The 56,679-nt window shown below is 76.0% G+C and carries 49 protein-coding genes and 1 pseudogene (1 of these 50 cut by a window edge); 25 read left to right on the plus strand and 25 right to left on the minus strand.

Annotated elements, in window-relative coordinates:
- A partial coding sequence (locus AC07A6_RS25625) for an acetolactate decarboxylase (RefSeq protein WP_478778690.1) occupies positions 1-593 on the plus strand: 593 nt, incomplete at its 5' end.
- Positions 594-631: 38 nt separating this feature from the next.
- Here the strand turns inward: AC07A6_RS25625 and AC07A6_RS25630 are convergent.
- The 3 genes from AC07A6_RS25630 to AC07A6_RS25640 form a co-directional block, all read right to left on the minus strand.
- A complete protein-coding gene (locus tag AC07A6_RS25630) occupies positions 632-991 on the minus strand; it encodes a subtilase-type protease inhibitor (RefSeq protein ID WP_478778740.1) in 360 nt (119 codons plus the stop codon).
- Positions 992-1,333: 342 nt separating this feature from the next.
- Positions 1,334-2,149, minus strand: coding sequence for a DUF4389 domain-containing protein (locus tag AC07A6_RS25635; RefSeq protein WP_478778691.1), 816 nt, complete (start codon positions 2,147-2,149; stop codon positions 1,334-1,336).
- Between the two features lie 224 nt (positions 2,150-2,373).
- Positions 2,374-3,708, minus strand: a complete 1,335-nt coding sequence (locus AC07A6_RS25640) for a YhgE/Pip domain-containing protein (protein ID WP_478778692.1) — start codon at positions 3,706-3,708, stop codon at positions 2,374-2,376.
- A 152-nt stretch (positions 3,709-3,860) separates the two neighbouring features.
- Between AC07A6_RS25640 and AC07A6_RS25645 the strand changes: the two genes are divergently transcribed.
- Complete coding sequence (locus AC07A6_RS25645) at positions 3,861-4,526, plus strand: MerR family transcriptional regulator (protein ID WP_478778693.1); 666 nt, start codon at positions 3,861-3,863, stop codon at positions 4,524-4,526.
- A gap of 44 nt (positions 4,527-4,570) precedes the next feature.
- On the opposite strand, the gene AC07A6_RS25650 is transcribed toward AC07A6_RS25645, so the two are convergent.
- From AC07A6_RS25650 to AC07A6_RS25670, 5 genes are all read right to left on the minus strand, one after another.
- Positions 4,571-4,831, minus strand: a complete 261-nt coding sequence (locus tag AC07A6_RS25650; RefSeq protein ID WP_478778694.1) for a hypothetical protein — start codon at positions 4,829-4,831, stop codon at positions 4,571-4,573.
- Between the two features lie 222 nt (positions 4,832-5,053).
- A complete protein-coding gene (locus tag AC07A6_RS25655; protein WP_362471403.1) occupies positions 5,054-5,407 on the minus strand; it encodes a hypothetical protein in 354 nt (117 codons plus the stop codon).
- 265 nt (positions 5,408-5,672) lie between these two features.
- On the minus strand, positions 5,673-6,098 hold the full coding sequence (locus AC07A6_RS25660) for a nuclear transport factor 2 family protein (RefSeq protein ID WP_478778695.1): 426 nt from the start codon (positions 6,096-6,098) through the stop codon (positions 5,673-5,675).
- Between the two features lie 97 nt (positions 6,099-6,195).
- Entirely contained in the window at positions 6,196-7,506 is a 1,311-nt protein-coding gene (locus AC07A6_RS25665) for a ClC family H(+)/Cl(-) exchange transporter (RefSeq protein ID WP_478778696.1), read from the minus strand.
- A gap of 127 nt (positions 7,507-7,633) precedes the next feature.
- On the minus strand, positions 7,634-7,987 hold the full coding sequence (locus tag AC07A6_RS25670; RefSeq protein ID WP_478778697.1) for an ArsR/SmtB family transcription factor: 354 nt from the start codon (positions 7,985-7,987) through the stop codon (positions 7,634-7,636).
- Positions 7,988-8,147: 160 nt separating this feature from the next.
- Between AC07A6_RS25670 and AC07A6_RS25675 the strand changes: the two genes are divergently transcribed.
- On the plus strand, positions 8,148-9,146 hold the full coding sequence (locus tag AC07A6_RS25675) for a zinc-dependent alcohol dehydrogenase family protein (RefSeq protein ID WP_478778698.1): 999 nt from the start codon (positions 8,148-8,150) through the stop codon (positions 9,144-9,146).
- 18 nt (positions 9,147-9,164) lie between these two features.
- Here the strand turns inward: AC07A6_RS25675 and AC07A6_RS25680 are convergent, their stop codons facing one another.
- Positions 9,165-9,716: a hypothetical protein gene (locus AC07A6_RS25680; RefSeq protein ID WP_478778699.1), complete on the minus strand. Its 552-nt coding sequence runs from the start codon at positions 9,714-9,716 to the stop codon at positions 9,165-9,167.
- A complete protein-coding gene (locus AC07A6_RS25685; protein ID WP_362471458.1) occupies positions 9,713-10,195 on the minus strand; it encodes a hypothetical protein in 483 nt (160 codons plus the stop codon). Before AC07A6_RS25685 ends, AC07A6_RS25680 begins: the two co-directional genes overlap by 4 nt.
- A gap of 152 nt (positions 10,196-10,347) precedes the next feature.
- Here AC07A6_RS25685 and AC07A6_RS25690 point away from each other — a divergent pair, with 152 nt between their 5' ends.
- Positions 10,348-11,088, plus strand: coding sequence for an SDR family oxidoreductase (locus AC07A6_RS25690; protein ID WP_362471421.1), 741 nt, complete (start codon positions 10,348-10,350; stop codon positions 11,086-11,088).
- Between the two features lie 3 nt (positions 11,089-11,091).
- Here AC07A6_RS25690 and AC07A6_RS25695 read toward each other — a convergent pair whose 3' ends face one another.
- Genes AC07A6_RS25695 through AC07A6_RS25705 form a run of 3 tightly spaced genes read right to left on the minus strand, consistent with a single transcriptional unit; the run spans position 11,092 to position 13,273 of the window.
- On the minus strand, positions 11,092-12,021 hold the full coding sequence (locus AC07A6_RS25695; RefSeq protein ID WP_478778700.1) for an ABC transporter permease: 930 nt from the start codon (positions 12,019-12,021) through the stop codon (positions 11,092-11,094).
- Positions 12,018-12,887: an ABC transporter ATP-binding protein gene (locus AC07A6_RS25700; RefSeq protein ID WP_478778701.1), complete on the minus strand. Its 870-nt coding sequence runs from the start codon at positions 12,885-12,887 to the stop codon at positions 12,018-12,020. Before AC07A6_RS25700 ends, AC07A6_RS25695 begins: the two co-directional genes overlap by 4 nt.
- Positions 12,884-13,273, minus strand: coding sequence for a GntR family transcriptional regulator (locus AC07A6_RS25705; protein ID WP_362471429.1), 390 nt, complete (start codon positions 13,271-13,273; stop codon positions 12,884-12,886). The genes AC07A6_RS25700 and AC07A6_RS25705 overlap by 4 nt, the downstream gene beginning before the upstream one ends.
- Before the next feature lie 132 nt (positions 13,274-13,405).
- Between AC07A6_RS25705 and AC07A6_RS25710 the strand changes: the two genes are divergently transcribed.
- The gene (locus AC07A6_RS25710) at positions 13,406-14,380 is read left to right on the plus strand and encodes an MsnO8 family LLM class oxidoreductase (protein ID WP_478778702.1); all 975 of its coding nucleotides are present in this window, start codon (positions 13,406-13,408) and stop codon (positions 14,378-14,380) included.
- Positions 14,381-14,408: 28 nt separating this feature from the next.
- Here AC07A6_RS25710 and AC07A6_RS25715 read toward each other — a convergent pair whose 3' ends face one another.
- The 5 genes from AC07A6_RS25715 to AC07A6_RS25735 form a co-directional block, all read right to left on the minus strand.
- Positions 14,409-15,473, minus strand: coding sequence for a chitinase (locus AC07A6_RS25715; protein ID WP_362471435.1), 1,065 nt, complete (start codon positions 15,471-15,473; stop codon positions 14,409-14,411).
- 92 nt (positions 15,474-15,565) lie between these two features.
- Positions 15,566-16,570, minus strand: a complete 1,005-nt coding sequence (locus tag AC07A6_RS25720) for a BtrH N-terminal domain-containing protein (RefSeq protein WP_362471438.1) — start codon at positions 16,568-16,570, stop codon at positions 15,566-15,568.
- Between the two features lie 66 nt (positions 16,571-16,636).
- Entirely contained in the window at positions 16,637-18,253 is a 1,617-nt protein-coding gene (locus AC07A6_RS25725) for an alpha/beta hydrolase (protein WP_478778703.1), read from the minus strand.
- Positions 18,254-18,583: 330 nt separating this feature from the next.
- Entirely contained in the window at positions 18,584-19,729 is a 1,146-nt protein-coding gene (locus AC07A6_RS25730) for an RNA polymerase sigma factor (protein ID WP_478778704.1), read from the minus strand.
- A 35-nt stretch (positions 19,730-19,764) separates the two neighbouring features.
- Positions 19,765-20,172, minus strand: coding sequence for a YciI family protein (locus tag AC07A6_RS25735; RefSeq protein ID WP_362471447.1), 408 nt, complete (start codon positions 20,170-20,172; stop codon positions 19,765-19,767).
- Positions 20,173-20,315: 143 nt separating this feature from the next.
- Here AC07A6_RS25735 and AC07A6_RS25740 point away from each other — a divergent pair, with 143 nt between their 5' ends.
- Positions 20,316-20,915, plus strand: coding sequence for a hypothetical protein (locus AC07A6_RS25740; RefSeq protein WP_478778705.1), 600 nt, complete (start codon positions 20,316-20,318; stop codon positions 20,913-20,915).
- 111 nt (positions 20,916-21,026) lie between these two features.
- Here the strand turns inward: AC07A6_RS25740 and AC07A6_RS25745 are convergent, their stop codons facing one another.
- A complete protein-coding gene (locus AC07A6_RS25745) occupies positions 21,027-22,280 on the minus strand; it encodes a cytochrome P450 family protein (RefSeq protein WP_478778706.1) in 1,254 nt (417 codons plus the stop codon).
- Between the two features lie 142 nt (positions 22,281-22,422).
- Here AC07A6_RS25745 and AC07A6_RS25750 point away from each other — a divergent pair, with 142 nt between their 5' ends.
- Positions 22,423-22,977: a hypothetical protein gene (locus AC07A6_RS25750; protein ID WP_478778707.1), complete on the plus strand. Its 555-nt coding sequence runs from the start codon at positions 22,423-22,425 to the stop codon at positions 22,975-22,977.
- Here the strand turns inward: AC07A6_RS25750 and AC07A6_RS25755 are convergent.
- Genes AC07A6_RS25755 through AC07A6_RS25765 form a run of 3 tightly spaced genes read right to left on the minus strand, consistent with a single transcriptional unit; the run spans position 22,974 to position 26,543 of the window.
- Entirely contained in the window at positions 22,974-25,091 is a 2,118-nt protein-coding gene (locus AC07A6_RS25755) for a hypothetical protein (RefSeq protein ID WP_478778708.1), read from the minus strand. The genes AC07A6_RS25750 and AC07A6_RS25755 overlap by 4 nt on opposite strands.
- Positions 25,092-25,101: 10 nt before the next feature.
- Positions 25,102-26,100, minus strand: a complete 999-nt coding sequence (locus AC07A6_RS25760; RefSeq protein ID WP_362462787.1) for a hypothetical protein — start codon at positions 26,098-26,100, stop codon at positions 25,102-25,104.
- The gene (locus AC07A6_RS25765; protein ID WP_362462784.1) at positions 26,097-26,543 is read right to left on the minus strand and encodes a hypothetical protein; all 447 of its coding nucleotides are present in this window, start codon (positions 26,541-26,543) and stop codon (positions 26,097-26,099) included. Before AC07A6_RS25765 ends, AC07A6_RS25760 begins: the two co-directional genes overlap by 4 nt.
- 212 nt (positions 26,544-26,755) lie before the next feature.
- Here AC07A6_RS25765 and AC07A6_RS25770 point away from each other — a divergent pair, with 212 nt between their 5' ends.
- Entirely contained in the window at positions 26,756-28,006 is a 1,251-nt protein-coding gene (locus AC07A6_RS25770) for an SUKH-4 family immunity protein (protein WP_478778709.1), read from the plus strand.
- A 123-nt stretch (positions 28,007-28,129) separates the two neighbouring features.
- Positions 28,130-28,708: pseudogene (locus AC07A6_RS25775) on the plus strand (phosphatase PAP2 family protein); the annotation flags it as partial.
- Between the two features lie 87 nt (positions 28,709-28,795).
- Here the strand turns inward: AC07A6_RS25775 and AC07A6_RS25780 are convergent.
- From AC07A6_RS25780 to helR, 3 genes are read right to left on the minus strand one after another with little or no spacing between them, the layout of a single operon-like run.
- Positions 28,796-29,491 carry a response regulator gene (locus AC07A6_RS25780; protein WP_478778710.1) on the minus strand — a complete coding sequence of 232 codons (696 nt, stop codon included), beginning with the start codon at positions 29,489-29,491 and terminating at the stop codon, positions 28,796-28,798.
- Positions 29,488-31,020, minus strand: coding sequence for a sensor histidine kinase (locus AC07A6_RS25785; protein WP_478778711.1), 1,533 nt, complete (start codon positions 31,018-31,020; stop codon positions 29,488-29,490). Before AC07A6_RS25785 ends, AC07A6_RS25780 begins: the two co-directional genes overlap by 4 nt.
- A gap of 51 nt (positions 31,021-31,071) precedes the next feature.
- A complete protein-coding gene (gene helR / locus AC07A6_RS25790) occupies positions 31,072-33,249 on the minus strand; it encodes an RNA polymerase recycling motor ATPase HelR (protein ID WP_478778712.1) in 2,178 nt (725 codons plus the stop codon).
- A 550-nt stretch (positions 33,250-33,799) separates the two neighbouring features.
- Here helR and AC07A6_RS25795 point away from each other — a divergent pair.
- From AC07A6_RS25795 to AC07A6_RS25870, 16 genes are all read left to right on the plus strand, one after another.
- The gene (locus tag AC07A6_RS25795; RefSeq protein WP_007268133.1) at positions 33,800-33,997 is read left to right on the plus strand and encodes a thiopeptide-type bacteriocin; all 198 of its coding nucleotides are present in this window, start codon (positions 33,800-33,802) and stop codon (positions 33,995-33,997) included.
- A 126-nt stretch (positions 33,998-34,123) separates the two neighbouring features.
- Positions 34,124-36,835 (plus strand): lantibiotic dehydratase, encoded by a 2,712-nt coding sequence (locus tag AC07A6_RS25800; RefSeq protein WP_478778713.1) that lies wholly within the window; start codon positions 34,124-34,126, stop codon positions 36,833-36,835.
- Positions 36,832-38,655 (plus strand): hypothetical protein, encoded by a 1,824-nt coding sequence (locus tag AC07A6_RS25805; RefSeq protein ID WP_478778714.1) that lies wholly within the window; start codon positions 36,832-36,834, stop codon positions 38,653-38,655. Before AC07A6_RS25800 ends, AC07A6_RS25805 begins: the two co-directional genes overlap by 4 nt.
- A complete protein-coding gene (locus AC07A6_RS25810; protein WP_478778715.1) occupies positions 38,652-40,577 on the plus strand; it encodes a TOMM precursor leader peptide-binding protein in 1,926 nt (641 codons plus the stop codon). The genes AC07A6_RS25805 and AC07A6_RS25810 overlap by 4 nt, the downstream gene beginning before the upstream one ends.
- 11 nt (positions 40,578-40,588) lie before the next feature.
- Complete coding sequence (locus AC07A6_RS25815; protein ID WP_478778716.1) at positions 40,589-42,520, plus strand: lantibiotic dehydratase C-terminal domain-containing protein; 1,932 nt, start codon at positions 40,589-40,591, stop codon at positions 42,518-42,520.
- Between the two features lie 661 nt (positions 42,521-43,181).
- The gene (locus tag AC07A6_RS25820) at positions 43,182-43,592 is read left to right on the plus strand and encodes a hypothetical protein (RefSeq protein ID WP_478778717.1); all 411 of its coding nucleotides are present in this window, start codon (positions 43,182-43,184) and stop codon (positions 43,590-43,592) included.
- Positions 43,586-43,993, plus strand: coding sequence for a ribosomal maturation YjgA family protein (locus AC07A6_RS25825; RefSeq protein ID WP_478778718.1), 408 nt, complete (start codon positions 43,586-43,588; stop codon positions 43,991-43,993). Before AC07A6_RS25820 ends, AC07A6_RS25825 begins: the two co-directional genes overlap by 7 nt.
- Positions 43,994-44,121: 128 nt before the next feature.
- Positions 44,122-45,954, plus strand: coding sequence for a VanW family protein (locus AC07A6_RS25830; protein ID WP_478778719.1), 1,833 nt, complete (start codon positions 44,122-44,124; stop codon positions 45,952-45,954).
- Positions 45,955-46,079: 125 nt separating this feature from the next.
- Positions 46,080-48,752, plus strand: a complete 2,673-nt coding sequence (locus tag AC07A6_RS25835) for a SpoIIE family protein phosphatase (RefSeq protein ID WP_478778720.1) — start codon at positions 46,080-46,082, stop codon at positions 48,750-48,752.
- A 10-nt stretch (positions 48,753-48,762) separates the two neighbouring features.
- Complete coding sequence (locus AC07A6_RS25840; RefSeq protein ID WP_478778721.1) at positions 48,763-49,455, plus strand: M15 family metallopeptidase; 693 nt, start codon at positions 48,763-48,765, stop codon at positions 49,453-49,455.
- A 402-nt stretch (positions 49,456-49,857) separates the two neighbouring features.
- On the plus strand, positions 49,858-50,886 hold the full coding sequence (gene galT, locus AC07A6_RS25845) for a galactose-1-phosphate uridylyltransferase (RefSeq protein WP_362462746.1): 1,029 nt from the start codon (positions 49,858-49,860) through the stop codon (positions 50,884-50,886).
- Positions 50,883-52,046 carry a galactokinase gene (gene galK, locus AC07A6_RS25850; protein WP_478778722.1) on the plus strand — a complete coding sequence of 388 codons (1,164 nt, stop codon included), beginning with the start codon at positions 50,883-50,885 and terminating at the stop codon, positions 52,044-52,046. Before galT ends, galK begins: the two co-directional genes overlap by 4 nt.
- A gap of 91 nt (positions 52,047-52,137) precedes the next feature.
- Positions 52,138-53,814: a sensor histidine kinase gene (locus tag AC07A6_RS25855; protein WP_478778723.1), complete on the plus strand. Its 1,677-nt coding sequence runs from the start codon at positions 52,138-52,140 to the stop codon at positions 53,812-53,814.
- Positions 53,811-54,488 (plus strand): response regulator transcription factor, encoded by a 678-nt coding sequence (locus AC07A6_RS25860; RefSeq protein WP_362462737.1) that lies wholly within the window; start codon positions 53,811-53,813, stop codon positions 54,486-54,488. Before AC07A6_RS25855 ends, AC07A6_RS25860 begins: the two co-directional genes overlap by 4 nt.
- A gap of 213 nt (positions 54,489-54,701) precedes the next feature.
- Complete coding sequence (locus tag AC07A6_RS25865) at positions 54,702-55,493, plus strand: ABC transporter ATP-binding protein (protein ID WP_362462734.1); 792 nt, start codon at positions 54,702-54,704, stop codon at positions 55,491-55,493.
- A gap of 140 nt (positions 55,494-55,633) precedes the next feature.
- On the plus strand, positions 55,634-56,679 hold the 5' end (the start) of the coding sequence (locus AC07A6_RS25870; protein ID WP_478778724.1) for an ABC transporter permease. The gene runs 1,510 nt beyond the window's last position; the window shows 1,046 of its 2,556 coding nt (coding positions 1-1,046); its start codon is at positions 55,634-55,636; the stop codon falls past the right edge of the window.

Consider the following 56,679-nt stretch of genomic DNA (forward strand, 5'->3'; position numbering starts at 1 on the left):
GTCCCCCCCCCCCCCCCCCCCCCCCCCCCCCCCCCCCCCCCCCCCCCCGCCCCCCCCCCCCCCCCCCCCCCCCCCCCCCCACGCCGCTCGCGGCGGTGACGTACTTCCACGGGGAGCACGACTGGCGGACCCGGGAGCCGGTCGACGCCGCCGGGCTGCGCGCGCTGATCGACGGGTGGCTGCCGAGCCCCAACCACTTCTACGCCGTCCGGGTCGACGGGCACTTCGACCACGTCGTCACCCGGATGCTCCCCGAGCAGCACCGGCCGTACGCCCGGCTGATCGACGCGGTCGCGGGCCAGGTGATCGCCACCCACACCGGCCTGCGGGGCACCGTCGTCGGTTTCCGCAGCCCCGCCCACCTGCTGGGGGTGGCCGCCGCCGGGTACCACCTGCACTTCCTGTCCGGCTGCCGCACGCGCGGCGGGCACGCGTACGACTTCGTGCTGCGGTCGGGGCGGGTGCGGGTCGACGTGGGGTACGAGCTGGTCCTGCACCTGCCGCGCACGCCCGACTTCGGCCGCGCGCGGCTCGGCCGCGGCGATGTCGCGGGCGAGATCGAGACGGTGCTCCAGGGCGGCCCGAGGCCGTGACGGGCGGGCCCGTCCGGGGCCCGCCGGCGGAGCGGGCCTCAGAACGCGAAGACGGCGTTGCCGTTGAGGGTCGCGTTCATGGAGCAGGCGTTGGAGAAGGTGTGCTTCCAGGCGACGCGGCTGCCCTGCCAGACGCCCTCCGCGGTGACGGTCACGGGCGCGTAGTGCATCGGGCAGGCGCGGTTGATGTCGGGGGCGGCGAGCAGCCGGTCGAAGGTGCCGCCGGTGGAGTTGAGGGCCGTACAGGCGGCCTTGGGGTCCGGGTGCGTGCCCTGTGCGGTCGGCATGCAGCTGAGGGTGGCGGCCCGCAGGACCGGGGCGGAGGCGTCGTCGCCCTGGGCGACGGAGAAGACCATCGCGGACGGGGCGTACAGGCTGGTGGGCTTGGCCTCGGCCATGCCGGTGGCGCCTGCCAGGCAGAGGAGGGCGGCGGCGGAGACGGCAGCGAAGCGGTAGCGCACGACAAGACTCACTTTCGATGTGAAGGTTGAGCGCGACAATTACTTGCGTTGTCGGGCTTCGATGCGGCCGAGTCTGTCGGATCTGAAGGTGCAGCGCATGTCGACGGCCGATTTACGGACAGGCCGTTCGAATATCGGATAACGAATGGTCGTTCGGGCAGCTCAGGCGGTGTGCGGCGCTCCGTGTCCGCTCGGAAACGGGGGGTGAGGAGGGCGGTACCCGGCGGAACGCGCGCCGCTGACCTGGTGTCGAGCGGCTCGCGTTCACCTGGAGGCCATTCAGCTTGTCCGGATCGCTGCGGTTTCCACGCCTTCGAACCGGTCGTCGTCCCTGAACTGGACCTGAACCGTCGGGGAGGCGCACGCGACGAGGATCCCGAGGACGAGGAGCAGCACCACCAGCGCCTTCGCCGGCGCGGCGAGCAGCAGCGGGCGGGTACCGGAGACCGTGCCGGGCCCGGCCACGGGGGCGTCGGCGGCCCACGCGTCGCCGAACAGGCGCTTGGGGTACGCGGAGGTCAGCATCATCGCGTACGCCTGGTAGCGCATCCGGAAACGGGCGACCGCCGCGACGGCGCCGAAGACGGGGGCGGGCATGCGCCCCAGCACGAGGGTGATCAGCCAGAACACCCAGCAGGCGGCCGCCCACCCGTACTGCAGCAGACCGGTGACGATCATCGCCGGGATCATCAGGACGAGGCGGAACAGGACGGCCGCCCGGTTCAGCGGGCCCGGGCGCAGTTCGATCCGGACGGGATAGCCGGGCGCCTCGAAGGAGAACGGGGGGTACCGGTCCACCAGCAGCATCGCACTGGCCGTGACCCGGGTCTCGTACGCCAGGAACCCGCCGAGGAAGCGGGCGACGCCGTCGGGCAGCCGGCCCAGCACCAGCGCGGCGAACCATCCGGCGACGGTCACGAAGAAGGCGGCGACGGCGAGGAGGGCCGTGACGATCAGCTGCGGCAGCAGCAGGAGCAGCCGCAGCAGGACCGTCCAGCGCCGTTGCCGGCCGGGCGGCGGGACGTCGAGCTCCGGCAGGTGTTCGCCCTGCGGGTGGCCGGCGTCCGGCGGGCGGGGGGTCCAGCCTGTGGTCATGGGGCGCTCCTGCCGTCGGTCGGGGCGCACGGGCCGCGCCCGCCGACCGACCGACCGGCCCGGCCCGTCCTGGCCTGGGCGGTACCGGCGGGCGGATGCGGAAAGGCGGGTTCCGCGCGTACGCCCTGTCAGGGGTACCGCGCGGAACCCGCCTTTCCAAGGATCCCGGCTGTGGCCGGCCGCCCGTTGCCCTGAAGGGCCCCCTCGGCGGCCGGCCGGCCGTCTCAGGCCGTGGCCGGCGCCGGAGCCTCGGCGGCCGCGGGCGGCTCCGGGGTCTCGTCGGCGGCGGGCCGGGGGATGCGGTGCAGGCCCCGGCGGTCGTAGAGCCGGGTGACGGCGAAGCCGAAGAGCAGGGCGGCGACGAGGGCGATCCCCATCGCGGTCCACGCCCGGGTCAGGCCGGCGTCGGCCTGGGCGCCGTAGAAGAGGATGGAGCGCAGGCCCTCGGTGATCTGGCGCAGCGGCTCGAACTCGGCGAGGCCGCGGAAGAAGCCGGGCAGCGCCTGGAGGGGCACGGTGGCACCGGAGGAGGGGACGGCCATGGCGATGAAGACGATGGTGGCCAGCAGCATGCCGGGGGTGCCGAAGGCGGCGAACAGGGCGAGACCGCCGATGCCGACGACCGCGATGGTGGCGACCGAGTACAGCCACAGCAGGCCGAGGTGGGAGGCGTCCATGTCGAGGACGGCGACGGTGGCGACCTCGACCAGGGTGCCCATGATCACCGACATGCCGAGCATGAGGGCGATGCCGACGGCGAGGGTCCGGACGCGGCTGGTGTGCTGGACGGGTTCACGCTTGCGGACCGGGCCGTAGTCGGTGTGGAGGTAGCCGAGGGCGGTGTCGACCTGGGAGTTGACCAGGTTGGCGCCGAGCATGCCGCAGACGACCAGGACCAGCGCGTAGTAGAAGGCGCTCAGGCCCATGGCGCTGCGGGAGCCGACGGGGTGGCCGTCGGCGACGGTGACGGTGACCGGGTCGGCCAGCTTGAGCTGGGCGGCCGTCGGCAGCGGGGTCTTCTGGGCCGCGGCCTGCTTGAGGAGCTCCTGGCCGATCTGCGCGGAGGCCGCGTGGGCCGCCTTCTGCGCGGCCTGGGAGGACATGGAGGACCCTATGCTGCCGGCGGACTGGTTGGTCAGCACCGTGATCACCGGCGGGGCGGGCTTGGCCTGGGCCGCGGGCTGCGGGGCGCCGAGCGCGGTCACCGTGGCGGAGAACTCCCGCGGGATGACGAGGGCGCCGAAGACCTTGCCGCTGCCCAGCCGCTTGTCGGCCTCCTCGCGGCTGACGAGCTGCCAGTCGATGCTCTTGTCGCCCTCGGCGGCCTTCTCGATGCCGGAGACGACCTGCTCGCCGAGGTTGACCCGGCGGCCGCCCGCGTCGGCGCCGGCGTCGGCGTTGACGAGGGCCACCGGCAGGTCGCGCAGGTTCCCTCTGGGGTTGACGTTGCCGCCCACGTAGAGCAGGGCGAACAACATCGAGACCACTGCGGCGATGAGTCCCGTACCGATCCACAGCTGGGGTCGGCGGAGCACGGAGGGTGGCGTGGGGTGAGGCATCGATTCTCCGGTGCGGCTGCGATTCCTGAGTTGGATACTTCTGGTATCCAGTGACTGGATACTGGCAGTATCTTGTTGTGGTGTCCAATCGCCGACGGCGGACCGCCGATGGCGGACACCGGACCGGACCGCATGACCAGCAGGGAAACCGCATGAAGATCTCGGAGCTCAGCCGGCTCACCGGCGTGCCGGTCGCCAGCATCAAGTACTTCCGGCGGCAGGGCCTGCTGCCGGCCGGACGGGCGACGGCCGCGACCCTGGCGGAGTACGGGGAGGAGCACGCGGAGCGGCTGCGGCTGATCAAGGCCCTGACCACGCTCGGCGGCCTGTCCATCGCCGCCACCCGCGAGGTGCTCGGGGCGGTCGACCAGGCCCACAGCACCGAGGGCGCCCTCGGGGCGATCAGCTACGCGCTCCCGGTGCCGGTGGCCTCCCAGGGCCCCGGGGGCGACGAGGAGGAGACCGACGCCGACGAGGCCGCCGCGGCGGAGGTGGCGGAGCTGCTCACCACCCTGGAGTGGCGGGCGCCCGGCGCGTCACCCCACGTGAAGGGGCTGACGGCGGCCCTCAAGGAGCTGCGCCGGCTGGACGCCCAGTACGCCCCGGGCGAGCTGGCCGCCTACGCGCGGCTGGCCGAGTCGGTGGCCCGGCTGGACCTGGAGCGGGCGTCCTGCCTCGACGATCCGGTGGCCCTCGCGGAACGGGCCGTGATCGTCTTCGCGATCTGCGCCCCGGTCTTCGAACTACTCCGCCGCCTGGCCCAGGAGGACCAGGTCCGCCGCCGCATCACGGACGACGGCGCCGAGCCGGCCTGCTAGCGGCGGTCGCCGGGACCCGGCGCGGGTCCCGGTACCGGTGGCGGCTATTCGTCGGCGGGTTTGCGGGCCAGGACCTTGACGACGTACCCCGTGGTGAGGCCGGTGGCACGCGCCAGCGCGTGGCGGTCGACACCGCGGCTGTTCGCGGCGCGCATGGCCCGGTTCCGCAGGGCCACGTCCGGTCGGTGGGTGTGGCGGGCGGACACGTACTGCACGAATGCGGCGAACCGGGCCAGGAACCGGCCCAGCCACGCGGTGGCGAGCTGCTTGCGGGGGGTGGGGAGCGGTGTTGCCGGTGCTGCCAAGGGGCGTCCCTTCGGTCGACGTCTGCACTGTCGACGGTGACGGCAGCGGCGGCCGGCGGCCAGAGCGCGAACCAGCCGCGCGGGGTGGGGCGGAAGGGAGCCCTGGGGGGCGGCACGGCTCAGGGGGCGATCCGCGCGGCCGTTCGCCACGCGGGGCGTGGCGCGGGGGTGCCGCCGGGGGTGTCCGGGCCCGCCGGCGGCTCCGGGGGCGGCCGTGCCGGGTCAGATGGTGACGCAGATGCCGTCCTCGATGGTCCGGCCGTCGCGCTCCAGGCCGCCGCAGACCAGCTTCGCGTTCGCCTGCTCGTAGCCCACCACCCACCGGTGGGAGGCGGCGATCACCCTCGGGCCGTGGAAGCCGCCCCAGTAGGAGCGCAGGGTGCCCGGCAGGCCGTCCTTGGTCTGGACGGTGATGTCCTGGACGAAGCGGTTGTGGTGGGCGGTCATCACGCAGATGTACTTGCCGCATTGGCTGCCGACCCCGCCCGGACGCGCGTCGGCTGGAGCACCGGCGGTGAGCGCCAGGGTGACACCGGTTGCCAGGGTCGCGGCGAGGTACCGCAGGCGGTTGTTCATGGAAAAGCCGTCTTTCTTTCTGTCGCTCTGTCGCTGTGCAGGGAACGCCGGCGGGCGGCGGTGACCGTCGCGCCCGCGCGGGCCGTTCTTGATCACGATCCGGTTGTAACGACCCTCGGCCATACGGGGACAGGGCCCGATGGGGGAACTCACCCGTCTGGGCCAACGCGTTCACCTGGCGAAACGCCACTGCACCGATCGGGCCCGGTCCGTGTGCGGGCGGGGACGGCGGCCCCCGCCCGCGGCGGCGGTGCGCGAGGGGGACTCAGTCCACCAGGCCCGGGGCGAAGTAGTCGCGCAGGCGCGCGATCTTCCCGTCCCGGACACGGAAGATCTGCACCAGCGAGACGGCCCGGTCAGCCGCGCCGCCGTCACCGCCACCGTCGCCGTCGAAGACGGTGTCGATCTCGGCGATGAAGACGTCGGGGTCGGAGGTGGTGTGGAGCACGTAGCCGGACTTCTCGAAGTTCGGCGCGCGGCCGCCCTCCACGGGCCGCGCGTAGTACGCCGCCATCGCGGTGCGGATCTCCTCGCGGCCCGCCAGCCTCCGGGGGAAGGCGGCGCCGTCCGGTACGAGCGGCGCCTCGAGGACCCCGTCCTCGGTGAAGGTCTCGGCGAGGGCGTCGGCGTTCCGGCTCACGGTTCCTGCGTAGAGGTAGCCCTCGAAGATCTGCTGCGGTGTCGGTGGCACGGCGGCCTCCCCTGGGAGTGCGGTGGGCATCGGAAGGCCACACCATCACAGAGCGGCCTCCCCGGCGGGGGGATTTTGGCGATCACCCCCCGCCGGCTCAGGGCCGCTCCAGCATCCGGCGCCGCAGGCTGTCGTAGACGGGCTCGCTCTCCACCGCGTCCGCGGCCACGGTCGCGGCGAAGCAGGCGACCAGCAGCGGCAGGACGAGCGGGGTGGCGCCGGTCATCTCCAGCACCAGTACGACGCCCGTGAACGGTGCCCGTACGACGCCGGCGAACAGGGCGGCCATGCCGACCGCCGCGAACGCCCCCGGCCCCGCCGCCCCAGCCGGCAGCAGCGGCGCGGTGACCGCGTGCGCGAAGGTCCCCCACAGGGCTCCCAGGGCCAGCAGCGGGGCGAACAGCCCGCCCGGGGTCCCAGCCGCGTAGCTGAGCGGGCCCGCCGCGAACCGGACGGCGAACCAGCCCGCCAGCACCGCCACGGCGGGGACCGCGCCCGCCAGCAGGCTTTCGCTGAGCGGGTCGCCGCCCCCGGCCAGCAGCGGGTCGTACGCCATGAGCAGGCCGACGACGGCCCCGATGGCCGCGGCCCGGGCCACGGGCGGCACCCGGGTGAGCCGGTCGCACACGGAGAGGGTCCCCACGACGAGGCCGCCGTAGGCCGCGCCGAGCAGCCCGGCCACCGCGCCGAACAGCAGGAAGACGGGCAGCGTCCACACCGGCGGGACCGGCATCGGCGCGACCGGGAAGACCGGGGCGTCGCCGACCAGGAAGCGGGAGCAGGCGAGCGCGGAGGCCGTGCCGATGAGGGTGAGCAGCACCATGCGGGGCCGGACCGTGCGGGTCACCTCCTCGCAGACGAACAGCAGCCCGCCGAGGGGTGCGGTGAAGGCGGTGGCCAGGCCGGCGCCGCTGAGCGCGGTGTGCAGCTGCCGGGCGTCGTCGGCGTCCAGGCGGGTGAGGCGGCCGGCGCCGGACCCGATCGAGGCCCCCATGTGCACGATCGGGCCCTCCCGGCCGAGCACCAGGCCGGAACCGATGGCGATGAGGCCGCCGAGGAACTTCGCGGGCAGCAGCCACAGCGAGCGGGGTCCCGGCCCGGCCTCCTCCCGCCATACGGCCTCCACGTGCTGGATGCCGCTGCCCGAGGCGTTCGGGACGCGCCGGGCGATGGCGCAGGCCACCGCCGCGCCGGCCGCGGCGAGCGCCACGGGGATCAGCAGCCGGCCCGGGCCGCCGAGTCCGTCGGCGGTCTCCAGCAGCCGGCCGCGCAGTTCGACGGCGCCTTCCAGGCACCGGCGGAACGCGCCGCCGACCAGCCCCACCAGGGCGCCGGCCGGCACCGCGACCAGGTAGGCCCGGTACCCCTCCGGGGCGCGTCCGGGCGGGCCGGACCGAGGACCGGGCATGCGCTGCCTCCCCACCGAGCCGTACGGGACGTCGTCCGAGCCTGGACCCGTCGGGCGGCGGGGCCGGCGAAGCTCGCCGGGCGGGCGCCCCTCAGGCGCCCGACCGGGCGAAGCGGCGCCCGGCCCGTCAGGGGCGCTCCGGTGCGCCGACCAGCGCGCGCAGCAGGCCGGGGAAGGCCTCGTCCACCTCTTCGCGGCGCAGGGCGTTCATCCGGGAAGTGCCGACGTAGTACTGGCGGATCAGGCCCGCGTCGCGGAGCACGTGGAAGTGGTGGGTGGCGGTGGACTTGCCGACCGGCAGGTCGATGGTGCCGCAGGCCAGATCCTGGCGGGCGTGGTAGAGCTCGCGGACGATCCTCCGGCGCACCGGGTCGACCAGGGCGTCGAGCACCTGCTGGAGGCCGATGGTGCGGACGTCCGGGTGTTCCGGGACGCGGTCCGTCCGGGTGCCGCTCCGCCGCGCCGCTGCCGCTGCCGCCATCGGTCCGCCCGCCTCCCGTGTTCCGTGTCCCGTACCGGTTCCGCCTTCGACGGCTCCAAAGTACCACCGCCATCGAACTTTGACAGCTGTCGTACTTTCAGGTTGGGTGGGGCACGGCGGTGCGGCTCCCGCACCGGCGTCGATCGGAGGGGGAGGCACTATGACCGCGACGGTGCGGTTCCACGAGTACGGCGGCCCGGAGGTACTGCGGATCGAGGAGGTGCCGGTCGGCGAACCGGGCCCCGGCGAGCTGCTGGTCCGGGTCGACGCGATCGGCATCAACCGGGCGGAGGTGCTGTTCCGGGCCGGCCAATACATCGAGCCCGCCAAGGAGTTCCCCGCCCGGCTCGGCGCCGAGGCGGCGGGGGTGGTGGAGGCGGCCGGTCCGGGGGTGACCGGGTTCGAGACCGGCCAGGCGGTCAGCGTGGTGCCGGCGTTCTCGATGAACGACTACGCCGTCTACGCGGAGCGGGCCGTGGTCCCGGCGGCCGCGGTCGTGCACCGGCCGGCCGGGCTCGGCGCGGTCGAGGGGGCGGCGGTGTGGATGCCCTACGTGACGGCGTACGGGGCGCTGGTCGAGGTCGGCGGGATGCGGGCCGGTGACACGGTGGTGCTGACGGCCGCCTCCAGCAGCGTGGGCCTGGCCGCGATCCAGGTCGCCCGGCGGGTCGGCGCGGTGCCGGTCGCCACGACGCGCAGCCGCGCCAAGAGGGAGGCGCTGCTCGCGGCGGGGGCGGCGGCGGTGATCGTCACCGATGAGGAGCCGGTCGCCGACCGGGTGCTGGCCCTGACGGGGGGCCGGGGCGCGGAGTTCGTCTTCGACGCCGTGGCGGGGCCCGGCGTGGTGGACCTGGCCCGGGCGGTCGCCCCCGGGGGCACGCTCTTCCTGTACGGGGCGGTGAGCGGCCTGCCGACGCCGTATCCCGGTTTCGAACTCGGCATGCCCGCGCTGAACATGCGGACGTACACGATGCACGAGACGACCAGGGACCCCGCGCGGCTGCGGCGGGCGGAGGCGTTCGTCGCCTCCGGTCTGGAGGCGGGGGCCTTCCGTCCGGTGGTGGACCGCGTCTTCGGCCTGGGCGAGATCGCCGAGGCGCACCGCTACATGGAGTCGGGCGCGCAGATCGGGAAGATCGTCGTCGAGGTCGGCCGCTGAGTCCGGGCGGCGGACCGTTCAACGGCGGTCCGCCGGCGCCCCGTCGCCGTCCACGTTCCAGGTCCGGGGCAGTTCCGTCTCGCAGAAGACGCAGACGAAGTCCTCTTCCCGCACGATGTTGACCTCGCGGCAGCCGGTGCAGCGGCGGAAGACCACGGGGTGGGTGAAGCCTGCCGGGTGCGCGATGCCGGCCGCGGCCAGGGCGGCGGCGACGGCCGGCCACGAGCCGGTGTCCGGGCAGTAGCCGGTCGACTGGTTGCTGACCACATGGGCCCGCCACTGCCCGGCCTCCTCGCGGAAGCCCATCTCGCCGGCGGCCGGCACCGGTCCGCCGCCGGCGCAGGCCACGTGCTCGCTGCGGCGCGGTGCGAGCCGCAGCACACCGGCGCCGTCGACGACGTACGTGAAGGGCTCGGCCCGTTCACCCGGCGCCGCCGCCCGCAGCCAGTCGCGCAGGTCCGCGGCCGACCGGATGGGCCGCCCCTCTCCGCCGGGCCTGACGAGCGCCCGCAGCTCCCCGGGGCCGACGTACCGGTAGCCGCGGCCCGGCGGTCGCGGGGCGGGGCTCACGCGGTCTGCCTGTCGAGGAACTCGAGGTAGAAGCGGCCCCGGTCCGGGACGGCCACGCCTCCGGCCGGCACACCGAAGAGCACGTTGACGCCGGCGGGCCGGGTGGTGACGGCCGACTGCTCGTCGAAGGTCAGGACCGGGTTGGTCACGTGCCCGCAGCCGGCGGCGTCGAGGGCGGCGGTGAAGTCCTCGCGCAGGACGGTCGCCGCGTACGCGCCGGCGTCCGGCAGCACCTCGGGCGGCAGCCTGGCCACCGAACCGGGGTCGAGCCGTATCGAGATGCCGCTGACGTGGCGCCGGGTGACGACGAGTTCCAGCCCGCCCCAGGCGTACGGGTACCCGTCGAAGTCCGGCCCCTTCATCACGATCTGCGGGTGCGGCCGCCCCGGGCCGAGCAGCTCCTCGGCTCCGGCGAGGGGCATACCGCAGTGGAGCGGTCCGATCCGGCCGGTCACGGCGAAGTCGAGCAGCACGTTCATCAAGGTCACGACGGCGACTGTCGCAGCTCCGAAGGGGATGCGCACGTCAAATATGGCCGCCGGGTCCGGGACGTCGGCGGGCGTTGCGGGTGTTCTGGATCTTGTGTTACGTTTTTTGTGTAACGACCACTACAGAAATACGGGAGCTCCTCATGGGCAAGAACGCGCTCGTCACCGGCGGCAGTCGGGGAATCGGCCGGGCCATCGCCGAACGGCTCGCGGCGGACGGGGTCACCGTCGCGCTGACCTACGCCGGCGACGAGGCCGCCGCGCGGGAGACCGTCGAGCGGATCACCGCCGGCGGCGGCCGGGCCTTCGCGCTGCGGGCCGAGTTCGGCCGGCACGGAGACGCGGCCGCGCTCTGGGCGGCGTACGACGGACTCGGCCTGGACGGCGTCGACATCATCGTGAACAACGCGGGCATCGGGCTGCCCTCCCCGCTCGGCGAGGTCACCGAGGAGGGCTTCGACCGGGTCTTCGCGGTCAACGTACGGGCCCCGTTCTTCGTCGTGCAGGAGGCCCTGGGCCGGCTGCGCGACGGCGGCCGGGTCATCAACGTCTCCAGCGGCGCCGCCCGGCTCGCGATGCCCGAGATCCTGGCCTACGGGGCGACGAAGGGGGCCCTCGACACCCTGACGCTGAACCTCGCCAAGGCCCTCGGCCCCCGCGGCGTCACCGTGAACTCCGTCGCCCCCGGCATCGTCGACACCGACGTCAACGCCGGCTGGCTGCGCGGCAACCCGGAGGCCGAGGCGCACGCGGCCTCGCTGGCCGCGCTCGGCCGGGTCGGGCAGCCGGAGGACATCGCGGACGTCGTCGCCTTCCTCGCCTCGGACGCCGGGCGCTGGGTCACCGGCCGCGTCGTCGACGCGACCGGTGGTGCCGGGCTGTAGGCCTCAGCCGCGGCGGGCGCGCAGCACCCGGAACGCCGCGTACAGGGCCGCGGCGGCCAGGGCCAGGACCACGGCGGTCTCGATCAGCTGCGTCGGCCAGTAGTGCGAGGCCGGGTGGAAGTCCGCGTACCGGCCGGTGACGTTCAGGTCGGCCGGGCAGACGTCCGCGTTCAGGGTGCGCTCGAAGCAGGCCTGGTTGGGCAGCCGCGAACCCGAGGCGGTGAGCAGCCCCATGTCCGTCAGCAGGGAGTCGCGCGGCAGCAGCTTCACCGGGTTCCCGGCGAAGGGGATGCTGTTCGTCTCCACGGGCAGGAACGACCACCTCAGGGAGCCGAGGCCCAGCAGGACCAGGCCCGTCAGGAGGCCGGTGACGGCCATGGCCGCTACGGTGCGCCGGACGAGCTGACCGACGAGGACGCCGAGGGCCACGCCGAGCAGGCAGTAGGCGGCCAGCACCGGGCCGGTGGCCTCGTACGGGCCCCGGTCGAACCAGGTGAGCTGGTAGGTGCTGGAGACCCGCGACCAGCCGAGGCGGTAGACCAGCACCAGCGCCGCCGCCCCGAGGGCGGACACCGCCCCGGCGACGAGGACCTTCGCGCCGAGCCAGGCCCTGGGCGTGGTGGACTGGGTGAGGGCGAGCCGCCAGGTCCCGCTCTCCAGTTCACGCGCGGTCATCGGGCCGGCCACGAAGGCTCCGGCCAGCAGCGGCAGCAGGAGCAGGGCGGTGCCCGCGTACTGCATGCAGAGCCGCAGCAGGTTGTAGGGCCGGGTCGCGAAGGCGAACGGCCCCTCGGGGCCCGGGTCGCCGACCCAGAGCCGCAGCGCGGCCACCGCGGCGAGGCCGGCGGCCGTGATCCCGGCCAGCAGCCAGGCCGCGTGGCGGTGCTGGCGGACCGTGGCCCAGTACGGGCCCTTCAGTGCCGGCGCGCTCATGCCCGCACCTCCGCGGCTTCGAACGCCGGGGCATCGGGGGAACGCAGGTGGGCGAGCAAGAGCTCCTCCAGGGAGGGGGTGGACGTCTGCCAGGTCCGGCTGTCGACGGGGCCGCCCGGGCGCACGAGTGCGGTGAGCGTGCGGCCCGTCGTACGGCTTTCGACGACGGTGTGGCGGGCGAGTTCGGCGGAGGCGGCGGCCGGGCCGGTGAGCAGCCGGTGGGCCGCGCCGACCTCGTCGATGGGGCCGGAGAGGCGGATGCGGCCGCCGTCGGCGAGAAGGAGGTGGTCGCAGGCGCCCTCCAGCTCGGTGAGGATGTGGGAGGACATCACCACGGAGGTGCCGTGCTCCGCGGCGTCGGCCATCAAGGTGCCCATGAGCTGGTGCCGGGCGAGCGGGTCGAGGTCGGCCATCGGCTCGTCCAGGAGCAGCAGGGCCGGGCGCTTGCCGAGGGCGAGGGCCAGGGCGACGCGGGTGCGCTGGCCGCCGGAGAGGGTGCGGATCCGGGCCCGCCCGGACAGTCCGCCGGCGTCCACGATGCGCTCGGCCGTCGCCGCGTCCCAGCGGCCGGGGTTGAGTTCCCGGCCGAGGCGCAGGGTCTCCTCGACGGTGAGCTGCGGGTAGAGGGGCTTGTCCTGGCCGACGTAGGCGAGTTCCTCGCGCGGCGCCGTGCGCAGGGTGCCCTCGGTGGACGGCACGAGCCCGGCGGCGATGGCCAGCAGGCTGGACTTTCCGGCCCCGTTGGGGCCGACGAGCGCGCATATCCGGCCTTCGGGGAGCCTGAAGGTGCAGTCGCGCAGTGCCCATGCCCCCTTGCGTCCGTAGCGCAGTCCGAGGCCTTCCGCCTCGATCACGGTGTCCGTCATGCGTCGCCGTTCCCCTTGAAGTGTTGGTCCAGTACGGATGCGAAGAGTGCGGCCACGTCGTCCCGTTCCATCCCGGCGGCCCGTGCCCGCCGCGCCCAGCCGTCGAGTTCGTCGTGGAGCGGGGAGTCGGCCGGGGCGCCGCCCAAGGACTTCCGGATGAAGGTGCCCATCCCCCGCTTCGCCTCGACGAGGCCTTCGCGTTCGAGTTCGCGGTAGGCCTTGAGGACGGTGTTGGGGTTGATGGCGGTGGCCTCGACGACCTCGCGCGCGGCCGGGAGCTTGTCGCCGGGTACCAGCAGGCCCAGGCGCAGGGCCTGTTTGGTCTGCTGGACGATCTGCAGGTACGTGGCGATGCCGCTGCGCCGGTCGATTCGGTATTCCAGCACCCCTGCATCACCCTTTCACTAGTTGAGTAGTGAAAGGGTGATGCAGGGGTGCGGCCGCTGTCAACCTCTGCCGGTGGCGCAAATGGGATCGCCGCGGGGCCGGCCCGGGCGCCCGGTCCCTATGCTGGCGGCATGATCGACATACCCCTCTCCGCGCTCGAAGTCGCGATGGTCCAGACCGGCACCCGGGCCGTCGACACCCTGCGGGACACCGCGGCCTTCGCCCGGGAGCTGGAACGGCTGGGCTACCACCGGCTCTGGTACGCCGAGCACCACCACTCCCCCGCGATCGGGGCGTTCCCGCCGGTCGTGCTCACCGCGCACGCCGCGGCGTCCACCTCGGTGATCCGGCTGGGATCGGGCGGGGTGCTGGCCCCCAACCACGCCCCCCTCACCCTGGCCGAGCAGTTCGGCACCCTGGCCGCCCTGCACGAGGACCGCATCGACCTGGGCGTCGGCCGCGGCCCCGGCACCTTCGACGAGGGCATCGCGCGCGCCCTGCGCCGCGGGGCGGGGCCCACGACGGACGCCGAGTACCGGGAGGACGTGGCCGCCGTCCTGTCCTTCCTCGTGGACGAGGTCGCGCTCGGCCCGCTGCCGGAGCCGTGGCTGCTCGCCTCCAGCGCCGCCGGGGCCGCGCTCGCCGCGGAACTCGGCCTGCCGGTCGCCGTCGCCCACCACATCCGGCCGGAGAACACGCGTACCGTCCTGGAGCGGTACCGGGCCGCTTTCACCCCGTCGCGCTGGTGCGAGCGGCCCCGGGTGCTGCTGTGCGTGGAGGCGGTGTGCGCGGAGACGGAGGAGGAGGCCCAGCGGCTCGGCGGGCCGATGAACGTGGTCAAGGCGGGGCTGCTCCAGGGGATCAGCGACATGCCCTTCCCCACGCCCGAGGAGGCCGCCGCCCACCCGTTCACGGAACCGGAGCGGCAGGCCGTGGCCGGCTTCCGCGCCCAGCAGGCCGTCGGCACCCCCGAGACCGTCGTACGACGGCTCGCGGAGCTGGCCGGCGGGACGGGCGCGGACGAGCTGATGCTGACCACGCCCGTCTACGGCTTCCGCGACCGGGTCCGCTCGTACGAGCTGATCCGCAAGCAGCTGGGGGGCTGAGGGCGGGGGCCCGGGAGGGGCGGCGCCGTCAGCGGCCCTGGAGGGCCCTGACGTTGTCGCCGAAGGTCCAGTTCCGGGACCCGTCCCAGTTGAGCGACCAGGTCATCAGCCCCTTGAGCCGGCCGCCGTAGGGGTTCCAGGCCTGGGCGACGAGTCCCGGCGCCATGTAGCCGCCGCCGGCGCCCGGCTGGGCCGGGAGCCCGGGGACCTGCTTGTCGTAGGGCACCCTGATCGTGGTGCCCTGGACGACGAGGCCCCGGTCGAGGCAGTCGGTCTGCGCCTTGAAGCCGGCGACGGTCCCGGCGGAGTAGGAGTCCCCGGAGCAGCCGTACATGCTGCCGTTGTAGTACTGCATGTTCAGCCACCACAGCCGGCCGTTGTCGGCGTACTTCTTCACGACGGGCAGATAGGCGCCCCAGATCGAGCCGTACGCCACGCTGCCGCCGGTGACGTAGGCGGTCTCGGGGGCCATCGTCAGGCCGAACCCGGCCGGCATCTGCGCGAGCACGCCGTCGATGATGCGGATCAGGTTGGCCTGGGACGGGGAGGGGCGGGTGATGCTGCCGGAGCCGACGAGGCCGGTCTCGATGTCGATGTCGATCCCGTCGAAGTTGTACTTCTTCAGGATGGGGACGATCGTCGCGACGAAGCGGTCCGCGACGGCGGTGGAGTTCAGGTCGATGCCCGCGGCCGCGCCGCCGATGGACATCAGGACGGTGAGGCCGTCCTGTTTGGCCTGGCACATCTCGGCCGGGGTGGGCACCTTCACGGTGCTGTCCATCCCGTCCTCCCACAGCACGGTGCCGTCGGAGCGGATGACGGGGAAGGCCGCGTTGACCACGTTGTAGCCGTGCGCGCGGATGCGGGCGTCCGTGAGGGGGATCCAGCCCAGCGGCGGGTGGACCCCGTTCGCGGCGCCGTCCCAGTTCTCCCAGTACCCCTGGAGGACCTTGCCGGCCGGCTTCGGCTTCACCGCGCAGGTGTCGGGCGCGCGCGGCCCCGGCGGCTCGGCCGCGGCCGCCGCGGGCAGCTGGACGCATAACGCGGCGATGCCGAGGCCGAGGCCGAGCAGACGGATGGTGCGACGGATCATGGGGGTGCTCCCTTCGCCCGTTCGCGCCGGAACCGGCGCGCCACCACGTAGGGTTGGTCCAGACCAACCATCCGTCAAGGGGGCGCGGAAGCCTACTTCTCCAGGGCCCGGACCGCCTCGCGCTCCAGCTCCAGGCACCGGTCCACGCGCTCCGCGCACGCGTCGAACAGCGCCCGCCGCTCCTCGGCACCCGCCTGCGGGTCGGCGTCCCGGCCGAGCATGGCCAGCTCCGCCCAGTGACCGGCGGACTCCCGGAAGAGCCCGGCGGCTTCCGGGCGCCCGACGCGGTCGAGGAAGTCGGCGTACAGCGGCCGGGTCGCACCCGTGGCCGTCCACTCCTCCTCCAGGCAGGCGTACAGCCGCCCGGTACCGGCCCGCAGGGCCTCGGGCGAGCTGCCGAACCGCCGCTCCCAGCCCGTCTTGGTGGTGCCGTCGCGCAGCTGGGCGGCCAGCTTCTCCATTCCGGTGAAGCCGAAGTTGACGTCGAAGGCGTTGCCGAGGACCGGCCCGGTGAGGTGCGCGACCGTGGAGGCGATCGCCCCGTCCACGTCCGGCTCGCCCTCGGCGGGCCCGGTGGGGACGATCAGCTGGTGGCGGCCCTTGCGGTGGGCGGTCCAGGCGGCGCCGAACTCCTCGCGGCCGATCCGGTACGGGGTCTGCGCGCCGTCCTCGACCAGCAGGTCGTCGCCGTCGTAGCCGGCGATGACGACCGTGTACGGGTCGGTGCCGGTCATCTCGGCGTCCGGGTCGGCCGCGTGCCAGGGCAGGGAGGAGCGGTCGACCACGCAGAACGCGGGCTGCCCGCCGTCCAGCGCCGCGCGGACCCGGCCCCAGCGCGGGTTCATCGCGCGGGTGGCCTCGTACGGGACGCCGAGGCGGCCGAGCGCGACCTGCACCCACGGCTCGGGGTGGGACTGGGCCACGATCGTGAGGATGGGCAGGCGTCCCTCGTACTCGAAGACGAAGTACATGAAGCCGATCCCCCCGGCAAGGCCGGCCACGAGCTCCTCGTCGTGGACGCTGCCCAGGGCGTGCCTGATCAGCGAGGCCTCACGGTGGCGGCCGGTGCCGAAGTCTTCGTATACGAGCACAGTCATGGGGTGAGCCTAACCGCGCGGGACCCCGGCCGGTGACCGGCCGGGGCGCCGCGCGGCGGCCGGTGTTCAGCGCAGGGCGGGGATCACGTCGCGCGTCTCGTCGACCTCGACGGCGGCGGTCCGGCGGGCCGGAGCCTCCGGGGGCGCCTCGTCCGCGCAGACCGTGCCCCGGGCGGGCAGCGCCAGCGTGGCGAGGTACTTCGTGGCGAGGTCGCTGACGCACGCGCTGCGGTTGTACGCGGTGTGCCCCTCGGCGTCGAACGTCAGCAGGCGGCCGTTCTCCAGCGTCCGGGCGAGGGCGACGGCGTCCTGGTAAGGGGTGTCGGGGTCCCCCGTGGTGCCGAGGACCAGGATCGGGGCGGAGCCGGCCGCCCGGTAGGAGCCCTCGTGGCGGCTCGGGCGCTCCGTCTGCCACTGGGCGCAGGTGGTGGCGTGGTTGTGGTCGTAGGTGGGCGGACCGAAGCCGATCGCCGGCCCCAGCAGCGGCGCGGAGGCCGCTTCGGCGCTGACCAGCGCGCCCAGGAGCAGGGGGCTCTTCGGGTAGACGCGGTCGGCGCACTCCACGGCCAGGTTGACGTTGAGGAAGTCGAAGGAGCCGGGTGAGGGCGGGTTGAGCAGGAAGGTGGACTGGCGCGCCTGCGCCGCCTTGAGGGCCTGCCCCAGGTAGGGCCAGATCTCCTTGCCCGAGTTGATGTTGAACATCAGGCGGTAGGCGAGGGTGTAGCCGGTCGCGGGGCGTCCGCTCGGGGTGATCACCGGGTCGGCGTCCAGCGCCCGCTTGAGCTCCTCGAAGGCCTCGCGGGGCCGGCCGTCGCCGAAGCCGCACCCGGCGGGGTCCTGCGCGCACCAGTCGAGGAACCGGCCCACGGCCCCGTCCAGGGCGGTGAACTGCGCGGCGTCGTAGGCGTAGGGCAGGTCGGCGTACGTGCGGGGGTCGTAGGCGCCGTCCAGGACCATGGCGCGGACGCGGCGGGGGAACTGCGCGGCGTAGACGGTGCCGACGTAGCTGCCGAAGGAGCGGCCGTAGAAGGTGAGCTGCTCCTCGCCGAGGGCCTGGCGGAGCAGGTCGATGTCCTTGGCGTTGGAGCCGGTGCCGACGTACGGGGCGAGGTCCGCGGCGCGCTGCCGGCAGGCGGTCGCGAAGTCGAGGCCCTGCCGGACCCCTTCGCGCAGGGCTCCGGGACCGGGTACGCCACGTGCGGCGTCGACGGCGCCGGAGTACTCCTTGTCGTTCCAGCACTCGATCTGTCCGCTGCGCCCCACGCCGCGCATGTCGTAGCCGACGACGTCGAAGGCGTCGCGGAGGGAGGCGGGCAGGTTCGCGTAACTGTTGCGGGCGAAGTCCACACCGGAGTTGCCGGGTCCGCCGGGGTGGAGCAGCAGGACGCCGGTGCGGTGCGCCCGGTCGGGCGCGAGCCGGCGGGTGACGGCGAGCGGGATCGTACGCCCGGCCGGATCGCGGTAGTCCAGCGGGACGCGGGCGGTCGCGCACTCGAAGGCGTCCCCGGGGGCGGCGCCCTCGCAGGGGCCCCAGGACAGGACGGGGACGGGCGGGGCAGCGGGGGACGGCGCCGCCGAGGCGGCCCCGGGCGCGGCCCCGAACAGGGCGGTGACCGCGGTCAGCACGAGGGCTATCCCCCACACCACTCGTTTGCGCGGCTCATCGGGTGAACGGGTCTGCATGCGGCGGGCTCCCTCTGGCACGGGTCGGACGGATCGGACGGGACGGGACGGGCAGGACGCGCGGACGGGCGGGCACCGGACGGCTGCGCACACGATCGGGGGGCTCGTGCGCGCGGCGCCCGGCCGGGCGCGTGGCCAGGTTCGCACCCCCGGGCCCGCCCGGACAGGCGGTCGATGGTGCCTACACATCCGGAGCTGGACGCTCCTTCGGCTTCGGCGCCGGCCGGCGCGCGGGGAGTGCGCCGCCGTCCGGGGAGGGTTCCCCGGCGGGCCCCGTCCCTCCCGGTCCCGGCCGGGACGGCACCCGTGCGCGGGAGGGAAGGGGGCCGGTCAGCGGCGCCCCCGGGCGTTGAGCCGGGCGGCCTGACGTGTCAGGTGGTCCCGTTCGGCGAGGTTGGGGGCCTTCCGGGCGGCCTCGGCGTACAGGAGGGCCGCCGTCGCGAGGTCGCCGTCGCGTTCGTGGAGGTGGGCGGCCACCGCCGTGTGGCGGGGCAGCGTGTCGTCCAGCTCCGCGAGCGCCGCCAGACCCGCGCGGGGTCCGTCGGCCTCGCCGACGGCCACCGCCCGGTTGAGCCGGACGACCGGGCTGCCGGTCAGGCGTACGAGCTCGTCGTACCACTCGACGATCTGCGGCCAGTCGGTCTCCCCCGCGGTCCGCGCGTCCGCGTGGAGGGCGGCGACGGCGGCCTGCGCCTGGAACTCGCCCAGACGGTCCCGGGCGAGCGCCGCCTGCAGGATCCCGACGCCCTCGGCGATCGCCGCCGTGTCCCAGAGCCCGCGGTCCTGTTCGGCGAGCGGCACCAGGCTGCCGTCGGGTGCGTTCCGGGCGGCGCGCCGGGCGTGGTGGAGCAGTATGAGCGCGAGCAGCCCCGCCACCTCCGGGTGGTCGATCGCGGCCGCGAGCTGCCGGGTGAGCCGGATGGCCTCGGCGGCGAGGTCGACGTCCCCGGAATAGCCCTCGTTGAAGACCAGGTAGAGGACCCGCAGCACGGTGGCCACGTCGCCCGGCCGGTCGAGGCGCACGCCCGTCACGGTGCGCTTGGCCCGGCTGATCCGCTGCGCCATGGTCGCCTCGGGCACCAGGTACGCCCGGGCGATCTGACGGGTGGTGAGTCCGCCGACGGCGCGGAGCGTGAGCGCGACCGCGGACGACGGCGTCAGGGACGGGTGGGCGCACAGGAAGTACAGCCGGAGCGTGTCGTCCGCGGCGGGGGCCGGGCCGGGGGCCGGCTCCTGCTCGACGAGGTCCTCGCGCCGGCGGCGGGCGGTGTCGGCGCGGGTCCCGTCGAGGAACCGCCGCCAGGCCACGGTGACCAGCCAGCCCTTCGGGTCCCGCGGAGGGTCGGCCGGCCAGACGCGGACCGCCTCGACGAGGGCGTCCTGCACGGCGTCCTCGGCCGCCGCGAAGTCGGCCCCGCGGCGGACGAGGGCGGCGAGGACGCCCGGTGTGAGGCTCCTGAGCAGGGCTTCGTCCATTCCGGACGCCCCGGGTGCACCGGGCATGGGGGAGGTCACTCCGTGATGGTGGGGGGCTCGGTCAGGAAGGGGCGCAGTTCGAGCCATTCGTGGATCGGCTCGCCGCCCGCCCCGGGGGCCGCGGACAGTTCCCCGGCCAGCTCGACGGCGCGTTCGTAGCTGTCGACGTCAATGACCATCCAGCCGGCGATGAGGTCCTTCGTCTCCGCGAACGGGCCGTCGGTGACCGGCGGTCGTCCCTCGCCGTCGTACCGGACGAAGGTCCCCTCGGGGGCGAGCGCCTGGCCGTCGACGAACTCGCCGGTCTTCTCCAGCCGGGCCGCGAAGTCGTTCATGTACTGGATGTGGGCCGAGATCTCCTCGGGGGTCCACCGGTCCATGGGCACGTCGTTGACGGCTGCCGGGGCGCCCCGGTAGTGCTTGAGCAGCAGGTACTTCGCCATGATGGCTCTCCTCCGTGGTGCTGGTGCGACCTCTTCCGGTCGCGTTCATACAGGAGACGGAGCCGGTCCGGGCTTCTCGACATCACCGGCCGGGATTTTTTCGCCGGATGTGTGCGGGCGGGGGCGGTCTAGGATTTCCGGCCATGGGGGCTGACATCGACGGGGTGATCGAGGCGCGGGGGCCGGACGGCCGGTGGGAGATGGCGGCCGACCTGCTGCGCTTCGGGCTCGGGCGCGAGCGCTACGTCTGGGAGTGCCTCTTCGGCTTCGGCGGGAGCCTCGGTGTGGACCGGCCGCTGTTCGACCAGCGGGGAGTGCCCGACGACGTCTCCGACCCCGTTCCGCGGACCTGCGGGGAACTGCACCACGGCCATTCGTACGCCACGTGGGCGGAGCTCGCGGCGGTCGACTGGGACGTACCGTTCTGTGACGCTCCCGCCTGGTCCTGGCTCGGCGAGTGGCGGCCGGGGCCGGACGGCCGGCCCGTGCTGCACGATGTCGTCTGGGCGCGGGACGAGCTCCTCGAAGCGGCGGAGGAGGCCTTCGGCGAGGACCTGATGCCGCCGGAGTGGCCGCCGGGCGCGGGCGTCCGGCTGGACGGCGCCGAGTACCGGCCGGTGCTCCTCACACCCCGGATGTTCGTCCCGCCGGACGGCGACTGGGGACCCGTGTGGGCCGAGATGCGCGCGCTGGCCGCCGTGCACGGGGACCCGAACGTCCGCCTGGTCGTCTGGTTCGGCTGAGGCCGGTGCGGCGGCGCGGGCGTCTCCCCTAGGGGGTGTCCGCAAAGTGGCGCCGTCCGCCCGAAGGGCGGGCCCCGCGTCGCGGGGCAGGCGAGACTTTGCGGACACCCCCTAGCCCGGGGTGAAGGTCACGGGGAGGGTCAGGGGGCCGCGCAGGCCGCCGGGGCGCCAGGGGATCTCGTCCGGGCGGACGGCGAGGGCGAGGCCGGGGAGCCGGCGCAGGGCCGTGCCGATGGCGATCTCGCCTTCGAGGCGGGCCAGCGGTGCGCCCAGGCAGTAGTGGATGCCGTGCCCGAACGCGAGGTGGGCGTTGTCCCGGCGGGTGATGTCCAGGCGGTCGGGGTCGCGGAAGCGCACCGGGTCCCGGTCGGCGATGGCGGAGGCGATGAGTACGGTCGAACCGCGCGGGATCCGCACGCCGGCGATCTCGACGTCCTCGCGGGCGAAGCGGGCGATGCCGGGGTTCACCGGCCCGTCGTAGCGCAGGAACTCCTCGACCGCCCCCGGCAGCAGCCCGGGGTCGGAGCGCAGCAGGCCGAGCTGGCCGGGGTGGGCGAGCAGCATCGCGAGGCCGCCGGCGATCAGGTTGACGGTGGTGATGTAGCCGGCGGCCAGGAGCAGGAAGACCATGGCGGTCAACTCGTCCTCGGTCAGCCGCCGCTCCTCGTCGCGGGCGGTGACCAGGGCGCTGAGCAGGTCGTCCCCGGGGTGTGCCCGCTTGTCCCGGATGAGCCCGGTGACGTAGCCGCGCATGTGCTGCCAGGCCTCGTTGACGACGTCCGGGTCCGGCGGCTCCGCGCCGCGGGTGACCAGGCGGTCCGTCCAGCGCTGGAAGTCGTGCCGGTCGTCCACCGGGACGCCGAGCAGTTCGCTGATCACGGTGACGGGGAGGGGCAGTGCGAAGTCGGCGACGAGGTCGGCGCGGCCGGCGGGGGCGACCGCGTCGAGCAGCCGGTCGGTGAGGGCCTGGATGCGGGGCCGCATCCCGGCCACGCGGTGGGCGGTGAACGCCTTGGAGACCAGGCGGCGCAGCCGGGTGTGGTCGGGCGGATCGCTGCGGAGCATGTTGCCGAGCATGGCCTCGCGCTCCGTGCCGGGCAGCTGCCGCAGCAGGCGGGTGTCCGTGGCGTCGCGTACGTCGCTGCTGAGGCGGGGGTCCGACAGGGCCTCCAGGCCGTCTTCGTAGCGGGTGACGAGCCAGGCGTCCAGGCCTCCCGCGATGACCGTGCGGTGGACGGGGGCCTCTTCGCGCAGGTGCCGGTAGAGCGGGAACGGGTCGGCGACGAAGGCCGGGTCGGCGTAGGGCAGCGGGAAGGGCCGCTCGCCCGCGCCGGGTCCGGGGTCCGTGCCGGATGGGGTCGTCACCCGGCCATGATGCCCGGCGGACCGGTCCCGCAGCAGGAGCGCCACGGCGGCCCGTGCGGCCGCCGGGGCGGGGGTTGCGGGGCCGCGCGAGAGGTCCCGCCCTGGGCGCGGAGCGGCTCCGGCCCTCCGTTACCTTGGCCGGATGCACAGACGCAGCAGGTGGGAGCCGTATCGCCGGGCCGGCCGGGGAGCCGCCGCCGGCGCCGCGCTGGTCGGCGTGCTGACGGGCTGTTCGGACCTGCCGGGCGAGGAGGAGGTCCGCTACGCCTCGGACTACGGCAACCACGAGCCGCTGGCCGTGGTCGGGTACCCGTCGGCGGGCACGCTGCGGACCGCGCAGGAGGTCGTCTGGCGTACGGCCGACGGGGACGCGGAGGAGCTGGCCGCCCTCGCGGCTCCGGGCACCGCGCGGGGAGTCCCGGCGGCGACGGCCCGGAACTGGATCTCCGCCTTCGGCGAAGGCGCCCGGGGGAAGGTCACCGCGGAGTTCTACGACGAGGGGTCCAAACGGCAGAGCGTCGTGCTGTACTTCCACGCGACCGGCCAGATCAAGCAGATCAACGTCCGCAGCGGCATGGGCGGCGAGGACCGCGACTGGTACGTGTACATGGACCAGCCGGAGCGCGCGGCCGCCACGGCCGTGCCGTCGTGGATCCCGAAGACGCCGGGCGCGCTCGGCTCCCGGTCGGTGCCTTAGGGGGTGTCCTCGCGGAGCCGGCGCAGGTGTTGGAGGGCGGCGAGGTCGGGGGGTCTGCGCGTGCGCGCTTCGGTCGCCTCCGACACCAGAAGGGCTTCCAGCCGCCTCTCCCGCGGGGTTGCCCGGCCGGTGGCGCGGCGCAGGCACAGCTGGAGGATGGCCAGGGTCCGTTCCTGGTCGGGCCGCTCGGGCGAGCCCTCGGGGAGCAGCGTGACGAGTTCCTCCTGGATCTCGGCCACCCGCCGCAGGACGGCGGTGTCGTGCAGTTCCAGGAAGCCGCCGTAGAGCGCGCCGGCCACGTCCTGGCGGAGCCTGATCCGCCAGCCCAGCGAGACACCGGGGAAGGACGGGGCTGCCAGTACGCCCTCGGCGGCCGCCGACAGCGCGGCGAACCGCTCCGCCGTGGGGCTCTGCGCGAACGCCTTCTCCGCCTTCTCCAGCCGTGCCACGAAGGGGTCCAGGTCCGCTTCGGCGCGGCGGCGGGCGGGCTCGCGCGGGGTGGCGGGCGGATCGGGCCGCAGGGTGTCCGGCCACGGCTTGGCCTCGAAGTTGTGGAGCACCCGCATGACGTCCCGGAGCATCGCGTGGGAGGTGTAGAAGTCCTCGGGGGCGGTCACCAGGCGGAAGCGGACCTTGTCGCGCCGCTCCACCAGTGCCCGTACGGCGCGTTCCGCGGTGGCTGTGGCGGTCGGCACGATGAGCACGGGCGAGGAGCTCTCGGGCCGCAGCATCAGATAGGCCACGCCGTCGAGTTCGGAGTGCGCCACCGTCATCGTGACCGGTCCGCGTTCCTCGTCGAGGCCGAGGACCGGCAGTTCGACGAGGAGGGCCTGGTGCGGGGTCCGGTGCTGGAGGAGGATGACGCGCCGCCGCGCGGCGAGCCCGCGGTCGCCGAGCAGCACTCCGGAGAGGTCGCCGCCGTCGCGCATGCACAGGGTCGTGCCCTCGTCGAGTTCGCCGAGCCACTCGTGGAGCCAGGCCGGTGACAACTGGCAGGCCCGCTGGTCCTGCCAGGGCGAGATGAACCAGAGGGCGGTGTCGCCCTCGTCCAGCCACATCGGTTCCCCGCCGACGGGCTCCACGCCGGGCACCCGTACGGGGAGCGCGTTGTGCAGCACGTCGACCAGGGGGTAGCCGTGGAGTTCGTCGGTCGGGGGGTCGAAGTCGATCCGGCCGTTCGTGGAGGTGGTCTGGGTGAGGACCACCGACATCAGGGCCGGGTGCAGACCCGGCATGGTGAGCGCCGGTACGGACCACACTCCGGCGAGCTGGTCCCGGGCGTCCTCCGGCAGTGTGGTGTCCGCGGCGAGCGGCCCGATGACGTCCGCCACGAGTCCGTCCAGCCACTCGGGGGTCGGGAGGCCGGCGGGGAGCCGGCCGTAGGCGAGGGGTTCTCCGTCGAGGCGTACGTGTGCGAGCAGGCGGGCGGTCTCGTCGGGTCCGCCGTCGGCGGCGCGGCACAGGGCTTCGTCCGGCTGCTTCTCCAGGGCGCGGCACAGGGCGGGGAAGCGGCGGTCCGGGCGGTTGCCGGGGACGCGGAACCACTGCTCGGCCGGTTTCTGCCGGTGGAGCCGCTGCGGCTGCCACGCCTCCAGGACGGGGACGGCGAGTGCGAGCGTGCCGAGGTGGAGGGCGAGCTGCTCCCGGGCCTGCGGTGGCAGGTCGCGGGTGCGGAGCCACTCCAGGGCGTCGGCGGCGTCGAGGTAGGGCTGGGGGTGCCGGGCCCGGTAGGCGTCCATGTCCGCGGGCTCGACGTCCAGGGAGGGAAGGAACGTCGCCACCGCCTCCTGGGTGAAGCGGGACGCCTGGACGGTGGCCGCGAGCAGCCGCGCGCACCGGTCGCGCAGCGGTCCGGGCTCCCAGGGGTCCATGGCGGAGGGGCTCAGGACGAGCTGGGTCCAGCCCAGTTGGGTGGTCCTGAGCAGGACGTCGTGCGTGGTCTCGTGCGCGAGGATCTCCGGGAGCGGATGGCCGTCGGTGATCCGGTCGATGCTGACGAGGATGCGGCCGCTGCGGCAGAGCCCCGCCCAGTCCAGGCTGAAGTCGAGCGGGCGCGCGGCGGATCCGGGACGGGAGCGGGGCCGGGCGTGGGACCGGGCGTGGGACCGGGGCATGGCGGGCCTTTCAGCGTGAGCCGTCGTCGCCGGGTGCGGCGGGCGGCGCGGCGGGGTGCGGGGCCGGCTCCCGCTCGTGCGGGTGCTCGTACGGGAGGGCGGTGAGCGGTACCGCCTGCGCCCAGAACCGGGTGAGCCGGCGGCCCAGGGCCCGCTCGGCGTCGGGGTCGGCGGGCAGGGGCAGGTGCAGGGCGGTCAGGAGGTCGAAGCGGTGCAGGTCGAAGGCGGCCGACAGGGCCTCGGCGTAGCCGCGGGCCGCCGCCACGGCCGCGCGGTAGGCCACCCAGGCCGGCAGGAGGAACGCGGCCGGGCTGGCCCGCCACCAGCCGTCGGCGCCGAGGACGAGGGGGACGCTCAGCAGTCCGGTGGCGCCCGCGGTCACGCTCAGGCGGCACGCCAGGTCGAGCTGGTCGCGCCGGTCGTCGACGACGGCCCGGACCCGGTCGCCGAGCACGGGGTAGAGCCGGGGCCACCACACCACCGCGTCCGCCCCGTACGCGGCGCCCGCCGTCGCCTCCGCGGCGCGCAGGGTGTTGCCGAGTGCCGTCGGCAGCAGGGGCACCGGGGGCGGTGGGAAGCTCCGCGCCAGCTGCCAGGCGGCCGCCAGGATCCGCTGCCGTTCGGCCTCGGCGGGGTCGGCGGTGACGACCTCGGCCGCCCGGGCCAGCCGGTTGCGGGCCCGTTCCTGCAGCGTGGCCCCGAGGCGGGCGGCGGCGCGGGCCGGGCGCGGCCAGTACCCCTCCAGCAGCCGGACGAGCGGGGTCTGGAGGGGGTGCAGGAGGACGGCGACGAGCAGTGCCCCGAGGGCGAGTCCGGCGAGTGCGGCTCCGGACAGGCCGTGCAGGCGGGACAGCGCCCGGGAGGGCTCGATGCCGCCCCCGGGAGTGCGGGCGGCGAGGAGGGCGCCTAGGTAGGCCAGGGCCGCGTAGGTGGGCAGGTAGCCGACGAGCGCGAACCGCGAGGCGGTCAGCCGGGTCACGCCCGCCGCGAGCTGGGCGGGGGCGCTCACCGCGCGGCGGTCTCGTGCGGTTGCAGCGGCACGTGGTGCGCCGGGCAGGCCGGCGGGACGTCCGGGTGGCGCGCGACCAGCACGGTCGCGTCCCCGTGGGGGCAGCGGAACTCCAGCAGCGCCCAGGACACGGGCAGTCCGGGGAGGGTGGCACCGTCGCCGGTGCCCAGCGCGAACCCGCCCGCCGTGTCGTCCGGGCCCGGGCCGGCGTCGTCGTCCTCCTCACCGCCGGCCTCCAGCAGCACGTCCTCGTCCCCGTCGGCGTCCACCCACCGGAACGCCTCGCCGCCGAGCGCGATGACCACGGCGCTCACCCCGGCGGGCGCCGCGGCGAGGAGCCGGCGTGCGGTGTCGGCGTCGCCCTCCCGGAGTTCGCCGGGGAACCCGCCCCTGCGCACCCACACCATCACGTCGCCGGCCTGCTCCCCGCGGACGGTCCTCATGCGCGTTCTCCCTTCCCCCCGCGGCCGCTCGCGGCCGGTGTGAAAGCCACATGATGCAGGGGCGGGCCGGGGCCTGTCCGGATGTTGACGCCACTGCCGCGGATCCGGTGCGGACGGCGGCCGCGCGGCAGCGGCCGTTCGAACGGCCGCCCGGTCACCGGCCGCCCGTACGGGTGACCGGGGTTGTCGGCGGGGGATGGGAGCATGGCCCCATGGCTCCTGACGATCTTGAGAATCTGTTCGCCTCCCCCGCGGCGCTGCTGGCGGCCGGACCCGGCACGCTCGGCGAACTGCCCGCCACGGGCGGCGGCGTGGGGCGCGAGGCCTTCGGGCAGGCGGTCGCGGTGCTCGACGGGGCCGAGGTGTCCCGGGCCGAGTTCGCTTCGTGGCTGTACTTCGGCGCGCGGGTACTGGGCCACGAGGCGTACGCCGGTATGGTCGCCGCGGCCGCGCCGGACATGCCGTGGCGGACCGTCTGGGCCTGGTGGCGTCCGCTCGGCGTCTACCGGGCCCAGCCGAACCTGTCCGGCGGTGCGCACGTCGAGGTCCACGAGGCGGCGGACGGCCGGGTGCTGCTGAAGCTGGAGGCGATGTGGGCGGGCGAGCGCTGGTTCGACCCGGCAACCGGGGATCAGCTCCCGGCCCCGGCCGACGGGGAGTTCGCCGTGCGGCCGTACGACGCCGTGCCCGATGCGGCGGAGGACGTCTTCTTCGACGACGAGGAGGAGCCGGCCCTCCACTGGCCGGAGACCTGGGAGGAACCCGTACCGCTCGGCGGGGGCCGGTTCGTGTTCGCCGAGGAGCGCGGGATCACGGTCGTCGAGCGGGGCGGCGGCCAGGCTGCCGGCCCGTCCGGCGGTGCCGCCGTGTGGGGGACGGGCGGGCCCTGGTTCGAGGGGCCGGCGCCCGCCGGGACCCCGCTCGACGCCGGCCGGCTGGCGGAGGCCTTCGGGGCGGACTGGGTCCTGCGCCTGGCGCCGGAGCGGCAGCCCGCTGCGCTGCTCCACTCCCCCACCCGGGAGTTGATCGCGGCCGCGGGGCTGCCGCGCTGGTGGGCGGCGGGGGTGGCCTCGTTCTCCCTGGCGTGGACCGAGGAGGGCGCGCACCAAGTGGAGCCCTTGGAGCAGCACGGTCTGCTGCCGCTGGGCACCTTCGACCTGAGGTACGCCGACACCGGCCTGGTGTCCGTCCACCCGGAGACGGGCGCGGTGTGGATGGTCCGCAACGGCGGGGAACCGTTCCCCTTCGCCCGGGACGTGGAGACCTTCGTACGGCTGCTGGAGGCGGTGTACCGGTTCATGGGCGCGTGCTGGAGCCCGTACCCGGGCGAGGACGGCAAGCGGGACTTCGTGCGCGAGGCGGCCGCCCTGGACCCGCTCGCCGTGGACCCCGCCACGCCCGGCGGCGACGTGTGGGAGCACCTGTTCGCGGCCATCGTCGAGCTGAGCGTCTGGGGCTACTGAGCCCGGGGTGCCGGGGAGGCTCCCGCGGCCCCGTCAACCCCGACGATCGTCAGGGGTGCGGGCGGCCGTTCGGCCAGGGTGTGCGGGCCGCGCCGTTCCTACCGTCGGGGCATGGATTCGATCATGCGATGGGGCCGGAGGTGCCGCCCGCTGCTCGCGGTCGCCCCGGCCGGTGCGGGAGCGGCGGCCGTGGTGTGGCTGGCCCCCGGAGGAGCAGTGGGCACGAACGCGCCGGTGCACGTCACCGGGGGCTGGTCGGCCGCCGGTTACCGGGCGTTGACCGGGAGCGTCGCCGACGGCCCGCCGTGGGCGAGGGCCCTGCTGGAGCCGGCCAGTGAGGGCACCTTGCTGCTGCTCGGGCTGCTGCTGCTCTGGGCAGCCTGGAGCGCCCTGCGCCGCCGGGACGCCCGCGGCCTGGCCGGGGCCGCGGCGGCCGCCGCCGGGACCGCCCTCGCCTATGCGGCCAGTGAGGCCGTCAAACTCCTCGTCGACGAGGAACGTCCCTGCCGCGCCCTGACCGGGGTCCGGGCGCAGGTGGCATGTCCCGAGCCGGGCGACTGGTCCTTCCCCAGCAACCACGCGACCCTGGCGGTCGCGCTGGCCGTCGGGCTGGTCCTGGTACGGCCCCGGCTCGCCGCCCTGGCGCTGCCGGTGGGTGCGGCGGCCGCCCTGCTGCGGGTGGCGGCCGGAGTGCACTATCCGCACGACGTCCTGGCGGGCGCGGCGCTCGGCGCGGCGGCCGCGGTGGCCGTGCGGCTCCTCGTACTGCCGTACGCCGTGCGGCCGGTGTCAGCCCTGCTCGGCCGCCGGGCGGTCGGACGGCACCGGGACCACGCCGGCCTCGTGCGCGACCACCGCCGCCGCGGCCCGGTTGTCGACGCCGAGGCGCGCGAGGATCGAACTGACGTGGGCCTTCACCGTGCCCTCCGCCAGCCCCAGGCGGCGCGCGACCTGGCCGTTGGAGAACCCGCTGCCGAGATACCCGAGCACCTCCCGCTCGCGGCCGGTCAGGGCATCGACCTTGGCCCGGGCCGTGGAGCGGCGGGCGGAGCCGGCTCCCGCGCCGCCCGCCGCCAGGTGGGCGACGACCCGGGCGGCGACCTTCGGTGACAGGTAGGCGGCGCCGTCGGCGACGGCCCGGACGCCGGCGATCAGCTCCTCCGGCTCCCCGGACTTGATCAGGAAGCCCGCGGCGCCCTCGCCGAGGGCCCGCAGGATGTACTCGTCCTCGCCGAAGGTCGTCAGCATCACGACTCCCGTCCCGGGGACCGTCCGGCGTATCTCGGCGGCGGCTTCCAGACCGCCGGTTCCGGGCATCCGGATGTCGAGGACCGCCACGTGCGGGCGGTGCGACTGGACGAGTTCCACCGCCCGCCGGCCGTCGGCGGCCTCCGCGACCACGGTGATGCCCGGATCGGAGGCGAGGACCGCGCGGACGCCCGCGCGGATCATGGGTTCGTCGTCGGCGATCAGGATCCGGATCATCGGACGTCCTTCCCGGTGTAGTCGTCGGTGGAGACCAGGCGCCCGGCCCTGAAGCAGAGCCGGTAGACGTCCCCCGAGCGGTCGTCGAACGGGTCGGCGGTCTGTACGTAGAACTCGCAGACCGCGTCCCGCGGTTCGGGCGTGGGAGCCGCCGGCCGGCGGGTCGTCTGGCGTTCGGGCAGGTACCGCGCCACCTCGGCGCGCGGCTGGCCCGCGTACAGGCGGGCGTAGTCGGCGGGCGCGAGGACCGACTGCCGTGCGGTGACGGTGTCCCACGCGCGCACCCCCGCGATCAGCAGGGCGCAGGTGCACAGCGGTACGAGGACGGCCGCGGCGGCGGTACGGCCCAGCCGGCGGCGGGCCGTCCGGTGCTCGGGGGGCAGTGCGCCGGCGGGCCGGGCGGGCGGCGGGGGCGGCACGGTGCCGGGGTGGTGCGGGAGGGTGGCGCGCACGGCGAAACCGTCGCCTTCGGGGCCGCAGGTGAAGGCGCCGCCCGCCAGCCGGACGCGTTCGTCCAGGCCGATGAGGCCGAAGCGGTGCTCCTCCCCGGTCGTCGGCCACCCGGCGGCCGGGGAGGGCCGGGCGGTCCGGCCCTGCGGCCGGCCGGAGGCCCCGGGCACCGGGTGGTCGGTCACGGTGACCTCGGTCCGGTCGGCGGTGTGGCGGACGAGGACGGTCGCGCGGTGCCCGGGGGCGTGCTTGGCGACGTTCGTCAGGGCCTCCTGGACGACCCGGTGCACGGCCCGCCCGACGGCGTCGGATGTCGCGCCTCCGCCCGGCCCGGCACCGTCCGGTACGCCCTCCACGCTCAGTCTCGCGTCCAGCCCCGCGGCGGCGGCCCGGTCCACCAGGCCCTCGACCTCCGCGAGTCCGGCCGCCGGCCCGGACCCCGGCGCCGGCTCCGTCGGCTCCCGCAGCACCCCGATCACCTCCCCGAGGCGGTCCACGGCGGCGCCCGCCCTGGCCCGGATGTCCTGGGCGGCGGCCCGGTGTTCGTCCGGCAGCCCGGGGGCGAGCTTCAGCGCCCCCGCCGACAGGGCGATGAGGCTGAGGTCGTGGCCGAGGAGGTCGTGCATGTCCTGCGCGATGCGGGTCCGTTCGCGCAGCCGGGCCTGTTCGGCGACCAGCCGCTGTTCCCGCTCCAGCCGTGCGGCCCGCTCCCACCCCGCCCGTACGAGTTCGCGGTACTGGAGCAGGAACCGGCCCGCGAACCAGGGCAGCATCGCCGCCACGAGGAGCAGCCCGACGAACCGGCTCGCCCACCCCAGCCAGGCCGGCACGAGGAGTACGCAGACCACGGCGGCGGCGAGGACCGCGGCGAGTGCCGCCGCGGTGCTCCGGGCACGGCCCGGCCGCCGGCCGGCGAGGAAGGCGCAGACCGCCGCCGGCAGCCCCCACCACAGGGTGGACACGCCCGTGCCGACACCGGCCACCGCCCCGGCGAACAGGCCGGCGGACAGCAGGGGAACGGGTATCCGGGTCCGTCCCGGTGGCGGCACCGTCCGGCCCTTCATGATCGTTCTTCTCACGGACGCGACCCTACGCAACCGGGCCGGGCCCGCGGCACCGCCGAAAGTCCACTACCGCCGGCCGGTGCCGGTGAGGACCACCAGGCGCTGGGTCGCGCGGGTCATCGCGACGTAGCGGTCGACGGCGCCCGCCACGCCCGTGCCGAACTCCTGCGGGTCGACGAGGACGACCAGGTCGAACTCCAGCCCCTTCGACAGCCGCGGGGTCAGCGACCGGACGCGGGGCGTCGCGCGGAACGCGGGGTCGCCGATGACGCAGGCGATGCCTTCCGGGTGCGCGGAGAGCCAGTCGTCGAGGACCGCGTCGCGTTCGGCGGTGGACCCGTGGACGACGGGGATGCCGCTGCTGCGGACGGAGGCGGGCACGTTGGCGTCCGGGAGGGCGGCCCGGATGACCGGCTCGGCCTCGGCCATGACCTCCTGCGGGGTGCGGTAGTTGACGCTCAGCGAGGCCATGGTGATCCGGTCGAGCCCGATCCGTTCGAGCCGTTCCCGCCAGGACTCCGGGAACCCGTCCCTGGCCTGGGCCCGGTCCCCGACGATGGTGAAGCTGCGGGAGGGGCAGCGCTGCAGCAGCATCTGCCATTCGGCGTCGGTCAGTTCCTGGGCCTCGTCGACGACGATGTGCGCGAACGGGCCCGCGAGCAGGTCCCGGTCGGCGGAGGGCAGTGCCGCCTCGTCGACCAGGCTGTCCTGGAGGTCCCTGCCGCGCAGCATCGTCACCGCGCCCTCGCCATCGGCGTCGGCCGCGACCACGCTGTCGATGACATCGGCCATGCGCCGGCGTTCGGCGGCGACGGAGGCCTCGCGCCGGCGCTCGCGCAGGGAGGCCCCCGAGTCGCCCAGCCGGTGCCGGGCCGCGTCCAGCAGGGGCAGGTCGGCGACCGTCCAGCGTTCGGCGTCCTCGCGCTGGAGCCGGCCCGCCTCCTCACGGCTGAGCCAGGGGGCGCACGCGCGCAGGTAGGCGGGGACGGTCCACAGGTCGGCGACGAGGTCGGTGGCCTCGAGCGTCGGCCACGCGCGGTCGAGGGCGGTGACCAGCTCCCGGTTCTGCCGCAGCGACCTGTTCAGCAGCTCGGGCGAGAGGTCGTCCTCGTCCCCGTCGCCCTCGTCGAGGTGCTTGTCCAGCAGGATCGCGACCAGTTCGGCCCAGATCTGCTCGCGGGCCTCGTTGTGCGGGGTGCCGGGTTCGACCGCCGCGAACGCGGCGGCCCAGTCGCCGGGGGTCAGCCGGACGTCGGCCCAGTGGGTGCTGACCGTCATCCCCTCGGCGGGCGGCTCCTCGTACAGGCCGACGGCCGCGTCGATCGCCTTCACCAGGGCCGCGGAGGACTTCAGGCGGGCCACCTCCGGGTCGCTCTCGGGCTCCGCCGCGGCGCCCTCGGCGACGAGGTCCCGGACGGTGCAGGTCTGTACGCCCTCCTCGCCGAGGCTGGGCAGGACGTCGGCGACGTAGGACAGGTACGGGCGGTGCGGGCCGACGAACAGCACGCCGCCCCGGCGGTGGCCCAGGCGGGGGTCCGCGTAGAGGAGGTGGGCGGTGCGGTGCAGGGCGACCACGGTCTTCCCGGTGCCCGGCCCGCCGTCGACGACGAGGGCGCCGCGGGATCCCGCCCGGATGACGGCGTCCTGGTCCGCCTGGATGGTGCCGAGGACGTCCCGCATCCGGGAGGACCGGTTGCCCGCGAGGCTGGCGATGAAGGCCGACTGGTCGTCGAGCGCGGCGTGCCCCTCCAGGGCGTCGACGGTGAACACCTCGTCCCAGTAGTCGCCGATCCGGCCGCTGTTCCAGCGGTACCTGCGCCGGCTCACCAGACCCATCGGGCTGGCGTGGGTGGCCGCGAAGAAGGGTTCGGCGGCCGGCGAGCGCCAGTCGACGAGCAGCCGGCGGCCCGTGCTGTCGGTGAGGCCGAACCGGCCGACGTACAGGGGCTCGGGGTCGTCGGCGAGGACGATGCGGCCGAGGCACAGGTCCAGCCCGAAGCGGCGCAGCAGGCGCAGGCGGGCGGTCAGCCGGTGGATCTCCGCGTCCCGGTCCATGGCCTCCCGGCCGACGCCCCCGGGTGCCCTGCGCGCGGCGTCGAGCCGTTCGGACACCTCGGCGATCGTCTGCGCGAGGGTGTCCCCGATGGCGGCGAAGTGCCGCTCGTCGCCGGCGACGAGCCCGGGGGCGGCCTTGGCGGAGAGGTGGCCGGGAAGGTCGAACACGCTGGTGGTCAGCGGGGGCACTGGTGCGGCTCCGATCCGGGGTCGTCCACGACCCGTGTTCTGCGGCGGTTTTGGCTCAGGCCGGTGATTCTGCGGGAGGACGGGGGCCTTGCCGCAAGCCCCCCGGTGCGTTATAACTTGAGAGTGGCAAGGAGTGGGTTCACCTCCTTGCCTTTTCTGTTTCCGCGCTGTTTCCGCGCTGCTTCCGCCGCTCCGCCGCGGATCTCCCGCCGTTCCCGCGTGGATGACGCGCCTCCACGACACGGCCCGGACGTTCCGGAACTGCCTCGCACCGCTGCCCCCGTACGTGCGCACGCCCGTCGGCGAGGGCGATTTCCGGCCGGGTCGGCCCGAATGCGGCGGCGGGGCGGTGCCGCCCCGGACGACCGGGGCCCGGCGGGGGCGCGTTGCGCCCCCTTTCGGTCAACCTCCGTGCCCGCACGTGGAGTTATCCCGCGATGTCGAGATGCGCCCGCTGCGGGCGGATCGGCCCGGCGGCTAGCGTTGCGAGCGTTCGTCCGCAACAGGATCCAGCCATCACACGTCGTCCCACACACCCTGGGGAGTTCTCATGGCAGATTTCGACGCGGCCACGTCCTTCGAGGCCCACGACCTGGACCTCGGCGGGATCACGGTCACCGCGATGCGCGATACCGCGGGGGTTTCGGCCTTCGCCGCCGGCTCGTCCACCTCCACGTGCGGCATCCCGACCGCCACCGCCTGCCAGTGCGTCACGCAGCAGCCGCAGACGGTTCCCGGCGTGATCTGACGGGGCCCCGCCGACGCCCGTTCCGGGCCCGGGAAGCGGGACGGCCGCACCCCGGGCCCGGAGCGGGCGGTCCGCTTTCCGCCCCCCTCTCCCCGACCAGGCCGAGCCGGAAGGACCCGGGACGCCATGACCTCCCCAGCCCCCACCGTGCACACCGCCCCAGCCGCCGTGCGCACCTCCTCCTACGCCCTGGTGCGCGCGACGACGCTCGCCCACCCCGCGCAGTCGCCGGACGCGGCCGCCTTCCGTGCCGCGTCCGGGGAACTGACGCGGCTGGAGGGCGCGCTGGCCCGGCTCGCGCCCGCACTGGCCGACGCCCTGTACGCGAGCCGGGGCGGCCATCCCGACGCCTTCCACCGGGAGGTGGTGCTGCCGCTGCGCCGGGCCGTGCACAACGGCCGGGAGCCCCGGCCCGCGCTCCTCGACGCGCTCGGCGACCTGCCCGAGCGGGTGCCGGCGCTGCGGGAGTGGCTGGAGCTGCGCGGCCGGCTCGCCGCCCTGCGGGCCCGGCTCCGCGGCCCGGCGGCGGCCGCACTGGCGGCGGAGCGCCGCGCCCTGGCCGCGCAGTGCCGCGAGCCGGCCCTCGCCCTCGCCGCCTCGGCGACCAGCGCCGGGTTGCTCGCCGCCGTCGAGCGCGCCGGGGCCGGGGCGGCCGGGCGGCGCGCCCGCAAGGAGGAGCCCGGGGTGCTGCGGCACGCCGTGCGCGCCGCCACCCGCAGCAGCCCCGTGTCCTGGTACACGGCGGTGGGCTGGGGGCCGCTTCCGGCCCGGCCCGGGTCCCGGGAGCCGGGCGGCCCCGACTGGGGGGAGGACGGGCTGCCGGGCGCGGTCGGCAACCGCGTGCGCGCCGGCCGGAGCCTGGTCGCCGCCCTGTGCGAGGCGCTGCTCACCGACCCCGCCCGGCGGGCCCGGCTCCCGCACCGGATGGCCAGTGCGGCCCGTACGGCCGGGGGGCGCGCCGCCTTCGCCCGGAGCCGGGGCCTGGCCGCCGTCGGCCGCTTCGCCGTGCCCGGGCAGGACGAGGCCGAGGTCGCGGCGAGCGCGCCGCTGGAGCGGCTGGCCGAGCTGTGCCGCACTCCCGCGACGCCCGCCCGGCTCGCGGCGGCGCTGGCCGCTCCGGGGGACCGGGCGGCCGCCCTGGCGTACCTGGACCGGCTCGTGGACGCCGGACTGCTGGTCCCCGTACCGCCCGTCGGACCCCAGGAGCCCGATCCGCTCGGGCGGCTGGCCGCCTGGCTGCGGGCCGGCGGCGAGACCGGACTCGCCGCGCAGGTCGACGAAGTCGCGGACGCCACGCGGGAGTTCGCTACGGCCGGGCCCCGCGGGCGCACCGAGCTGCTCGCGCTGCTGCGCGACCGCTGGACGGCGCTGCTGGCCTCGGCGGGACGCCCGCTGCCCACGGCGGACCCGGTGCCGCCCGTACTGGCGGAGGACGTGGTGGCCCGGCACCCGGTGGACGCCGACGGCCTCCTGACCGCCGAGGACCACGAGGCGCTGCGCGAGGTCGCCGCCCTGGCCGAGCTGTACGACCTCGGGCACCTGGTGCGGCGGGCCCTGCGGGACCGGTTCGTGGCCCGCCACGGCCGGGGCGGGGTCTGCCACCCCGTCTGGGACTTCGGGCCCTCGACGGTCGCGGCCTGGGAGGACACCGTCCGGGACGCGCTCCTGACCCCCGGCGACGGCCTGGGCTCCCTGCCGAGCCGCGCGGCCGGACTCGTACGCCTGCGGGCCTCGTTCGAGGAGGCGGTGCGGGAGGCTGCCGCCCTCCGGGAGGACCCGGACGACGATGTGGTGCTGCCCGCGGAGCTGGTCGGGTCCCACGCGGCCCGGCTGCCCGCCTGGGCGGCGGCGCGCCCGCTGTCGTACGCGCACTTCGTCCAGCGGGACGCCCGGCGCGGGCTGCTGGTGCTCAACCACCTCTACGGCGGCTGGGGGCGGACCGGGAGCCGCTTCTTCGGCCTGCTCGGCCCGGAGGCCGTGGAGGCCGCCGCCCGGGAGGTCGCGCACGCGGCGGGACCCGGCTCGCGTCCGGTGCAGTTCCGGCCGGTCCAGGGCTTCAACGCCAACCTGCAGCCCCGGTTCATGCCCGAGGAGATCGTCTCGCAGGAGTACGCCCCGCAGGCCGCGGAGGCCCCGCAGGTCCCGGACGGGCTCCGGGACCGGGCGCCGCTGCGCGAGGAGGACGTGGAACTGATCCACGACGAGACCGCCGACCAGGTGCGCCTGCGGCTGCGCGACACCGGCGAGCCGCTGGACGTCTTCTACCCGGGCCTGCTGGTGAGCGGCCTGCTGCCGGTGCGGGACGCCCCGCTGGTCCACGACCATCCGGAGGGCGTCGTCTCCTTCGCCTCGCTGGTGCCCCGCGTGGTCACCGAGGTGCCCGGCGGGCCGCTGGTGCGCACGCCCCGGCTGCGCCACCGGCACGTCGTGCTGCGGCGGCGGCGCTGGAAGCTCGCGCCGGGCACGGTCGACGCGCTGCGGGCCGCGCTGGCCGCCGACACGGCCGGCGGGGAGGTGCCCTTCGCCGCCGCCGCGCGCTGGCGGGCCCTGCTGGGCGTACCCGACCAGCTGTTCCTGCACCCGCCGCTGGTGACGGCCGCGGAGGCCGCCGCGGCGCCGGAGGACCCGCGCCACCGGCAGGCGCTGCCCAAGCCTCAGTTCGTCGACCTCGGCAACGCGCTGCACCTGCGCTGCCTCGGCAGGTGGCTCGCCCGGCATCCCGACGGGCTGGTGCTGGAGGAGGCGCTGCCCGAGCCCGGCGCGCGGGAGGTCCCCGCGCGCGCCGTCGAGGTCGTGGTGGAGACCTACCGTGCGGGACGCGCCGGGGGTGCGGCATGACCGCCGCGCCGCCCGAGGTGCCCACCGCGCCCGCCGCGCCCGCCGGTGGCCCGGCGCCCGACGTGCTGGACGACCTGCGGGGGTGGCGGCTGCGGCCCGGTGTCGTCGCGAGCACCCTCGCCGGGGGGCTCCACCTGCGGGGCTGGAACGGCAGCGTCACCCTGGAGGGCAGCCCAGCGCTGCCCGCGCTGTGGCGGATGCTGGACGGGGCGCTGCGCACCGGCGGCGCCGCCGGGCTCGCCGCCCGCGCCGGGGACGGTACGCCGCTGCGTGCCGCGCTGTGCGCCCTGATCGGGCAGCTCCACGCGCACGGGATGCTGGTCGAGGAGCCGGCGCCGCCGGACGGCGCCCCGGTCGGCGAATGGCTGCTGGCGGTCGCCGACCGTCCCGACGAGGCGGCCGCCGCCCTCGCGGGGGCCCGGGTGGAGGTGCGCGCCGCCGACCCCGGCGGCCCCCTGGCCTCGGCGGCCGTACGGGCCCTGGCGCGCGCCGGGGTCCCGGCGGTCCGGGCCCGGGCGGCGGGCGGCCGGGGGCGGGTGCTGCTGCGCGCCACCCGCGCCGACGGCGCCGAGTGGGCGGTCGGAGCGGCCGTCCACCCCGGCGGGGCGTTCGTCACCCCGGCCGGCGGTCCGGCGCGGGCCCTGGCGGACACGGCGGCGCTGGCCGGCCGGCTCGGGCCCGGCCGACCCGGGCCCGGCCGGGAGCCGGGGCACCCCCCGGCGGGCCGGGCGCTCACCGCGCTGGTGGCGGGCGGGGCCGTGCAGCGGCTGCTGTGCGCGGTGGCGGGACTGCCGGACCCGGCCTCCGGGGACGGCGGCGGCCCCGGGCCGGAGCGCCCCGGGCAGGAGCGGCCGCGGTTCCCCCTGGTGCTGGTCGCCGGGGAACGCCCGCCGTGGTCGGAGTACCGGCCCTGGCCCCAGGGCTCCCCGGAGCCGGCCCCGCCGCCCGGCACCCTCGCCGAGGCACTGGCCGGGGTCGCCGCGCTGGGCGACGAGCGCCTCGGGGTGGTGGAGCCGCCGCTGACCGGGGCCCTGCCGCAGCTTCCGGTGGCGCTGGCCGGCTGCCCGGCGCCGGGCGGCGGGCGGCTGGTGGCCGGTGCCGCGCGGGCCGACCTCGCCCGCCTCGACGCGGTGTGCCGGGCGGCCGAACTGCGGTGCGGCGGGGCGGGCGTGGTGGTCGGGGCGGGGCCGGGGCACGCGCTGGGACGGGCGCTGCGGCGGGCCGCGCTGCGGCTGCCCGCGCCGGGGGCGGCGGCCGCGCCCTGGGACCCGTACCGGCACGCGCACCCGCAGGCCCGCCACTGGTGGGGCACCCTGACCCGGCGGCTGGGCGTGCGGGCGGAGCTGCTCGTGACCCCGCTGGACGCGGGCGGCAGCGCCTACCGGGCCGCCGTGCGCGCCGGCGGCCGCTCCGGCGGCCGTTCGGGCCGGCTGCTCGGGCGGGCGGTGGAGGCCACGGCCGGGGACGCGGCGGCCTTCGCGGTCCTGGCCGCGCTGGTCCGCGTACAGGCGGGCACGGCGGAACCGGCGGCCCGTCACGTCGTCTCGCCGGGCGGGGAGTCGTGCCCGCTCGCGGTCGCCGGGACGGTCCCGGCGCCGTGGGAGGACGGGAGCTGGGCCGCCGGCTGGTGGGCGGAAGTCGCCGGGCGCGAAGCCGGGCTGCACACCGCGCTGCGGGAGCTGACCGGCCTGCGCCCCCGCCCCTGGGAGCCCGCCGGGCCCGGGGGGCACACCGTCCTCGCGGCGCTGCGCGGCTGCGGGTTCACCGCCCTCGGCGGCCCGGTCCGCACGGGCCCGGCGGCGGAAGGGGGGCCGCGGTGAACGCCCCGGCGCGGCCCGCCGCCGGCACACCGCTCGGGGCGGCCCTCGCCGCACTCGGGCTGACCGTCCTCGACGCGCGGAGCGCGCTGGCCGCCACGGCGGGGCGGGCCGTGGTGGTCCTGGACGACTGGTCCCTCGACACCGCCGCCGCGCTGTCGCGGCACGCGCTCGCCCATCCGGTGACGCTGGTCCCGGTGCGCGGCGACGGCGCCCTGACCGTGGTCGGCCCGGTGCTGCGGCCCGGCGCGGTGGGCTGCCTCGCCTGCACGGAGTACCGCCGGCTCGCCACCATCGGCGGCCGCGTCCCCTGGCACAGCCCGGGGCTGCGGCTGGGCGGCCGCCCCTCCCCCGCCCTGGCCGACGCCGTCGCCGCACTCGCCGCCGACCTGCTGGCCGAGCCCGCCCCGGAGCCGGGCGCGGGCACCCCGCTCCGGGTCCTGCACGGCGGCCGGGCCGACTGGTCGAGCCACTCCTTCCGGCCGGTCGGCGGCTGCGCGGTGTGCCTGCCGCTGCCCGATGACGACGCCGCCGCGGCGCGGCCCCGCAGCAGCGGGGTCCCGCTGCCGGATCCGGGGGTGCTGCGCGGGCCCAACGACCGTACGGACAGGGCCGGTCTGCGTGCGGAGCTGTACGACGAGCGGTTCGGGCCGGTCCACCGGGTGACCCTCACCGAGGACTCCGTCCACAGCCTGACCAGCGCCTACGTCACCCTCGGACGGGACGTGCCCGACGGCGGGTACGGCCGGTCCGGCGACTTCGACGGCAGCGAGCGGGTGGCCCTCTTCGAGGCCGTCGAGCGGCTCACCGGGATGCGCCCGCACGGCAGGCGGACCGTACTGCGGTCCTCCTACGCCGAGTTGGGGCCGGAGCGGGCGCTGGACCCGGAGCGGCTGGGACTGCCCGATCCCGCCCACCACGGGCATCCCGCGTCGCCGACCGTCCCGTACGCGCCGGACCTGGAGCTGGACTGGGTGCACGGCTGGTCGCTGACCCGCTCCCGCCCGGTCGCCGTGCCCGAGCACGTCGCGTACTGGGATCCCGCTCCGGGCCGGCCGCGCGTCGTCTACGAGTGCTCCAGCGGGTGCGGTCTCGGCAACAGCCCCGAAGAGGCCGCCCTCTACGGGCTGTTCGAGGTGGCGGAGCGGGACGCGTTCCTGATGGCCTGGTACGCGAGGACGCCGCTGCGCCGGGTCGCGCTGCCGGACGGGGACCCCGAGGTGCTGCACCTCGCCGACCGGGCGGAGCTGGCGGGCTACGGGCTCGCGCTGTTCGACGCCACCAACGACTTCGGGGTCCCCGCGGTCATCGCCGTCGCGCGGCACGCCGATCCGCGGTCGGCGGCGCCGCAGGTGTTCGTGGCGGCCGGGGCCCACCACGACCCGCGGGCCGCGATCCGGTCCGCCGTGGTGGAGGCGGTGACCAACGTGTTCAACGCCGCCCAGCGGCTGAGGGCGGAGCCCGACGTCTGTGACCCGCGCCGGCTGCGGCCCATGCTGGAGCGGCCCGAGCTGGTCGTCACCCTGTCCGACCACACCGCCCTGTACGCCCTGCCGGAGGCCCGGCCGAGGCTGGACTTCCTGTACGGGGGCGACGACCGCCCGGCGCCCTGGCGGGAGGTCTGGCCGGGTGCGCCCGAGCCGGTCGCGGACCTGGCCGGGCTGCTGGACGCGACGGTGCGGCGGCTGGCGGGGGCCGGGCTGGAGGTCCTCGTGGTCGGGCAGGACGAGGCGGGGATGCGCGGGCGGCTCGGCCTCCACACGGCCAAGGCGGTGGTCCCGGGCGCCCTGCCGATGACCTTCGGGCACGTCAACCGGCGCACCCGGGGGCTGCCCCGGCTGCTGGAGGTTCCGCACCGGCTGGGCCGGGCCGCCGGGCCGCTGCGCCACGACCGACTCCCGCTGCATCCGCACCCCTTCCCCTGAGGAGCCGCCACGTGACCACCGCCGCGCGGGACTCCGGTCCGGTCCTGCACTGCTTCCCGCGGACCGGGCCCGGGGCCGGGCCCGGGGCCCTCGACGGGTTCCTCGTGGAGGAGCTCGCGCCGCTGCTGGACGGGCTCGTCACCGCGGGCCGGGCCGCCTCCTGGGACTTCGTGCGGCACGAGGAGGGCGGGGCGCACCTGAGGGTGCGGGTGCACGGCGGCAGCCCCGCCCGCGTGGCCGCGGCCTTGTCCCGGACGGCCGTGGTCCGGGAGGCGGCGGGCGCACCGTCGGCCGGCGCGGGGCTCGGGGCCCTGTCCACCCGGACCGCGGTGTCCTGCGTCGCCGGGACCCCGCGCGGCGGGCGGCGGCTGGCCGTCGCCGCCGACCTGGCGCACGCCACGGCCTGGGCCCTGGGGATGGACCGCTTCGCGGCGGCGCGCTGGCTGCGCGGGCTGGCGGCGGCGGCCGGACGGGGGTTGCCCGCGAGCAGGGTGCACGCGCACGTCACCGCCGTGTACGCGGCGCAGCGCCCGGGCCTGACCGGCCGGGCGGCGTCCCTGCGCGAGGCCCTGGACCGGGGCACGGCCGCAGGACCGGTGGCGGACTGGGCGGCGGGGGTCCGGGCGGCGGCGAGGGGGGCCGGGGCGGAAGCGGCTGCCCCGGCTGGAGCCGAAGCGGCCGGAGCCGAGCAGGCCTGGGCCGCCAAAGCCGAGGCCGACGCGGTCGGGACCGAGCAGGACGAAGCCGGGGCCAAAAGGCCGGGGGCCAAGCAGGCCGAAACCGAAGCCGCCGGGGCCGAGGCCGAAGCGGCCGGTGCCGGGGGCAAGAAGGCCGGGGCCGCCAGAGCCGAGGCCGGATCGGCCGGAGCCAGGGCCAAGAAGCCGGCGGCCAAGCGGACCGAAGCCGAGGCCGCCGGGGCGGAGGCCGAAACGGCCGGTGCCGGGGCTGAAGCGGCTGAAGCGGCTGAAGCGGCTGAAGCCGAGCTTGCCGGAGCCGGGGCCGAGCAGGACGAAGCGGCCGGTGCCGGGCAGGCCGAAGCCGGGGCCGAGGTGGCACGGGAGTGGGGCCGCGAGTTGCGGCTGCTGTGCAACCGGCTCGGGGTCGACCCGGACGAGGAGCGGGCGGTGTACCGGCTGGCCGCGCACGCCCTGCTCGACACCGGCGAGCCCGCGGCGTACTTCCCCGAAGGGCACCTGGCCCCGGACTGGCGGTACCTGGAGCGCAGCAAGGTCCGGCCCGGCTGGGACGCCGGGGGCGCGCTGCGGCCGGCTCCCGCCGAGACGGCGGAGGAGGGCGAGGTGGTGGCGCTGCCGGGCGGGGCGGTGCCCGAGGTCTCGCTGTGGGCCGCCGTCACCGGCCGGACCAGCGTCCGCGCGGGGCTCACCGGTCCGCTGGACGCCGGAGAGCTGGGCACGCTGCTGTGGGGCGCCCATGCCGTCAGCCACACGTCCGGCTCCGGCGCGCCCTTCGCGCACCGCCCGTACCCGAGTCCGGGCGGCCTCTACGCGGCGGGGGTCCGGCTGCTCGCGTTCGGGGTGGCGGGGCTGGCGCCTGGGGCGTACCAGTGCCTGCCGGGGCGGCGCGCGCTGCTGCGGGTCGGTGACGCGCCCGCGCTCGACGAGTTCAAGGCGGTGTCCGCGTACCTGGCGGCGCCGCCGGGGGATCCGCGGGCGGTGGTCGTGGACGAGGCCCCGGTGGTGCTCGGCCTGTACGTGGACCTCGGCCGGCTGCGGCAGCGCTACGGCCTGCGGGCGCTGCGGCTGGGCCTGCTGGAGGCGGGGCACCTGGCGCAGTCCCTGCTGCTGACGGCGTCGGCGCTGGGGCTGTGCGCGATGCCGCTGGGCGGCTTCGAGGACGACCTGGCCCACGAGCTGTTCGGCCTGGACGACCTTGACCGCCCGCTCCAGTACCTACTCCCGCTGGGCCGACCCACCACCGGCTGAGCCTGGCAGCGCCGGGCCGGACCTGGCCGGACCAGACCGGACCGGCTTGAACCAGGCACGGCCGGTCCGGGTACGGCCAGGCCTGTGCCAGCCCTGCCAGGTTGGGTTGGGCCCGGCTGGGCCAAGCCGGGTTCGGCCGGGCCCGGTGCGGTTGGGCCGGGTTCGCCCGAGCCCGGTTCGCCCGAGCCCGGTTCGCCCGAGCCGGGCCTGCCGGTGGCAGGCCCGGCAGGCTCGCGGAGGGCCGAGCCTGCCCGCCACCGACTGAGCCTGGCAGGACCAGGCCAGGCAAGGTCGGGCCGAACCAGGCAGGGCAGCACCGGGCCAGGCAAGGTCGGGCCGGACCAGGCCAGGCAGGGCCGGGCGGGCCCGGGCCGGTGCCATGCCGGGCAGGTCGGGCCCGAGGCCGGTACCGGGCAGGGCAGGGCAGGGCAGGGCAGGGCAGCGCCAGGTGGGCCCGAGGCCGGTGCCGGGCAGGGCAGGGCCGGGTGGGCCCGGGCCGGACCAGGATGGACCAGGCCGGTGTCGGACCGGACCAGGCGGACCCGGGCCGGTGCCGGGCAGGGCAGGGCCCGGGCCTCTGCCGGCCCGGGCGGCGTCGGATAATGGCAGCGCCGCGCGCCGGCCCGGACCGGGGCGCACCGACCGGGGGGATGACGGATCCATGACGCTGCAGGAAGGCCGGCGGGTGACGCTGGCGGCCGACATCGGGCTCGGCGGTGCGCTGGCCGCGGCGGACGGCTCCGGGGCCCCGCCCGTGCCCGTGGCCGGGTTCCTCGCTCTGGCGGCGGGGACGGCGGGAACGGTCGAGCGGGTGGACCAGGTCGAGCGGCGGGAGAGCCACGGCGTGCGCGAGTACGCGCGCCTCAAGTCGCTCTTCGATTCCTTCGGGCACGCCATGCCGGAGGGCAGCAGGCGGCAGCTGGAGGAGCAGCTCGCGGACCTGGAGCCGGAGTGGACCGCGCACCAGGAGCTGGGGCCCGGCGTGACGGTACGGGTCCGCTTCGACAACGGGTTCGTCCTGGACGGGACGCCCGCGGAGCTGTTCGCCGACGCGGGCGGGGAGCTGTGCTGATCCGGGCTCGCCTGGCCGCGGCGGGTGCCGCGGTGGTGGTGGTCGCGGCGGGGCTGGGTCTGCGGGCGGTGGCCGGCGGGAGCGTGGCGAAGTACGGCGGGGACGCGCTGTACACCGTGCTGGTGCTGGCCCTGGTCGTACTGGTGGCGCCCCAGCTGGCGGCGCCGCGGGCCGCGGCCGCCGCGCTGGCCGTCAGCTGGGCGGTGGAGTTCCTCCAGCTCAGTGCGGTGCCGGCGGAGCTCTCCCGGCGCAGCACGGTGGCCCGGCTGGTGCTCGGGTCCACCTTCAACGCGCCCGATCTGCTCTGGTACGCCGTGGGCGCGGCGGCGGGCGGGCTCGTCCTGTGGGCCCTGCGGGCGCGCCGCTCCCGTACCGCCGCGAGGCCTTTGCCCGTTTTGTGAGAACGGTTACCTTCTCACCCGAATGGCGCTCTTCCGGGTTCATGATGGTTGACCGGAACTGTCGTCTACGCGCCCCCCTGCCACGGCCCGAGAGCCGTCGCGGCCGGTCGGCGCCACTAGGGAGAACCGTGCGACCTGCGGGCAGCTGGACGGGGAAGAACTGGCGGATCGCGCTGCCGGTGGCGGGAGGGGCCCTCGTGCTGGGCTTCGGCGGCCTCTACGCCGCCGGGCTCGCCATGGGCGCCGACGTCGCCGACGGCACCCGGGTCCGGGGCGTCGAGATCGGCGGCATGAGCCGTGCGGCGGCGCAGAGCACGCTGGTCCGGGAGCTCGGTCCGCGGGCCGGCGCCCCGATCCCGGCGGCCGTCGGGGACCGCGTCGAGCAGGTCGCCCCGGCATCCGTCGGCCTGTCCCTGGACGCCGCCGCGACCGCCGAGCGCGCCTCCCGTGCGGGCTACGGGCCGGTCGAGGTGATCGGCAGGCTCTTCGCCTCCGGCGACCCGGACCTGGATCCCGTGATCCGCACCGACGAGCAGGCGGCCCGCGCGGGCGTCGACCGGCTCGTGGCGGGCACCGCCCAGGCGGTCCGCGACGGGTCCATCGCCTTCGAAGCCGGCAAGCCCCAGGTCGTCCCCGCGCGGACCGGCGTCACCGTGGTCCGGGACCAGGCCCTCGGCACCCTCCGGGACGCCTACCTCCGCCCGGCCGGCACCCCCGTCGCCCTGCCCGTCACCCGCACCGAACCGCTCGTGGGCGCGGACGAGACCGGGCGGGCCCTGCGCGAGTTCGCCACGCCCGCCGTGTCCGGTCCGGTCACCCTCAGCGTCGCCGGCACGCGGATACCCGTCAGCCCCGCGGTCCTGGGCGAGCACCTGGAGATGAACCCCGACGCGGGCGGCCGCCTGGTGCCCGCCCTGGACTCCGACGCCCTGCTCGCCGACCCCGCGGTGGCCGGCCCCGTCGCCGAGGCCGCCGGACAGCCGCGCGACGCCGCGCTCGACGTGGACGCGGCCGGACGCGTGGTGCTCGCGCAGAGCAGCCGCGCGGGGCAGGAGGTCACCGGGGAGGCCCTCGGCCGGGCCGTGCTGCCCGCGCTGACCCGCTCGGGCGCCGGCCGGAGCGCCGAGGTGGCCACCACGGCCGTCGAGCCGGAGCTCACCGATGCCGGGGTGCGGAGCCTCGGCATCAAGGAGAAGATGTCCTCCTTCACCGTGGAGTTCCCGGCGGCCCCGTACCGGACGACGAACATCGGGCGCGCCGTGGAGCTGATCAACGGTTCCGTGGTGATGCCCGGCGAGCAGTGGAGCTTCAACCGGACGGTCGGCGAGCGCACCGAGGAGAACGGCTTCGTCGACGGGATCATGATCAACGACGGCCGGTACGTGAAGTCTCCCGGCGGCGGCGTCTCCGCGGTCGCCACCACGATGTACAACGCCATGTTCTTCGCCGGCCTCAAGCCCGTCGAGCACGGCGCGCACTCCTTCTACATCGAGCGCTACCCCGAGGGCCGGGAGGCCACCGTCGCCTGGGGCAGCCTCGACCTGCGCTGGCTCAACGACTCCGGGCACCCGGTGTACGTGAAGGCCACCTCGACGGACACCTCGCTGACGATCACCCTGCTGGGCACGAAGAAGTACGACGAGGTCCGCGCGACCAAGGGCCCCCGCACCAACGTCGTACCGCCCGCCAAGATCAACGCCGCCGGGCCGAAGTGCGAGGTGCAGACGCCCCTGGAGGGCTTCGACGTGACCGTCGGCCGGGTGTTCGTCAAGAACGGCCAGGAGGTCAAGCGCGAGGAGTACAAGACGCACTACACCCCGCGCGACGAGGTCACCTGCGAGCCGGAGACCGCGCCCGGCACGGCACCCGGCAGCGCCCCCACGCCGGGCACCACGACGGCGGGCGTCCCCTCGACGGCCGCCCAGGCGGCCGCCCAGGCCGCCGCCGCACAGGGCCGGTAGGGGGAAAGAGCCCTCACCCGAGGTGACCGGCGGCGCGCGCGGCGCGCTCCGCCGGGCGCCGGAGGGCCCCCAGGTGCTACAACTGGGGACGTGACCCTTCCTCGCCAGCCGTACCGGGCAATTCGGTGCGGTCACCCCTGAGCAAGGGATTCAAGAGCGTCGCCGGACAGGTGTTCGTCCTTCAGGTGGCGATCGTGGTGTTGCTCGCCGCCGGTGCCCTCCTGGCGCTGCTCCTGCAGTCCCGCCACGACGTCGACCGTGAGGCGCGCAACCGGTCGATCGCCGTCGCGGAGACCTTCGCGCACTCCCCCGACCTCCAGGAGTCGCTGCGGACACCGGATCCGTCCGCCACCCTGCAGCCCCTGGCCGAGGTCACCCGCAAGGCCGCCGGGGTCGACTTCATCGTCGTCATGGACACCAACGGGATCCGCTACAGCCATCCCCAGCCGGACCGCATCGGCAAGCGCTTCGTGGGGAACATCGAGCCCTCCCTCGCCGGCCGGGTCCACACCGAGAGCGTGCAGGGGCCCCTCGGCAAGGAGATCCAGGCGGTGGTGCCCGTCACCGCGCCGGACGGCCGGGTCGTCGCGCTGGTGTCCGCGGGCCTGACCGTGGAGAACGTCAGCGGCGCCTTCGACCGCCAGCTCCCGGTGATCCTGCTGGCCATGGCCACCGGCCTGGCCCTGGCCACCGCCGGCACCGCCCTGACCAGCCGCCGCCTGCGCCGGCAGACGCACGGGCTGGGGCCCCAGGAGATGACCCGGATGTACGAGCACCACGACGCGGTGCTCCATTCCGTCCGCGAGGGGGTGGTGATCACGGACGGGGACGGGCGGCTGGTCCTGGCCAACGACGAGGCCAAGCGGCTACTCGGGCTGCCCGAGGAGGCCGAGGGCCGCCGCATCGACGAGGTGCCGGGCCTGGACAGCCGGATGGCCGACCTGCTGCTGTCGGGCCGGGTGGCCACGGACGAGGTGCTGGAGACCGGGGACCGGCTGCTCGTCGTCAACCAGCGGCCCACCCATCCGCGCGGCCGGCCGGAGGGCGCGGCCGCCACCATCCGCGACTCCACCGACATGCAGGTCCTCACCGGCCGCGCCGAGGCGGCCCGCAAGCGGCTGCGGCTGCTGTACGACGCCACCGGCGACATCGGGACCACCCTGGACGTGGAGCGGACCGCCCAGGAGCTCGCCGACGTCGCCGTGCCCCGGTTCGCCGACTACGTCACCGTCGACCTGGCCGGCCCGGTGCTCGACGGCGAGGAGCCCGGACCGGGCTCCGACATGCGGCGCACCGCGGTCAGCGGCATCCGCCGGGACCACCCGCTGTACCCGCTCGGGCGGGTGATCGAGTTCAAGCCCACCACCCCGCAGGCGCGCGGCTACGACACGGGCAAGACGGAGCTGGTGCCCGACCTGGCCGACGCGCCGGGGTGGCGCGTGCAGGACCCCCGCCGGGCCAGGGCCATCATCGAGTACGGGATCCACTCCCTGATCGCGGCGCCGCTCAAGGCCAGGGGCGTGGTCCTCGGGGTGGTCAACTTCTGGCGGGCCCGCAAGCCCGAGCCCTTCGACGAGGACGACGTGTCGCTGGCCGAGGAACTCGTCGCCCGGGCCGCCGTGGCCATGGACAACGCCCGCCGCTACACCCGTGAGCACACCCTGGCGGTCACCCTCCAGCGCAGCCTGCTGCCCCGCGGCCTGCCCGAGCAGAGCGCCGTGGACGCGGCGCACTGCTACCTGCCCGCGCAGTCCGGGGTGGGCGGGGACTGGTTCGACGTGATCCCGCTGCCGGGCGGCCGGGTCGCCCTGGTCGTCGGGGACGTCGTCGGGCACGGGCTGCACGCCGCGGCCACGATGGGGCGGCTGCGTACGGCGGTGCACAACTTCACCTCCCTCGACCTGCCGCCGGACGAGCTCCTGGCCCGGCTCGACGACCTCGTGCAGCGCATCGACGAGGACGACACCGACGGGGCGGGCGGCATGCTCGGCGCGACCTGCCTGTACGCCGTGTACGACCCGGTGTCCCGGGCCTGCACCCTGTCCCGGGCCGGGCACCTGCCGCCGCTGGTGGTCGCCCCGGACGGCAGCACGGAGATCGTCGACCTGCCGGCCGGGCCGCCGCTCGGGCTGGGCGGCATGCCGTTCGAGACGACCGAGCTGCGGCTGGCGGAGGGCAGCCAGCTGGTGCTGTACACGGACGGGCTGGTGGAGCAGCGGACCCGGGACATCGAGGAGGGGCTGGAACTGCTGCGGGAGGCGCTGAGCCACCCGGACCGCGATCCGCAGGAGAGCTGTCTCGCGGTCCTCGACGCCATGCTGCCGGCCCGGCCGACCGACGACGTGGCCCTGCTCATCGCCCGGACCCGGACCCTCGGGCCCGACCGGGTCGCGCAGTGGGACGTGCCGCCGAGGGCCAGCGGGGTCGGCGTCGTGCGGAACCTGGCGTCCGCCAAGCTGGAGGAGTGGGGGATGGAGGAGCTCGCCTTCACCACGGAGCTCATCCTCAGCGAGCTGATCACCAACGCCCTGCGGCACGGCGTGCCCCCGGTGCGGGTCCGGCTGCTCCACGACCACGCGCTGACCTGCGAGGTGTGGGACGGCAGCAGCACCGCTCCGCACCTGCGGTACGCGGCCACCACGGACGAGGGCGGGCGCGGGCTGTTCCTGGTGGCGCAGCTCAGCGAGCACTGGGGCACCCGGTACACCCCGGACGGCAAGGTCATCTGGTCGGAGCAGGCCCTCCAGGGCTCCTCGAACGGAGTACCCCTGGACGCCTTCGGGGACCTCGAACCGTAGCGTGGGCGGGGTGCGCCCCCCGCGCCCCGTGTCCGCCTCCCTGACCGCGGTCGCCGTGCTGTGCGCGAGCGCGGCGCCCGGTTGCGCGCCCTCCGTGCGGGAGCGGTCCGGTGTGCCGGTGCCGGCCGTCGCGGCGGCGCTCGTGGCGGAGGTGTCGGAGGTGCCGGCGCGGAAGCTGGGGGCGAGCCTGCGGGCCGGGTGTCCGGTGCCGGCGGAGCGGCTGCGGCTGGTCCGGATGAACCACTGGGGCTTCGACGGGAAGGTCCACCGGGGCGAGATGGTCGTCCACCAGGACGCGGTCGAGCCGCTGCTGTACGTCTTCGGCCGGGCCCTGGAGGCCCGCTTCCCGATCCGGCGGATGCGCGTGGCGGCCGACTACGGCGGCGACGACCTCGCGGCGATGGCCGACGACAACACCTCGGCCTTCAACTGCCGGCCGGTGACCGGGGACTCCGGGAGGCTGTCGCGGCACGCGTGGGGGCTGGCCGTGGACGTCAACCCGGTCGAGAACCCGTACGTCGACCGGCACGGGACGGTGCACCCGCCGGCGGGCCGGGCCCACCTGCGGCGGGACCCGGCCAGACCCGGAATGATCACCGAGGACGGTGTCCTGGCCAGGGCGTTCCGCCGCGTCGGCTGGCACTGGGGCGGCGCGTGGTGGTCGAGCCCGGACTACCAGCACTTCTCGGCCGACGGCGGGTAGCCGGCCGGCTCGCGCCCGGCCGCGCGTCACCGGCGCCGCCGGTGTCACGGCGCCCACGGCCGCCGACCGCCGACCGCCGACCGCCGACCGCCGACCGCCGACCGCCACGGTCACCCGTGGGTGGAGCCGTCCGGCAATCCCCCGCGCCGGCCCGGCCGAGGCCGCCGGACGCGTGGCCGCGGCGGTCCCCCCTCAAGACGTGACCGCCCGGCGCCGGGGACACCTCGGCCCCGGACGTGCGGGTCGGTACGGCCGATGCCGCACGGGTGATCCACGGACGGCCGTATCATCGGGTCCACGCCGGCCCCGTCCGGGGAGGGGCCGCGCTCCCCGGCCGTCCTCCGCGGTGGCCGGCCGCCGACCGCCCCGCGAACCACGGCCCACCGAGGCGAGGACGTGCACGTGCACAGGACCGTCACCGAACTCGCGGACGGCCGCGAGCTCATCTACTACGACAGCGCACCCGGCCGGGACCGCGGCGCCAAGGACCTCCGGCCGCTCGACCCGGTCGTGAGCGCCCCCGAGCTGCGCCGGGACCCGGCCACCGGGGACTGGGTCGCCATCGCCGCCCACCGGCAGTCCCGGACCTACCGGCCGGCCGCCGACGCCTGCCCGCTGTGCCCGTCCCGGGAGGGACGGGCGAGCGAGATCCCGGCCGCCGACTACGAGGTGGCCGTGTTCGAGAACCGTTTCCCCTCCCTGTCCGGCGCGGCCGGCCGGTGCGAGGTGGTGTGCTTCACCCCGGAGCACGACTCGGGCTTCGCCGGCCTCACCCCCGCGCGGGCCCGGCTGGTGCTGGACGCCTGGACCGACCGGACCGCCGAACTGTCGGCCCGCCCCGGCACCCGCCAGGTGTACTGCTTCGAGAACCGGGGTGCCGAGATCGGTGTCACCCTCCCCCACCCGCACGGCCAGATCTACGCCTTCACCACGCCCACCCCGCGCACCGTCAAGCACCTCGCCGCGGCGGCCGCCCACCGGGCCGCCACCGGACGGAACCTCTTCGAGGACCTGCTCGCCGAGGCCCGCGCGGCCACGGAGCGGGTGGTGCTCGCCGGGGAGCACTGGACGGCGTTCGTGCCGTACGCCGCCCGCTGGCCGTACGAGGTCCACCTGTACCCGCACCGCAGGGTGCCCGACCTGACCTGCCTCGACGAGGCGGAGCGGGCCGAGTTCCCCGGGCTGTACCTGGACCTGCTGCGGCGCTTCGACCGGCTCTTCGGGCTGGCCGAGCCCACCCCGTACGTCTCGGCCTGGCACCAGGCCCCGCCGGCCGGCGGCGGTGAACTCGCCCTGCACCTGGAGCTGTTCACCGTCCGGCGGGCCGCCGACAAGCTGAAGTACCTGGCCGGGACGGAGTCCGGCATGGACGCGTTCATGAACGACGTGGCTCCGGAGACGGCGGCCCGGCGACTGCGGGAGGCACGGTGACGGCGGGAGGCACGGTGACGGCGCGGGTGCGCGAGGAGTTCGAGCGGATCCACGGCCGCCCGCCGGAGGGGGTGTGGGCCGCCCCGGGCCGGGTCAACCTGATCGGCGAGCACACCGACTACAACGACGGCTTCGCCCTGCCCATGGCCCTGCCGCGGACCACCCTGCTCGCCGCCCGCCGGCGCGGTGACGGCCTGCTGCGGGTGCACAGCGCCCAGGGCGACGGCCGGGTCGCCGAGTTCGCGGTGGCCGGCCTCACCCCCGGCGCGACCGGCGGCTGGGCCCGGTATCCCGCCGGGGTGGTCTGGGCGCTGCGCGAGCGGGGCCTGCCCGTCGGCGGGGCCGACCTGCACGTGGACAGCACGGTGCCCGCGGGTGCCGGGCTGTCCTCGTCCGCGGCCCTGGAGTGCGCGGTGGCCGTCGCCTACGACGAGCTGTACGGGCTGCGGCTGGAGCGGCCGGAGCTGGCGCGGGTGGCGCAGTACGCGGAGAACGCCTTCGCCGGTGTGCCGTGCGGGGTCATGGACCAGATGGCCTCGCTGTGCTGCGCCGAGGGCAGCGCCCTGCACCTGGACAGCCGGGGGCCGTCGGTCCGGCAGGTGCCCTTCGACCTCACCGGGCACGGGCTGAAGCTGCTGGTGCTGGACACCCGGGTCAAGCACGACCTCGCCGACGGGGCGTACGCCGCCCTGCGGGCGGGGTGCGAGCGGGCGGCGCGGCTGCTGGGACTGCCCGCCCTGCGGGACCTCGACGAGCGGGGGCTGGCGGGGGCACTGGCGGAACTCCCCGGGGAACTCGTCCCGCTGGTGCGGCACGTGGTCACCGAGAACGCGCGGGTCGGCCGGGCCGTGGAGCACCTGACGGCCGGTGACCCGGAGGCCCTGGGGCCGCTGCTGACCGCCGGGCACGCCTCCCTCCGGGACGACTACCGGGTCTCCTGCCCCGAGACCGACCTCGCGGTGGACGCCGCCGTCGGCGCGGGTGCGCTGGGGGCCCGGATGACCGGCGGCGGGTTCGGCGGCTCCGTGATCGCCCTGGTGCCGGCCGGGCGGGCGGGGTCCGTGGGCCGGGCCGTGTCGGACGCCTTCGCGGCGGCCGGGTTCGTCCGCCCGGCGGTACTGGAGGCCGTGCCGTCGGCGGGGGCCCGCCGGATCGCCTGACCCGGTCCCCGCCGTCTCTGTCCTTCGGCAGAGGGGCGGATCCACCGCGAGGCTCATGCCGGGGCCGCCGCCCGCGTCAATACTGGTCAGCGTGGTACGCACTCCCCTGATCCCCCGTCCTGCCCCCGGCCCGCCGCGCGCGGCCCTCCCTTCCGGGTGGGTGCGCACGGCGGCCGGCACCGCCGGGGTGACCCTGCTGGGCCTGTGCGTGTTCGCGGCCCTCGCCTGGGCCGGGCTCGCGCCGCACCCGTCGTTCCAGCTGCTGGTGATCGCCGCCGGGGCCCTGCTCTTCCCGCTGCGCGGCCGGTTCCCCGGGCCGGTCCTGCTCGCGCTGGCCGTGCTGACCGGGCTGGCGAGCGGCGCCGGGCCGCTCGCGGCGGTCGCCGCGTACGGTCTGGCGCGGCGGACGGTCCGGGTACGGCGGCGGGCCCGGCTGCTGGCCGCGGCGGCGGTCCTGCTGGTGGCGACCGCGACGGCGGCCGCGCCCGTGGTGGGTCCGGGGCGCGTCCCGTACGGTCTGGCGCTCGGCCTGGCCCTGGCCCCGACGGCGGTGATCGTCCCGGGTCTGGTGGGTACGGCGCAGGGGCAGCAGCGGCGTCTGGTGCGGGCCCTGCGCGAGCGCGGGGACGCGGCGGAGCGGGCCCGGCTGGCGGCCGACAGCGAGGCCCGCACCCACGAGCGCTCCCGGATCGCCGCCGAGATGCACGACCTGCTCGGCCACCGGCTCAGCCTGATCTCGCTGCACGCGGGCGGGCTGGAGCTGGCCCTCGGCCGGTCCGCGCCGGAGCTGCGCGAGGAGGCCGTCCTGGTACGCCGGACCACCCGCGACGCGATGAGCGAGCTGCGGCAGGTCCTCGGCGTGCTCGGTCCGCTGGGCCGGGACGCCGGTCCCGGCGTCCTCACGGACGCGACGGGCACCCGCGCCGACATCGAGGCGCTGGTGGCGGAGTCCCGCGACGGCGGGGTGGCCGTACGGCTCGACTGGACGGGACCGGACCTGGACGGCCGCCCGGCGTCGGTGCGCAGGGCGGCGCACCGGGTGGTGCGCGAGGCCCTGACCAACGTCCACCGGTACGCCCCCTCGGCCCACGTCACCGTCGGCGTGACGCACGAGGGGGCGGCGGTATGGATCACCGTGCGCAACGGCGCGCCGCCCGGGCCGCCCGTCCCGGCCGGAGGCCTGGGCACCGGGCGCGGCCTGACGGGGCTCCGGGAGCGCGTGGAGCTGCTCGGCGGGTCCTTCGACGCCGACCCGCTGCCGTCCGGCGGGTTCCTGGTGGACGCGGTCCTGCCGGCGGAGCCCGGCGACGCCGTGGTCCCGCACACCGCCGGGCCGCGGGGGGCCGGCGCCGCTTCCGGCGCGGAGGGCGGCGGCGCCGAGGGAGGGGCCGCGAACGCGCTGACGCTCGCCCTGGGGCTGGGGGCGCTGTGCGTGCTGATGGCCCTGGCGACCGCCTTCGTCTACGGCAGCGCGCCCCGGCCGGACTCCGGGCCGCGTCCGCTGCCGCGGGTCGGGATGACGTACGCCGAGGTGACGGGGCTCGGCGTCATCGACAACAAGGCGGTGCGGGCCGCCGCCACGGGGCACGAGCCGCCGCGCCCGGCCGGCACGGCCGGCTGCGCGTACCCGTTCAACGGCGCCACCGAGATCCGTCCGGGCGGCCTGCTGGTGGCCCGCTACTGCTTCGACGCCGGACAGCGTCTGATCGCCATCGACCGTTTCACCGTCCCGTCGGTGCGGGACGCCTCACCCTGGGAGACCCCTTGACCGAGCCCGACGGGCCGATCCGTGTCCTGCTCGCCGACGACGAGACGATGATCAGGCACGGGGTGCGCCTGATCCTGCGGCACGCCGACGGCATCGAGGTCGTCGCCGAGGCGGCGGACGGCCGGCAGGCCGTCGAACTGGCCGCCGTCCACCACCCGGACGTGGCGCTGGTCGACATCCGCATGCCGGTGTGCGACGGACTGGCGGCCATCGCGCCGCTGCTCGCGCTCGATCCGGCGCCGCGGGTGGTGATGCTGACGACGTTCGGCGACGACGACAACGTCGTGCGGGCGCTGCGGGAGGGCGCCGCCGGGTTCCTGCTGAAGGACGAGGGCCCGCAGGAGCTGATCAGCGCGGTACGGGCCGCCGCGGCGGGCGACGCCGTGCTCTCCCCGGGGGTCACCGGGGCGGTGATCTCCCGGATGCTGGGCGCCCGGGAGCCGGCCGGGGCGGGCGGCGCGGCCGCGGACGAGCGGATCGCCCGGCTGACGGGCCGTGAGCGGGACGTCCTCGCGGCGCTCGGCGAGGGGCTGTCGAACCAGGAGATCGCGGCGCGGCTCGGGATCGGGACCGGCACGGTGAAGACCCATGTGGGGGCGATCCTGGACAAGACCGGTTCGACGAGCCGGGTCCAGGCGGCGCTGCTGGCGCACCGGACCGGACTGGCCTCCTGAGCCCGTCCTGAGCCCCTCCTCTGTCCCGGGGCGGAGCGGGGCGGCGGCCGCCTCTGTCCTCCGGCAGAGGGGAGCCGGTCCGGGCGGCCCTTTCGGCAGAGGCCAAGTCGCGCCTTGAGGCCGATGTCCGTGCAGGTCAGCGCGGTGAGGATGGATGAGTCCCCCCGGCTCGCGGCGTATCGCGCGGGCCGTCGTACTTCAGGCGGAGCATCCATGTCGCACGCGTTTCCCTCTTCCCCCGCGCCCTCCTCGCCCCCGGCCCCCGTCGAGCCGGCGGCGAGCGCGACGGCGCTGACCAAGACGTACGGGAAGGGCGGGACGCGGGTCACCGCGCTGGACTCGGTGTCGGTGGAGTTCGCGCGGGGCCGCTTCACGGCGGTGATGGGGCCGTCCGGCTCGGGCAAGTCCACGCTGATGCACTGCATGGCCGGCCTGGACCCGGTGACCTCCGGTTCGGCCCGGATCGGCGGGGTGGAGCTGTCCGGGCTGAACGACCGGCAGCTGACGCGGCTGCGGCGGGAGAAGGTCGGCTTCGTCTTCCAGGGCTTCAACCTGCTGCCCACCCTCACGGCTCTGGAGAACATCACCCTGCCGCTGAGGCTCGCCGGGCGGCGGCCCGACGCGGCGTGGACGGACACCGTCGTCGCGACCGTCGGGCTGGCCGGCCGGCTCGCGCACCGGCCGGCCGAGCTGTCCGGCGGCCAGCAGCAGCGCGTGGCCGTGGCCCGGGCGCTGGTCTCGCGTCCGGAGATCGTCTTCGCCGACGAGCCGACCGGCAACCTCGACTCGCGTGCCGGGGCGGAGGTGCTCGGCTTCCTGCGCGACTCGGTCCGGGAGCTGGGCCAGACGGTGGTCATGGTCACCCACGACCCGGTCGCCGCCGCCCATGCCGACCGGGTGGTGTTCCTCGCCGACGGCCGCCTGGTGGACGAGCTGCGGGAGCCGACCTCCGGCGCCGTGCTGGACCGGATGCTCGCCTTCGAGGCCCAGGGCCGCACCAGCTGACGGCGTTCCTCCGCCGTCCTCCCCGTCCCGGCCTCTCCGTCCCGGCCTTCCCTTCCCGGCCTCCCCTTCCCGGCTTCCCCTTCCCGGCTTCCCCTTCCCGGCGTCCCGCCGATCCTTCCAAGCCTCCCGAAAGCCCCTTCATGCTGCGAACAGCACTGCGCAACGTCCTCGCCCACAAGGCGCGCCTGATCATGACCGTCCTCGCGGTCTGTCTCGGGGTCGCGTTCATCTCCGGGTCGCTCGTCTTCGCCGACTCCACCAGCGCCGCCTACCGCGCCTCCATGGCGCGCGACTACGCCGGCATCGCGGTCACGGTCGACCCCAAGTACCCGGTCGGCGCCCCCGCCGGTGAACGCGCGAGCGTCCTCGACGACGCCCTCACGGCCAGGCTGGCCGCCGTGCCCGGGGTCGCCTCGGCCCGTCCGGCGGTCGACGGGTCGGTGACGCTGGCTGCCAAGGACGGCTCGCCGATGCGGGCCGGCAACGCTATGGGCAAGCTCGCCGCCGGTTACGTACCCGGACCCGACGGCAAGGACTCCCGTTATCCGCTGACGGCCGGCCGCGCCCCGCGCGACGGCGGTGAAGTGGCCCTGGACCGGGGCACCGCCGAGGCCGGCGGGTACGCCCTCGGCGACACCGTCGTCCTGGCCGTCGACGGCCCCGTGCTGAGGCTGCGGCTGGTCGGCATCGTCTCCACCCGCGACACCCGGGTCACGTCGGGCGGCACCCTCGCGGTGTTCGACAAGGCCACCGCCCAGAAGCTGTTCGCCGCACCCGGCCGCTACACCGGGATCGACCTTTCCGCCGCGCCCGGCACCGACCAGTTCGACCTCGCCCGGCGGGTCGGCGCGCTGCTGCCCGCCGACCGGGCGGAGGCCACCACCGCGACCGCCAAGGCCGACCAGCAGTCCGTCTTCATCTCCGCCAAGACCCGCAGCTACTCCCGGCTGCCCCTGCTCTTCGCCGTGGTGTCGCTCTTCATCGGCTCGTTCCTCATCATCAACACCTTCACCATGCTCGTCACCCGGCGGACCCGGGAGATCGCCCTGCTCCGCGCGATCGGCGCCACCCGCCGCCAGGTGGTCCGCTCCGTGCTCGCGGAAGCGGCACTGGTGGGGCTGGCCGCCTCCGTGATCGGGTTCGGCCTGGGCCTCGGCGTCGCCGCCGCGCTGCCCGGCCTGCTCGG

This window comes from Streptomyces sp. NPDC044002 (genome assembly GCF_056434525.1).

Excerpts from the sequence above, each read along its gene's own strand:
- AC07A6_RS25630 (WP_478778740.1), bottom strand. The coding sequence starts at position 991 with ATGGCCGAGGCCAAGCCCACCAGCCTGTACGCCCCGTCCGCGATGGTC.
- AC07A6_RS25635 (WP_478778691.1), bottom strand. The coding sequence starts at position 2,149 with ATGACCACAGGCTGGACCCCCCGCCCGCCGGACGCCGGCCACCCGCAG.
- AC07A6_RS25640 (WP_478778692.1), bottom strand. The coding sequence starts at position 3,708 with ATGCCTCACCCCACGCCACCCTCCGTGCTCCGCCGACCCCAGCTGTGG.
- AC07A6_RS25645 (WP_478778693.1), top strand. The coding sequence starts at position 3,861 with ATGAAGATCTCGGAGCTCAGCCGGCTCACCGGCGTGCCGGTCGCCAGC.
- AC07A6_RS25655 (WP_362471403.1), bottom strand. The coding sequence starts at position 5,407 with ATGAACAACCGCCTGCGGTACCTCGCCGCGACCCTGGCAACCGGTGTC.
- AC07A6_RS25665 (WP_478778696.1), bottom strand. The coding sequence starts at position 7,506 with ATGCCCGGTCCTCGGTCCGGCCCGCCCGGACGCGCCCCGGAGGGGTAC.
- AC07A6_RS25670 (WP_478778697.1), bottom strand. The coding sequence starts at position 7,987 with ATGGCGGCAGCGGCAGCGGCGCGGCGGAGCGGCACCCGGACGGACCGC.
- AC07A6_RS25675 (WP_478778698.1), top strand. The coding sequence starts at position 8,148 with ATGACCGCGACGGTGCGGTTCCACGAGTACGGCGGCCCGGAGGTACTG.
- AC07A6_RS25685 (WP_362471458.1), bottom strand. The coding sequence starts at position 10,195 with ATGAACGTGCTGCTCGACTTCGCCGTGACCGGCCGGATCGGACCGCTC.
- AC07A6_RS25690 (WP_362471421.1), top strand. The coding sequence starts at position 10,348 with ATGGGCAAGAACGCGCTCGTCACCGGCGGCAGTCGGGGAATCGGCCGG.
- AC07A6_RS25695 (WP_478778700.1), bottom strand. The coding sequence starts at position 12,021 with ATGAGCGCGCCGGCACTGAAGGGCCCGTACTGGGCCACGGTCCGCCAG.
- AC07A6_RS25700 (WP_478778701.1), bottom strand. The coding sequence starts at position 12,887 with ATGACGGACACCGTGATCGAGGCGGAAGGCCTCGGACTGCGCTACGGA.
- AC07A6_RS25710 (WP_478778702.1), top strand. The coding sequence starts at position 13,406 with ATGATCGACATACCCCTCTCCGCGCTCGAAGTCGCGATGGTCCAGACC.
- AC07A6_RS25715 (WP_362471435.1), bottom strand. The coding sequence starts at position 15,473 with ATGATCCGTCGCACCATCCGTCTGCTCGGCCTCGGCCTCGGCATCGCC.
- AC07A6_RS25720 (WP_362471438.1), bottom strand. The coding sequence starts at position 16,570 with ATGACTGTGCTCGTATACGAAGACTTCGGCACCGGCCGCCACCGTGAG.
- AC07A6_RS25725 (WP_478778703.1), bottom strand. The coding sequence starts at position 18,253 with ATGCAGACCCGTTCACCCGATGAGCCGCGCAAACGAGTGGTGTGGGGG.
- AC07A6_RS25730 (WP_478778704.1), bottom strand. The coding sequence starts at position 19,729 with ATGGACGAAGCCCTGCTCAGGAGCCTCACACCGGGCGTCCTCGCCGCC.
- AC07A6_RS25735 (WP_362471447.1), bottom strand. The coding sequence starts at position 20,172 with ATGGCGAAGTACCTGCTGCTCAAGCACTACCGGGGCGCCCCGGCAGCC.
- AC07A6_RS25740 (WP_478778705.1), top strand. The coding sequence starts at position 20,316 with ATGGGGGCTGACATCGACGGGGTGATCGAGGCGCGGGGGCCGGACGGC.
- AC07A6_RS25750 (WP_478778707.1), top strand. The coding sequence starts at position 22,423 with ATGCACAGACGCAGCAGGTGGGAGCCGTATCGCCGGGCCGGCCGGGGA.
- AC07A6_RS25755 (WP_478778708.1), bottom strand. The coding sequence starts at position 25,091 with ATGCCCCGGTCCCACGCCCGGTCCCACGCCCGGCCCCGCTCCCGTCCC.
- AC07A6_RS25765 (WP_362462784.1), bottom strand. The coding sequence starts at position 26,543 with ATGAGGACCGTCCGCGGGGAGCAGGCCGGCGACGTGATGGTGTGGGTG.
- AC07A6_RS25770 (WP_478778709.1), top strand. The coding sequence starts at position 26,756 with ATGGCTCCTGACGATCTTGAGAATCTGTTCGCCTCCCCCGCGGCGCTG.
- AC07A6_RS25780 (WP_478778710.1), bottom strand. The coding sequence starts at position 29,491 with ATGATCCGGATCCTGATCGCCGACGACGAACCCATGATCCGCGCGGGC.
- AC07A6_RS25795 (WP_007268133.1), top strand. The coding sequence starts at position 33,800 with ATGGCAGATTTCGACGCGGCCACGTCCTTCGAGGCCCACGACCTGGAC.
- AC07A6_RS25800 (WP_478778713.1), top strand. The coding sequence starts at position 34,124 with ATGACCTCCCCAGCCCCCACCGTGCACACCGCCCCAGCCGCCGTGCGC.
- AC07A6_RS25805 (WP_478778714.1), top strand. The coding sequence starts at position 36,832 with ATGACCGCCGCGCCGCCCGAGGTGCCCACCGCGCCCGCCGCGCCCGCC.
- AC07A6_RS25820 (WP_478778717.1), top strand. The coding sequence starts at position 43,182 with ATGACGCTGCAGGAAGGCCGGCGGGTGACGCTGGCGGCCGACATCGGG.
- AC07A6_RS25865 (WP_362462734.1), top strand. The coding sequence starts at position 54,702 with ATGTCGCACGCGTTTCCCTCTTCCCCCGCGCCCTCCTCGCCCCCGGCC.